The organism is Saccharibacillus sp. JS10 (assembly GCF_024436065.1).
Taxonomy (GTDB): domain Bacteria; phylum Bacillota; class Bacilli; order Paenibacillales; family Paenibacillaceae; genus Saccharibacillus.
Genome location: NZ_JANFNS010000003.1, coordinates 230,687 through 288,357 on the forward strand (window position 1 = coordinate 230,687; position 57,671 = coordinate 288,357).

A 57,671-nucleotide genomic window follows, 5' to 3' on the forward strand; every position below is an offset into this window, starting at 1 on the left:
GCACCATATTGAAGAAGCGTTGCTGCTGTCCGACACGATCTATGTGTTAAGCAATCGTCCTTCTCAGGTGCTTCGCAGAATCGAAGTTCCGTTCCCTAGGCCTCGCCGCGAAGAGATTATCGAGACGCCGGAATTTCTGGCACTTCGCCGCGAACTGACCGGATGGATGAAAGAAGAACAACGCAAAAGCGTAACGCAAGCCTGACCGAACACAAACTTCAATACCAAAGGATGAGGGTTATGACTGCACATCGATTTCCGTTAGCCGACACACATATTCATCTGGAGCAGTATACGGATGAGCAAATTTCGCAAATGCTAGCCGAGTTTCAAGAAGGCAACGGTGCCTTTGTCGTCGCGGTCTCAATGAACTTGGAATCTTCCAAGCGAACGGAAAAGTTGGCAAAACAATACCCAGATCTGATCCACCCGGCTTACGGCTTTCATCCTGAACAGCCACTTCCTTCAATAAAAGAAGAAAACGCGCTTTTTGAATGGATGCAGCAGCAAGCACAAGCCGGTCAAATGACCGCGGTCGGCGAAGTCGGGCTTCCGTATTATTCTCGGCTTGAAGCGATCGAACGCGGCGACCGATTAGATGAAGACGGCTACCTTCGTTTACTGGAACGCTTTATCGTTTTTGCAGCCAAACATGATCTTCCGATCATTTTGCACGCCGTTTATGAAGACGCTCCGATCGCTTGCGAACTACTTGAGCGGCACGGAATTCGCCGGGCGCATTTTCATTGGTTCAAAGGCGACGAACATACCGTGAACCGAATGATCACAAACGGTTATATGATCTCGTTCACGCCGGATCTTGCTTACGAAAACGAAATTCAAGAGTTAGCGCTGCGTTATCCGGCATCGCTCGTCATGAGCGAAACCGACGGCCCGTGGCAGTTCGAACATGCTTTTGCAAATCGAATGACACACCCATCAATGACCGCTGACGTATGCCGCGAATGGGCGTCGTTACGCGGAGTCAGCGAAGACGAAGCCCGTCGCCAATTGTTTGAAAATGCGGAACGGTTTTACGGAAGATGATAGCGATCTTAAGCTCGAAACGTTGTATTTAAGAGCAAAAAGAAGGGCGATCTCGTCAAACTAGGATGAAGTGTTCTTTAAACGTATCCGTGTAAGTAATGACTTTGTCACTGACCTGTTTCAAATGGGATTATTTTAGATCTCTTTTTTTCTTTATTGCATACAAAACACCCTACAAGATGTCTTTTTTTAAAGTGTCCATCTTGTAGGGTAGAGTTTACTTCTTCTGGTGCTGTTGTTTTTGATCTGAGCTCCGTGGACGTGTGAAGCGAGGAGCAGGAACGTACAGCCCTTTTGCGGCTCTGCCGCTTAGGGGTTGTGTTTATCGCCCGCAGTAGTGGCCGCTAGCGTGAGCCCTAATTGACTTAAAATTTTTAACTTTGCTGTCACTCTTATGGTTTTGTAGAAATGACAGTAAACTTATTATCAGGGGTGCTTATTACTTCATAATACCTAGTAAGCGGAAACTGTCCAGTATCTCTTATTGTGGTCTCTATTACTATTCTTGCGGAGTTATTATAATGTGAAACAACGGCTAGTTCACCGGCTCTTGTAACTCCAAAAGGCACATTATATATGGAATAGGCGTCATTATAGGTTATCACATAGCCACCAACACTCCCAGGTATTTTAGAATAACCCGTTACTTTTCCTATGTACGAATCAATACTGCCTGGATCAAGGTTGATTACTATTGGATATCCTTTAAATTGAGAGGCTGTTCTTGTAGGATTTTCTAAACCAATATTTGGATTTTTTTAAACCTAATTGCTCGATTACCTCCTCAACAGTAATAGATGGATCTTTTTCTTGTTCAGCAATCACAGTATCTGAAATCAGTTTAAATTCTTCTGGAGTAACCACTCTTCCTTCAGAACTATTTGAAAAGACTTCGTCGGAAGGTGATTCTTTGAATTCGGTTGCACCTGCAACATTAGGAAGCAGCATCACAAAGCATAAAACAAAAATCCAGAATGAAGATTTACTTTTCATCTTATCCCTCCTGGTACTTTTTTAATAACAATTAAATCATAAAATTTTTATAAGATTAATTCAATTTTTTTCTATTTTTATATTTTTAATCCTTTAAATTCTCTTCTTTGACTCCACTCCAATAACGACTACCGTACTTCCAATCTTCACCCTTATAACGTTCATATTCTTTTCGATCTACCGTAATATTCTTATGATCCCTTTTTCTAAGAAACTCTTGTACTCTTATTAATTTTATCACTAACTCATCAGAAGACTCATGCAAAGGCACTTCTCCAGAAAATTCATCACTTACAAAATTTCTGGAAATACGTATGACTTCATTTAAATCCCCATAGGAACAATATTCAAAAATATAAATACCTAAGTGCATCGCTCTCAATTCTTCTAAACTAACGGTTGGATTCCGAACACATTCAAGCATCCTCGCTTCATAAAAAATCTTCATTCTAGTTGAAAATTCGCCCCCCCTTTTTAAAATCTTGATGCCATCCTTAATAAAGCTTGCCACCTCAAGAGAAGTTGTTTTTTGTAAATGTGCTTCTACTTCGTCTTCAGAAATATCTAAAGGACCTATTCTTCTCATCATAAACGTGAAGTAACAAAGCTCCATCACAACTTCACTTAAAACCGTAATCTTCCCCATCTAATCACTCCTTTTTATTCTTTATTTTGGGATAGTAACACAAATTTATATTAAAGTAATCTTCAAATTCATTCGCAGAAATACTCAAAGATTTATTGAAAATTTTAGTAGTAGTCTTCCTTCTTGTTAAGATAAGCGTATCTCAAATCAGAAGAAGAGAACCGGCGGGCCGATTCTCTTCTTAAACTGCATCCTTTGTAAAGGGCATTTAGAAAAAAGTTAGGACACGTGAAGAATCTGTTGCCTGTATCGTTCAGGCGGCAGCTTTTTCACGTTCCATTGCCCGCGTTCCCGATTGTAATACGTCATAAAACGCTTGATTTCTTACTTGACTTGTTGGAGCGTTTGGAAGGCTTTGAATTGTCCAAACTTCATTTTTTTATTGTAGACAAATACGTCCGGCGACTCGCTCCATAACGCAGATCGGTAATATCTGTCAACAGAACTTGGTCTGCGACTCCAGTTTTGAATTTCCACTATATTTTTTGTTGGGTTGTGAACAATTGTGTAGACATTCGTTTCGACCACCGCTCATTTTTCTTTATTGTACACAAAAAGACCCTACAAGATGTCTTTTTTCAAAGTATCCATCTTGTAGGGTACAGTTTAAACAAAAGGGTTGCCTTTTTTATCCCTATAAAATTCCGGAAATTAAGCTTTTTCCAAAATCCCTTTTACCAGACCTACGAAGTTTTCACGTACGCGCGCGGCAACTTCGATAACTTCTTCATGGTTCAGCGGTTGGTCAAGAATCCCGCAAGCCATATTCGTCAGGCACGAAATACCCAGCACTTTCATTCCGCCGTGTACCGCGACTACCGCTTCAGGAACCGTAGACATGCCTACAGCGTCGCCGCCGAGAATACGAATCATACGAACTTCCGCAGGCGTCTCGTAAGCAGGGCCGCTCCACCATGTGTATACGCCTTGTTGCAGCGTAACGCCTTGCTCTTTGGCAACTTCTTCGGCAAGATTACGCAGATCGCGGTTGTAGACTTGTGACACGTCCGGGAAACGAACGCCTAGCTCGTCGTTGTTTGGTCCGATCAACGCATTGTTGGAAACCAAGTTGATATGATCCGTAATCAGCATCAGATCGCCTGGGTTAAAGCTTGTATTGACTGCTCCGCAAGCATTTGTCACGATCACCGTTTCGACGCCAAGAGCTTTCATGACGCGAACCGGGAACGTTACTTCTTTGAGTGTGTAACCTTCGTAGTAGTGGAAACGGCCTTTCATCGCGACAACGGTTTTGCCTTTCAGCTCTCCGATCACCAGCTCGTTGGCATGACCGACGGCTTCCGACTTCGCGAAGTACGGAATTTCGGCATATGGAATCACGACTGCATTTTCGATCTCATCGGCGAGCGTACCCAGACCGGAACCGAGAATAAGCCCAATAGTAGGTTGTTGCTGTGTTTTGCTAGCGATAAAATCGCGAGCTTCCAAAATTTCTTGTGTTTTTTGCATGATGAATCCTCCTTAGATAGTTACTGCACGATCAATGGTTGTCCTCAACCAGTGTACCGGGAGAATCGCCTTGTGTAAACCGATAATCAGCGATGAAAGTTACTCTTTATTCAAGCCTTTGCTTTCCAAAAAGGCACGTAGCAACAGTCTGGACGGCGTCGTCACTTTGTCTGCCATCTGCTCTGACCATGACGATGTACGTTGACCGTTGGTGCGCTCGGTAATATAACGCACCGAAGTCTCGTCATAAGCGGCTACGCCGCGTTCATTTTGCTCGGCATTGTAGCCGTTCATATGCAGTACGGCTTCTTTTGGCAAACGTGGACGCAGACCTGCTCCGTGGTTCGGATCGGGATAACCCACGCACATGCCAAATACCGGATACACGTAATCCGGCAATCCCAATAATTCGGCTACCGTTTCGATCTGGTTGCGGATTCCGCCGATATAGACAATGCCGAGATCCATCGATTCTGCGGCAATCGCTGCATTTTGCGACGCCAATGCAACATCGACCGTTGCGACAACAAAGTTTTCGACCGCGCCTTCATAAGAAGTCGCATCCGGTTGGTGCGTCTCGGCTGCTTTTTTCAAGCGGGACAGATCGGCGCACCAGACCAAAAATACCGGGCATTCCTGAATATACGCTTGATTGCCCGCACACTCGGACAGTTTATTTTTCAACTCGGAATCGGTAACGGCAATCACGGTATAAGCCTGTACGTTGCTCGAACTCGAAGCCATTTGACCTGCCTGTACAATTGTTTCGAGTTGTTCTTGCGAGACGGGTTGATTCGTATATTTGCGAACAGAGCGGTGGTTCATTAACAAAGAAATGGTATCATTCATTGTAAAATCCTTCTTTCTGCGTCAGAGTCCTTTTCGCTTCTATTATGAAACGATGATGTCGTCGATGCAAGAAAGCACAAAAAAGCTCTGATCCGTAATGACTTCTTCCGAAAAAGATAGGCGTCTTGGATCAAAGCTTTGTTCGCAAACTTATTCACTTTGTAGAAATGGTGTCGAAGCAGGATTTGAATTAGAAAAAGACTCAGTAGAAAGCGTATTCATAACTGACGATTGCGATGGATCAGAGGGTTCAGTTATGGAAGACTGCGACTCCACCGTACTTGAAGAATCGCGTAACGTCTGAATCAAAGCGAAAGCGGCGGTAAATGGCAAATGTTGCTGAACTTCGCGGCGTCCTTTGCTCATTTCTGATCCTCCTCACGTAATCTTACACGACATCGAAGTGAAGCTTTGTGTATATTTAACGTGAATTAGAGGGTTTGAAGCAACAAATTCGTCCAAATTTTTACATTATGCGTTCTTTTTGAAGTTATTGAAGCTCCCAAGGATTTCTCGCATCACGGAAGTTTTCAATTTTTGTATTCAAAGCCCAGCCGTTTTTCTGAAGAAGCGCGGTGTATTGCGCTAACATTTTCGCGAATGGCGTGTTGCCGCCTTTTTTTATCTGCTGCAAATAAGCGGCTTTCGCATAAGCATCCAGATGCCCAGTCTCGTCAAATAGAGGCACATTATCGGTTCCGTACAAGACGATATGAAGCGATTGACGGTATAGATCATCGACGACTTTCGTTTCCGGCGAATTCGGATAGAGCATCAGATAGCGACTTTGGCGCTCGGCACGATTCAACAACTCGTTCCAACTTACGATCAAGCCCGCGTCTTTCGTCAGTTCGCTTTTCGTTTCATCCGAGCGAATTTTCAAGTACGACGCATACCGACTTGTTGTGTATGGCGCGTACTTCATATAACGGAGATAATCGATTTTCGGGAAAAAGTAACCTTCGGTCGAGTCCAGCACATAGCCGTTTTTCTCGATTTCGATCAGAAGTTTATCGGCTTGCGCATTTCCGGTTCGCGTGCCGCGTTTCCAATCTCCATAGATGCCGTCTTTTTCCATCAAAGCTTGTTGAACACTTTCTTGGCTTAGCGCTTGCTCCAGACCTGCTACTCTTTTTTGTTGCAGGGCTTCTAAGCGACGTAGCCATACGGTGACCGAAGCCGGAGCCCCGGAATCCGCATGATCTTCGATATAGGTCCATAATCCATGAATATCATTTTTTTCGGATAAAGAATTAAAAGTAGAAGGCGCAGCTTCCACCGATTGTATAGGAACCACCGAACTCGTCAGTGCAGTCATCAACGCGATCGCAGCGAGTGTCGGAATTTTTTTGCGGGTTCGAGATTGGATATTCGTCATTGAAAACACTCCTTAGGTCGTTGGGATGTACTTGTGTGAATATAGATTGGAAGCGGATTCATGATCTTGTGCCTAATATACGCTGAAATTAATCAAAAGACTCAAAAATTCGAAATTTTAATTATGGCAAAAATGTGTCGTGAAGTTTCAAGTTAAAAAAAGCCGCGCCACGGCTCAAATGTCCGTAGCGCAGCTTAATGATTTTAAACATATAGGCTTCTATTGTTTATTTAACTTCACGCGTTGCAATCGCAGGGCATTCAAGACGACCGATACGGAACTGAGCGCCATTGCCGCTCCCGCGAGCCACGGAGCAAGAAATCCCAAAGCCGCAATCGGAATCCCGATCACATTGTAGCCGAGTGCCCAGAACAAGTTTTGACGGATATTGTCCATCGTGCGGCGGCTCATCCAGATCGCGTCAGCAACGCTATTCAGATCGCCGCGCATGAGCGTAATATCCGCCGCTTCGATCGCGACGTCCGTTCCGGTACCAATCGCCATTCCGGTATCCGCCGTTACGAGCGCCGGAGCATCGTTGATCCCGTCTCCGACCATCGCGACTTTACGCCCGGACTGTTGTAACTTTTTCACTTCTGCCGCTTTGTCTGCGGGCAGCACTTCGGCTCGCACATGCGACTTGTCGATGCCCGCTTGCGCCGCAATTGCGTGTGCCGTCGCCGTATTGTCGCCTGTCATCATGATGACTTCAAGACCCATTTCTTTCAATCGCGCAATCGCGCTTGGCGACGATTCTTTCAATGTATCGGCGACCGCGACCACGCCGGCTAGACGTTCGTCCACCGCGACAAGCATCGCGGTTTTGCCTTCGCTTTCCAAGCGCTCCATCTCTGGCAGAGCAGCAGAAGCGTCAATCTGACGCTCTTGCATCAGACGACGCGTGCCGATTAACACGGCACGCTCCGACACGACCGCCGCGATCCCGTAACCAGGCAACGCTTCGAATCGCTGCGCGGACGCAGTAGCAATGCCGCGCTCTCCGATGCCGCGTACCAGCGCCTGAGCGAGCGGATGCTCCGACGCATTCTCCGCCCCTCCGACCAATGCCAATAGCTCGGCTTCCGGAAGATCATAAGCTATCGCATCGGTCAGCTCTGGCTTGCCTTTCGTGACGGTTCCGGTCTTATCGAGCACGACCGTATCTACGCTGCGCGCCGTCTCCAAATGCTCGCCGCCTTTGAACAAAATCCCAAATTCGGCGGCACGGCCTGAACCCGCCATAATCGATGTCGGCGTCGCAAGTCCCAATGCGCACGGGCACGCGATCACTAATACCGCGATCGCTTTCTCGAGCGCATCCGAGAAATCGCCGCTGCCGATCACCCAATACCAGATGATAAAAGTCAACGCCGCGATGCCGACGACAATCGGAACGAAGATTCCCGAGATGACGTCTGCCATCCGCTGAATCGGAGCTTTCGAGCCTTGCGCTTCTTCGACCACGCGCACAATTTGCGCAAGCGCCGTATCGCGACCGACTTTGGCCGCCTGAACAAGCAGCGCTCCGTTTTTGTTGAGCGTCGCGCCCGCCACTTGCGAGCCGACCGTTTTGCTCACCGGAAGACTTTCTCCGGTCAGCATCGATTCATCGACCGAAGAAGTTCCTTCGGTCACGACTCCGTCGACCGGAATCTTTTCGCCCGGACGTACCCGTACTACGTCACCGACGCTTACCTCTTCGACCGGAAGTTCGCTTTCGACACCTTCTCGAATCACGATCGCCGTTTTCGCTTGAAGCCCGATCAGACTGCGTATCGCTTGCGACGAACGTCCTTTGGCTCTGGCTTCGAACCATTTGCCGAGCAATACCAAGGTAATCAGTACCGCACTCGTCTCGAAATACAGTTCCGGCAACCCGTGCCCCGGCATATCCATTGCCATGCCGCTACCGCTCATCGAACTACCGCCATTTGCCGCCCATATGATCGAGACGTACAAGCTATAGAAGTAAGCCGCCGACGTTCCCAATGCGACCAGCACATCCATATTGGCGCTGCCGTTACGCAGGGCTTTGTACGCCCCGATATAAAAGGGAAGTCCAATTACGAATTGAACCGGCGTCGCAAGCGCCAATTGGAACCACGGATTCATGAATAGTTCCGGTACGTAAATCCACGAAGTGAACGAAAAATGCCCGACCATCGCCCACAGCAGCGGCAAAGAAAGCAGTGCCGACACGATCAATTTCGTCACACGTTTGCGTTCTTCGCTGCTTTGGTCTCGCGTCTGCCCTTCTTGCTTAAGCTTCGCTTCATAGCCCAATTGCTGCACCTTGCGCATCAGATCGCCGTTATCCAGCATCCCCGGCGAATATTCGATATGCGCCGTTTCCAATGCCAAATTCACATTCGCGCTAAGAACGCCGGGCATCCGGCTTAACCCTTTTTCGATCCGGCTTGAACATGCCGCGCACGTCATCCCGGTAATATCGAAATCGGACGATTCTTTGACCGTATCGTAACCGAGCGATTGAATTTTACGTTGAATATCGGCGATTCCGATTTCTTTCGGATTGTAGGCCACCGATGCTTTTTCTAGTGCAAGATTCACATTCGCTTCGGAAACGCCCGGTGTGCGGCTTAGACCTTTTTCAATACGGTTCGAACATGCCGCGCACGTCATTCCGGTAATTTGTAGAGTGGCTTGCTGTGTACGCACAGAACTTGAAGCTTCCGTAGAAGACATATCATTCCCCTCCTTTACTTCTATTCAGGTACCCCTATAGGGTATATTTTAATTGTAAAAAAATCCGGTGAAGCTCCAAATAAGCATACACCGGAATCGATCATAACGTTCTTAGACGACGTCGTAACCTTGATCTTCGATCGCATTTTTGATCGCGTCCAACGTGACGACATCTTCATTGTATGAAATATCGACTGTTTTTGCGTTCAGGTCGACCGTTCCTTGTGCTCCGACTTCTTGCAATGCCCCTTCGACTGCTTTGACGCAATGATTGCAAGACATTCCTTCGACGTTCAGTGTTGTAGTTTGCATGATGGAGTCCTCCTATTATTGTTTTATTTCAATAGTTTATTAACCGTAATAAGTAATTCGTCGATCACTTCGGTCTCGCCGGCTTCGATCCGTTCCACGACGCAACTTTTCATATGCCCTTCCAGCAAAAGGCGCCCCACGCTGTTCAGCGCGGATTGTGCGGCAGCGATCTGATTCAGCACATCGTCGCAATACGTATCTTTTTCGATCATGCCTTTGATGCCTCGAATCTGACCTTCCACCCGGTTCAGTCGGGAAATCAGATTGTTTTTCGCGGCTTCAGAATGATGACTTTTTCGCGGAGCTTGATCGTCTTCCGTAGCCACATGACAAACTTCCGACTCTGCGATCGGCTCTGTTTTTTTCTGGATGGTCATGTCTTGACTCCCTTCTTCACCTGTTCTGTCTTCATTTTAATATACCCCTATAGGGTATGTAAAGGTAAATTTTTCTCCTTCGCTATTTTCGGCTTTGGCATTTTCCACTTTGCATATTCCTGATACAATAGCAGTTGGACTTTAAAAGCGTACGTAAGGAGCGAATACAATGGCGCAGCTGTTTTTCAAATACGGAGCAATGAATAGCGGGAAATCGATCGAGATTTTGAAAGTCGCGCATAACTACGAAGAACAAAATAAAAGCGTACTTATTTTCACGTCCGGTATCGACGATCGCGAAGAAGTCGGTCTGGTCTCTTCCCGGATCGGGATGAAACGCGAAGCGATTCCGGTCTACCCGGATACGAATCTATACGACGAAGTGAAAAATTATCAAGGACGTAAGATTAGCTGCGTCTTGTTCGATGAAGTGCAGTTCGTCACCAAAGAACAAGTGTTGCAAATGACGCAAATCGTAGACGAGCTGAATATTCCGGTCATGGGCTTCGGTCTCAAAAACGATTTCCGCAACGAACTTTTTGAAGGCAGTCAGTATATGCTGCTCTATGCGGACAAACTCGAAGAAATGAAAACGATCTGCTGGTTCTGCGAACGCAAAGCGACGATGGCACTGCGTGTCGATGAAAATCGCAAACCGCTCTACGATGGCGAACAAATCCAGATCGGCGGTAACGACCGCTACTTCCCGGTTTGCCGCAAATGCCATGCTAACCCGCCGCTATAAGACAAATAAGCCGCTTTCCTTTTGAACAAGGAGAACGGCTTTTTATTTACAAAACTTTTTCTTTGATCGATATAGGGACGGAACGTGTAAGTATACCTTTTTTGATTTCGAAAAATAAAGTTACAATCATCCATAGCAGCAGCGCGACATTGATATAGACTACTACCAAACCGCTATACACGCCTATATTCCCGGTTTGCACCATCCACAAATTAACCGTTACACTTACGCTCAGCAATACCGTAGGCAACCACCAACGCCGATCATATAACCCGACGAATATACTTAACATCAAAGCCGGCACACTATAACGTTCATGGATTTCGGTAGGTAGCATGAAAAAAGAGAAATTGACGAGTGCCGCGCTTTTAAGCAAAGTTTCGACTCCCAAGCGGCTTCTCCACAGATACACCGCTGCAAAAGCGACGACGATCCCAAGCAGCAAAAACCCGAACGAACGCAGCGTAAGAAATCCCAGCACATGGGTCGTGTCCAATGTAGACGGAGATACGCCTATAAAATAATACCAAATATTCATCGCGTTCATCGTCACTTGCGGATACATGCCGACTGCGCTGAGATATGCCCCTTTGACCATCGCGTATAGACCGCCCGCTTGCGCGAACAGGATGACCGTTATACCCAGCACTCCGAAAAATCCAGCGCCAAACCGAAGCAGAGCTTCAACGGTACGCTTCTGAATAACCAATCGCAAAAAATACATACCGAGTATCGCCAATAGGGTAATCGCTTGAAATTTACTGAGTAAAGCGACTGCAAACAATACGCCTGCAAACACAGGCATTGTCGGTAACAGCAGCAACGTCGAAGCCATCAACATACTATGCAGCATATCGACTTGTCCCCATGAGGCACTGCCGAAGATCAATGCAGGATTCAGAGCCAGCAGACCGAGTACGAATAACCGTGTACCTTTTTGCTTCGAGGCACGCGTAAGGGGGATCGCGCACAGCAATACGATCAGATCGATTGCAATCAATACGCCTTTGAACGAAAGTTCGCCCGCTACAGGCACGATGCCAAATAACCCGACAAGCACACGGTAACTATTCATGATGAGCAAAAAAACCGGCGGGTAATTGATCTCTTTTCCTTCTATATATACGGCGAGTAATCCATGCTTCCGAACCTGCTCCATCCAATCGACAAAAAGCTGCTGATCGCTCATAAAGCCGCCATGCGGCAACGCAACTGCAATACGAATCCCGACCGCGAGCAAAATAAGCCCTACAATCCACAGCCAAAATGTCCGGTTCTCGAACTTTTTCGGACGCCGTAATTCTTGATTTCGCATGGCTCAATATCCTCCCGTTGTCCGTATACATTGCCGATGTGCGATCATCATAGCACGATGGAATCCAGCGGCTCAACTTCCGCTTTTGCACGCTGCGAATTAAGCGAGCGACTATGCAAAATATTGTGTCAGCCTTCTCCTTTACGGGTAAAACAAGGCAAAATCATCTATGTGGAGGTGCAACACTCATGCAAGGTTATCCGAATTCCGGTACGCCGGATGCAAGTCGCCCTGAGAGTCGTCTGCCCGAAGACGTTCATTACTTGCGTACCAAGATCGTGAACGTCGTCATGATCGGAAACCCGGGAGGGCAATGGGTACTCGTCGATACAGGGATGCCCGGCTCGTCTTCCAAAATTGTCAAAGCCGCACGTGAACGATTTGCTCAAGAAAAGCCTCAAGCGATTTTGCTCACTCATGGGCATTTCGACCATATCGGTTCGCTGGAAGATCTACTTGAATTATTCCCGGATGTTCCGGTGTATGCCCATGAACAAGAACTGCCGTTTTTGACAGGCAAAGCCGATTATCCACCCGGCGATCCGACGGTAGGCGGAGGATTGGTTGCCGCGTCTGCGCCTTTTTTCCCGAACAAAGGGATTGATATAGGCGAACGCGTTCAAGCCTTGCCCGCAGATGGTAGCGTTCCCTTTTTGCCTGAGTGGCACTGGCTTCATACGCCCGGTCATTCGGAAGGGCATATCTCGCTATTTCGCAGTAGTGACGGAACCTTAGTCGCAGGCGATGCTTTTATTACGGTTAAGCAAGAATCGGCTCTTGCGGTCTTGACTCAACGCCGCGAAATTCACGGCCCGCCGACTTATTTCACGCCGAACTGGGAAGCGGCACGTACTTCCGTAGCAAGGCTTGCCGCGCTTCGCCCGGCTTCTGCAATTACGGGTCACGGCGAGCCGATGGCTGGCGAAGAATTAGAAGAAGGCTTGCAAAGACTCAGCAGAGATTTCGATACAATGGCGGTTCCGGATTCAGGGCGTTATGTCGATTCCGCACATATTGATCCAGAAACTTAAGCTTAATTGAAATACTTGATTCGAAAAAGACGAAGAACCCTGGTCTACAGATCAGGGTTCTTCGTCTTTTCTACATTTATTTTCAATTTTCGACAAAATAAAATCCAAAAAATTCAAAAAAGTATTAAATTTTTGAAATGATATGTCGATAAATACATTGGTAATTAAATAATTCGACAAAATCAGACTTGAGACTCTGAAACGGAGCATCCGTCTCACCGTTCAAAAGCGCAGGAGGCACACACCATGAAAAATTTAAACGTCCGCTGGAAGATTATGATTCTCACCTTTGTCTCAGCCTTACTTCTTGCCGTAGTCGGTTATAGCGGTTACGACGCAACAAAAAAAGTCTCTGACGCTGCTGAACGGATGTACAATCAGAACGTAATTTCGATTTCTTTGGTAGATGATATTCGAGCAAACAATACGATGATGCAGTCTCTTGTATTGGAACTTATTTTAGCGACAGATCCATCGAAAATTAATGAATTACAGCAAGCGTTCACCGAACGCCAACAAGATAATGACGCGAATTACGAGAAGTTGGAGAAACTTGAAATGACTCCTGAAACGAAGACACTTTACGATTCGTTCAAAGCAGTCGTTCCCAAATACCGGGCTTCGCTCAAAGATGTAACGGCACTTGCCGAACAAAACAAAAATGTCGAAGCTTATTCGATCTTCACCGAACAAACTCAACCGCTTCGCGAAGATACCAATCAGAAATTGCAAGAGATGTCGAAACTGCAATCCGATGAAGCGAAAGTGAGCAGCGATAACACGATTGCACTCAAAAATTCTTCGCTAGTGTTGATTTTGTCGATCCTTGCAGGCGGTATTATCGCATCTCTGATCGTCGGCTACCTGATCGCCCGCGCGGTATCCACTCCGCTTCGTCAGATTCAGACGTTAATGCAAAACGCAGAAAACGGCGATCTGACGGTACAAGCGAATTATCAATCCCGCGACGAATTGGGCGTACTCTCGACTTCGTTCAACGGCATGATCGCAGGGCTTCGTAGCATCATCCAAAAAGTGGACGAAAGCGCGATGACTTTATCCGCTTCTTCGGAACAATTGACAGCGAGCGCAGAACAAACCGCTGTCGCTTCCGGTCATATCGCGACTTCTTCCAGCGCTCTTGCCGACGGATTCGAGTCACAGACGCAGACGGTGTCGGGCGTTACTTATTCCGCGCAACAACTTGCCGACAGCATGAACCGGATTCGTAGCGGCAGCGAGTCGATCACCGAACTTGCCGGCCGCACGGAACACTCGGCTAACGAAGGGTTAAGCGATGTTCAAAACGTGCTTCAGCAAATTCAAGATATTGATACCAGTGTAGGAAACACCAGCATAGTCATTGGATCGCTTGAACGCCAAATCGAAGATATCGACAACTTGGTGTCTGCGATTCAACAAGTCGCGAAGCAAACGAATTTGCTAGCTCTGAATGCTTCGATCGAAGCGGCTCGTGCAGGCGAAGCCGGAAAAGGATTCGATGTCGTGGCGCAAGAAATTCGCAAACTAGCCGAGACATCAGCGCAATCCGCTTCGCAAATTACAGATACCGTTCGCGCGGTTCAAGCGGAAAGCCGCAAAGCCGTAGTCTCCATGAACGAAGCTGCCGGGCTTGTGAAGCAAGGCGTCGAAGGTGCAGGTCGCGCTTCCCAGTCGTTCACCGTAATCCAACGATCGATTGCGGATGTATCGGGGCAAATCGGTGAAATCTCCCGTTCGATCGCTTCCGCTTCCGGTCAATCGGTTGAAATCGGTCAAGCGATGCAAAATATCGGTCAAGTGACGGAGCAAGGCGCGGCTGGACTTCAAGAAGTGAGCGCAGCAAGCGAAGAACAGCTGTCCACGATGGATGAAGTGAACGGTTCGGCTCGTCACTTGTCTCAACTTGCCGAAGAATTGCAACAAGAAATGACGAAATTCAAGCTGTAAAACGTGTTTCTCGGCTTCGGGCGGAACGCCACCGCCTGCAAAAAAGCGTTCCTTCGCTTTTTTGCCGCCGTTAACTATACATGGAACCCCTCGATATTTTATCTATCGAGGGGTTTGTTTGTTTTGGATAAAAATAATTAATTAGTAAGCAAAAATAACTAACAAAATACCTAATACCTTATTAATAGTTGTATTATTTATGACGATATAAAAATGAATGCAGCAAAAATCCGACAAAATCAGACCCATACACACTTAAACGGATCATCTGTTTGACTTCAAAAAAAATTAGGAGGATGCACTGTGAAAAATTTGAAAGTTCGATGGAAGATTATGATTTTGACTTTTGCTTCTGCACTTCTGCTTGTTATTGTCGGTTACAGCGGATATGATGCGACGAATAAAGTATCGAATTCCGCTGAGCGCATGTACAACCAAAATGTGATTTCGATCTCGCTTGTCGATGATATTCGAGCTAACAACACCGCGATGCAATCCACCACATTAGAATTATTTCTCGCTACAGAAGCTTCCGCAATCAATAAGTTAAAAGAAGAATTGAACGAACGCGAAGCCAAAAACAATGAAAATGCTACACAATTAGAACAAATGGATATGTCTCCTGAAACGCAAAAGCTATACGATTCGCTTACGGAAGTCTATCCAAAGTATATGACTTCGATCAAAAAAGTAGCGGCACTTGGCGAGCAAAACAAAAATGCTGAAGCTTACTCTACTTTCGTACAAGAAACACAACCTTTGCGTCAACAAACCAACGACATCGTAAGAAATCTGGCATCTGTCCAAATCAACGAAGCCAAAACAAGCAGTGAAAATATTAAGTTACTCAAAGATTCTTCTTTAGTCCTGATTGCAATCGTCCTCTTCGTCGGGATCGCGATTTCGCTACTTGTCGGTTATTGGATTGCTCGCGCGGTAGCCAACCCGCTCAGACAAATTCAAACCTTGATGCAAAGTGCGGAAAACGGCGATTTGACTGTACAATCGAATTACCAATCACGCGATGAACTCGGTCTGCTGTCCAGTTCATTCAACGGCATGATTGCGGGATTGCGTTCTATTATTCGCAAAGTTGATGAAAGCGCTATGACGCTGTCGGCTTCGTCTCAGCAATTGACAGCAAGCGCCGAACAAACCGCTGTGGCTTCCAGTCATATTGCCACTTCTTCAAGTGTTCTTGCAGACGGTTTTGAATCGCAAACACAGACCGTATCCAATGTGACGCAATCGGCGCAACAGCTTGTTGAAAATATGGGCCAAATCCGCAGCGGTAGCGAATCGATTGCCGAACTTGCCGGACGCAGCGAACACTCTGCTAATGCAGGGCTTAGCGATGTTCAAGGCGTACTCCAGCAAATCCAAGATATTGATAACAGCGTAGAAAATACCGGTTCGATCATTCAATCGCTGGAGCAGCAGATCGAAAATATCGATAATCTGGTATCCGCGATTCAACAAGTCGCGCAGCAGACAAACTTGCTTGCTCTGAATGCTTCGATCGAAGCGGCACGTGCCGGAGAAGCGGGAAGAGGATTCGACGTCGTGGCACAAGAAATCCGCAAGCTTGCCGAGACATCCGCACAATCGGCTTCCCAAATCACAGAAACGGTTCGTGCCGTTCAAGGCGAAAGCCGCAAAGCCGTACTTTCGATGAGCGAAGCCGCCGGGCTTGTGAAGCAAGGCGTGGAAGGCGCAGGTCGCGTCTCCGATTCGTTCACCATGATTCAGCAATCGATCTCTAACGTATCGGGGCAGATCAATGAAATTTCCCGTTCGATCGCTTCGGCATCCAGCCAATCGGTAGAAATCGGTCAAGCGATGCAAAATATAGGTCAAGTGACAGAGCAAGGAGCTTCCGGTCTGCAAGAAGTCAGCGCAGCCAGCGAAGAACAACTGTCGACAATGGACGAAGTCAACGGTTCGGCTCGCCACCTTTCCCAGCTTGCCGAAGAATTGCAGCAAGAAATGACGAAATTCACTTTGTAAAAGACATTTTAAAAATTCAGGATGTATGAAGAAGCTGTTGCCTATATCGTTTAGGCGGCAGCTTTTTTCAGTTCCATGACCCACGTTCCCGTACACAGATCGCCGTCACTTTTGTTCTTCTTTTTAAATTAATTTTGCGAAAAGTGTAATACATCCATGCACACTCCCGTCTAATGCATCACAAGGAACGGAACGCTTTGGTTTTCCCGTCTCCCAAACCCCATTCAGAGGAGTGTTCAACCATGAAACGTACATTTAACCAACCATTCCGTAAAATCGCCGCGTTGACCTTTGCTTTTTCTTTGGCCGTCCCTTTTGCAGCTTCCGATAATGTCCTGCTATTCAATGAGGCGCATGCGGCAGGCACGACTTCATCCATTGCGGCTGCAAGCTCCACCTCCGCCGCAAGCAGCGTGCGCCCGGCGACCCAATCGTTTGCGCTGATGATCAAAGGCGACTATGTTAACCGCACGGCGTATCTAAAACAAGGCAACGGCTACTCGCTGTACGTAGCAAACGGCTATACGTTCAACAAAGCCCAAAACAAGATTTATCTAACCCAATACCCGTCCTACAATGCGCAAATCGAGAAACTCCCGGCTAACTTCAATCTGCAAAAGGTAAGCAAAAAGAGCCGCGCCGAGCTAAAAAAATACGGTCAAGTTCGCAGCTACAAAGGCGATCAATCATTCGAAAGCCCGATGTCTTCCGCCCGGCTGTTATTGCAGGCAAGCGATACGAAGGGCAACCTGCATAACCATGTCATCTGGACCTCGAAAAAAGGGGACTCCTACCTGTTCCGAATCAATGCGCCGACAAGCGAATTCGGCGGAACGTTTATCGAGGTGGTCTCGAATTCGTTGACCAGCATTTTGACCGACAAGTAAGCTTGAAGCCAGGTGAGAAAAAAGAAAACTGCCTAGACCGATTACCGGTTCAGGCAGTTTTTTTGCGTCTATTTCGTACGACCTGTTTTAACGGACAACCGATTCGAATTCTTGCCTTAGTATGGAATACATTTCGGAATCGTGGAAAGCTCCTTTGAAATACAAATGTTCACGCAATCTTCCTTCTCGCTTCATGCCGATTCGCTTCATCACACTGGACGAAGCTGTATTACCTGGGCGACAGGTAGCGAAAATTCGATGAATCTCCCATTGTTCAAATCCTAATTGGACTATCGCAAATGCCGCCTCGGTCGCATAACCTTTTCCCCAATATTGAGGATTGAATGTATAGCCAAGCTCAGCGTTGTAACCGGCTTGATGAATCCCGCATCCACCGATTAGTTCTCCTGTTTCTTTCAACGTCACGACCAATTCATAACTGCGTCTCGGCTTCTCATGACTTAACTCGATCAACTGTGTAACGTACTCCTGCGTCTCCGCTTCCGTATTGGGTCCCCATATCGAGTGCTGCACAACATCGGGATTAGAAGCGTAGATATGGATGCTTGACCAGTCTCCAGGCACGGCGTCGCGTAAGATTAGGCGTTCGGTTTCGATTTCGAATGGCATGGAAGTTGCTCCTTTCAGAGTGCATTTTCGAATAGAATACGTAACAGGTTTTTCTCACGAAGCGTTGTTTAATTAGAGTCATTATATCTCAAAATTAAACGGTAGACTTTCAATCTACATAGACTTGTAATCCTGTTTGTGATTGGAGCGTGAAAAATGTTTGTCAAACGATCTCTTTATCTCATGATCTATTACGTCGTGGTTACCGCTTTTACTTGCTTATCCTTTTCAGCGTTTTTTGCTTCTTACACCAGTACCAAAGTTCTGCAAGACGGATTAACTTCAGAAAGTTTAAAATTTTCGATTATCGACGAGCAAGCTTTGGAAAACAATAGTCCAGTCGAGCTGACTAATCAGACACTTATTCAACAGATCGAATCGAATAGCGACTCTTTTCTTTTATACAAAGGCAAAGAAACGTCGCGCGCAAGAAATGTATATTTGAACAACTTTCTGTTACCCTTACCTATGAAAAACGGGCAAAAGATACAAAAAATTCCTGAACATAGCATTATTTTGGATCATGATTTACTTAATAGCACATTCGACCAAAACGGCGAGCCTTATTTCTCTTATCAAGGACAAGATTATAAAGTGGTCGGTTCTTTCGATAGAGAAAACAAATATATCTATCGAAACAGTAGTCTATTCGTTGCTTTCCCTTTTGAGGAATCAGCAATCGGCGAATATACAATCGAAGGTGTACCCAGAGAAACCTTAGGCACAATTTTAAATGGAATAACTGCGGAAGATCCTTCTCTTTCTTATTCGGTACGTCCTATGATTTCAGGATTTAAAGACCGGATGATTTTAGCTCTGCGTGATCAGACCTTTGTAGCTATTGTGTTTGGCATTTCTATATTTTTAATTGTATTAAGTACATTGGGAACTACACTAGCTTGGTTACAATCCAAACGCGACGAAATTCAAGCCCGATCTTTGGTGGGAGCTAATCGGAATGATATTCGTTTATGGCTGATCAAAGAATATTTGTGGGTTCTTGCAATCAGTTTTGTCATAGGAAATATACTTGCTCAAGTGGTTGTGAAAAGCGGTAGCTTCTATGAAATCATTCCCGAGACCACGGTAACAGGAAGTTTGTTCTCTTTGCTATTTTGTTTCCTTATCGGAACCTGCACGGTCCTATTTTCTACGTGGATCAGCAGCAAAAAAGCACAGAGAAATGATAGGGGGATGTTATGATTCAACTTCGTTACGCTTTGAACGATTTGTGGCGATCTAAAGGGACTTCTTTCATCTTACTTTTGGAATCTCTCATGCTTCTGATTATTGTGAATTTAGTCATCTATAGCGCTCAAGATATGAACCAAATGAAAAGCGAAATCAATCGATTAAATCAAAGCGAAAATATTTATGGTTTTGTTGATTTTACAAGCGATGAACAATACAACAAATTACTCTCCGATGACCGTTATCGATCTAGACTCAGTCAACTGTACGACGAAATTTACGAAAATGATCAAGTAAAAGCTTTCCCGCTTTATACTTCTCAACTCAATTTTGAGAAGCATACATTCGGCGATTCCGCTTCGTATACCACTACCGAAAAAAATGTACTTGTACCTTTTTTATATACAAATGATCTATTTTTTGATTATTTCAATATAGGGCTTGCCGAAGGAAGAAGCTTTTCGAATGAAGATTACAATGAAGATTCTTCGGTCATCCCTGTATTAATCGGGAGCGACTTAGCTGCTAAATTTAAAGTCGGTGATCAGATCACTCCATCAGGTAACACTCAGTATGAAGTGATTGGGGTTTTAAAAAAAGAAAGCTCTTATATCGATATTATGGCAACTCGTGAATTTCAGAGTCTGGATCGAATGATTGTGATGCCGCTGAACAAAAACAATATAGCAAGTGCCGGCAACTATAGCGGTGTCATCCCGCGAGCTTATATCGCCACCGACAATGAAGCTCATTTATCTAAAATAGTAAAACGCGCAGACGAACTGGATACTTTTTCTTTTGCATTCAAAAGCATGTTGTATCAATCTAAGTTCGTGGCTCAGGACAAAACCAAATCTTTGCAAACGCAAATTTTATTATCCAGCTTAATTCTTGTTTTTACTTTTGTAACTGTGACGGTATCTTATTTGCAATTTATCGAAAAACATACGTATGAATTCGGCGTTCATATTTTATCTGGGGCTACAATAAAAGACCTTATGCTTAGATTAATCAGTCAATTTGCGCTTTTACAGATTATAAGCGTAATTATTGTTAGCAGTTTACCCCAACCTCTTGCAAACCCTATTGCTTCTCTGGGAGTGAGCGTACTACTGCTGTTCGTCTTTTTGATCATTCCACTACTTCGGTTAAATAAGATGCCGATGACATCTATGTTAAGGGGGAGAAGCCGGTGAGTTTACTTGAAGTCGAAAATGTAAGCAAAGTATTCAAAACCAAGTCCTATCAATTATATGCTTTGAACGATGTATCGCTAAAGATCCAAACCGGAGAATCCGTTGCGATTACAGGAACTTCAGATTCGGGAAAAACAACGCTTCTACATATCCTTGGCTGTATCGACACGCCTACAAATGGGATATATCGGATCGGGGATCAAAAAATCCATGAACAATCTCCGAAACAACTCGCTCAAATCCGCAATCAGAACTTAGGATTTGTGATGCAAGATTTTGCTTTGGTCGATCATTATAGTGTGCAAAAAAATGTCTTGCTTCCGCTAAACTATGTCAAAAATCGTAAGCTACGCAAAGAACGAGCGGCACGGCTTCCGGCTCTTTTAGACAAACTTCATATCGGGCAAAAACAACACGAAAAAGTGATGAACTTATCCGGCGGGCAAAAACAGCGTGTCGCGATCGCACGTGCGCTAATCAACGAGCCGGACATCATCTTGGCGGACGAGCCGACCGGAGCTTTGGATCAACAGACTTCCAAAGAAATTATCGAGTTACTGAAAGCCATTAACCGCGAAGGCAAAACGATCGTAATTGTGACCCATGATCCCGATGTCGCTTATCAGTGCGACCGAATCATACGGATCGAAGACGGCAAAATCGCCGAAGATCATGCCACGCTACAAGTCGAGGTCTGAAGGTCATAAGGATCAATTTCGCTAAAAAGCCGAAAAAAGCTTGAGCCAAAGGAATACCTCCTTTAGCTCAAGCTTTTTCATTTATGGATCACCCGCTGCGATCCCTATCTAGGTCAGATCGTTAAGCCAATGTCCGCTCGACAGCCGGCGCGCCGACTGCGTTCGCTTTTTTCACCATGCCGCGCGCGATATGCACGCCCGCTGCTCCGGCTTGCGCAAGACCGCGCGTAATGCCCGCGCCGTCGCCGCCGCAGTACAGACCGCGAATTTCAGTTTCCAGCGTCTCGTCCAGCTTCGGACGAGCGGAATAAAATTTCGCTTCAACGCCGTAGAACAGCGTATGTTCGGACGCGATACCCGGCGTTACTTTTTCCAACGCTTCAACCATTTCGATCAAGCTTTTCATCGTATTGTAAGGCAATACGAGTCCCAGATCGCCGGGTACCGCTTCTTTAAGCGTCGGCTCCAAGAAACCTTCGCGAATACGCTCCGGCGTCGAACGACGTCCGCGCAAGATGTCGCCGTATTTTTGTACGATGACGCCGCCGCTGGACAGATCATTCGCACGTTCGCAAATTTCGCGAGCATATTCGTTCGGCTTGTCGAACGGCTCCGTGAATTTGTGCGACACCAACAGGGCAAAGTTCGTATTTTGGGAGCCCAGTGCCGGATCTTTGTAAGAGTGGCCATTCGCCGCCATAACGCCGCTATGGTTTTCGACTACAACGTGCCCCGAAGGATTGCTACAGAAGGTGCGTACACGCGTACCGACCGATGTATTGAATACGAATTTGCCTTCGTACAGATGCTCGTTGATCTGACGCATCACGACGTCGGATGTCTCGACACGCACGCCCACATCGACCTGATTGTTCGTCAATTTCAGGCGGCGCTTTTTGAACACTTCGGACAACCAAGCCGAACCGTCGCGTCCCGGCGCGATCATGACACGCGGCGAGTGGAATTCTTCACCGTTTTTCAGACGAATCCCGCTAACGATATGCTCGCTGCCTTCTTTGGTTGTGATCAGATCTTCGACTTCGGCTTTGTATTTCATTTCGACGCGTGGCTTCAAATATTCGAAGATCGATTTCAAGATCTCCAAGTTCTGCTCGGTTCCAAGGTGGCGCACTTCAGCGCGAAGCAATTTCAGCCCCGCCGCATAAGCATTTTGCTCAATATCGCGAATCACGTCTGTCGTCGGATCGGTAATCGACTCTGTCGCACCATGCTCCAGGTTGATCGAATCCACGTATTGAATCAATTCCAGCACTTGAGACGGCTGCAAATAATCCGTCATCCAGCCGCCGAATTCAGTCGTAATATTAAATTTACCGTCGCTGTAAGCCCCTGCTCCGCCAAATCCTGCGGTGATCGAACAAGCGGGCAGACATCCTGCGAATTCTTTGCGTCCCGCTGCCGGAGGGCAGAACTGAACTTTATTTTCTAAGATCGGGCACCGACGTTTGTAGATATCGTGACCTTTATCGACCAACAAGACTTTCCAATCCGGAGCTTGGCGCGTCAATTCGTAACTTGCGAAAATCCCTGCCGGCCCTGCTCCTACAATGATGCAGTCATACGAATTGGAAGCTGCAGATTGTTGCTCGTTCGGTTCAAGTGTAATGGAATCAGTCATAATCAATAGTCTCCTCCTTGGGTAGGCACATCAAGTATTTCAAATCGATAACATGCAAAAAAGCCCGGCTGCCGGTAGGTATGCGAAAAGCATCCTATCCGTAGCCGGGACTTTACGGTTCCCTGGTAGAGACTCCTGAACCTTATCTTCAGGAATATACGAATGATTATATAGTAAATGATGAAATTGTTCGCGTTTCAACAAAACCAATCATAACGAATTAATCTTTCGCAGTCAATACTAATATTCGGATTTTGAATATATAAAAAGTAGATATATAGTATTTATGCACATTCACCGAAGCTCATAACATCTTTTTCCGAACATTATACGTAAATCTTACCCTATTTCGTTTGAAAAACAACTTCCTTTTCTCTAACGTCCTTCAGCAGCGAATCTTGTAATTGCCCAAATTGATCCGGTTGATTTTCTTTACGCAAAAACTGAACAATCAACCGCTGCCGATCTCCGTTACGATCCAGGGTGTAAAGTATTCCTTTGCTTTCTGCCATCCGCGAACCGCCCGAAGGTTCAAAATCGCGAAACCGCAATTGATCCATCACTTCGCCCCGCTCACTTTGGGTGAGGTCGGTTTGAAGGACTCCCGTCACAAATTGGATAACCGCCGTATCCGTTGCTGCATCTTGAGCAATTCCTTTTTCCACAGGTCCAAGTACGAATTCCAGCTCTCGCAGATTTCCGTCTTCAATATTGCTCCAAGCCGTATAGCGATACCCAAGTTCAGGGCTGCCAAAATGTTGCACGGTCTCGACTAGCAAAGGAATGCTATTGGCATAAGCGACCGCCTTTTTCTCATCTGGAAAAACTCGAACCGAATCGGGATTCGCTGTCGCTGCCCAAGTGAAGCCGAATTTTTCATAAGTCATTGGCGATCGTGGCTCAGCAACCTCCGCTTCTTCTGCATTTTCCAGATTGATCGTCGGCAAAATATCTTCATAACGATCCGATCCGTCGATCGGCACGGCTCCAAATTCCTGCCAAGATGGTGACTGACCGCTGACCGTTACTCCTTCTCTATTTCCTAACCCGTTGCTATCCATCCATCCCCCGTTTTGCATCACCAATACCGCAGCTACAGCTAATCCGGCGCATCCGACACCGATCCCCCCGCCTGTCCACCAGCGTCGCCGTTTTTCGATTCGTTTCACCGTCTTCTCCGGCTCTTTTTTCCAAGAACGGATTTCGGTCATAATATTATTTTGAATTTCGGCTTTGCGCTGAGCGCTTAACTCCGGAATATCGACCAGCCCTTGCACCGGTTCACGCGATTTTCCGCCTGTCGATTTTTTAGTCCCCGTCACTGACTTCTCCCCCTATCCATTGCTCGAATTCGCCGTTTTTACGTAGCACACGCAGCGCCCGGTGGCTGATCGTTCGCACCCTGCTTTCCGTACAATCCAGCAAAGCCGCCGTTTCTTTGACACTCAACTCTTTTTGATATAAGAAAAAAATCACTTCCCGATGTGCCGGCTTCAACGCATCAAGCAAGCTCCACACGGAATCTCGCCGTTCTTCGTTCAGCGCGGCATATTCCGGTTGATCTGTGGCAGGTGCGACTTCTTCTTTGTGAGGCAAAAAGTCAGCCAACTGCCATCTACGGCGACGCATCGCATCCAGCGCGGCATTACGCGCAATCGCGGTCAGCCATGTTTTGGGAGAAGATTGCTTTTGGAAAGTATGCAGGTTGCGGTACGCCTTGATATAGACTTCCTGCAAAATATCTTCCGCTTCGCTCCCCCGCTTGCCGAGCATAAAATACAAATATTGATGAATATCTGCATAATACAATTCGAACCATTCCGCGATCAGACGCTCGTCTTCGGAAGTGTACCGATCATCCAAAGCTTGCCCCTCTATATGCTCATCCAACGTGTCTCCCCCTTTCTGTTTTCTTTTAAGATTAGACGACCGCGATACGAAATTCATGTCACTTTGAAAAAATAAAAAAGCGAACCGAAGTCTTTGCGAGAAACGCCGAGCAAGGAATGCGCATACGCAAATAGCCCGAACCAAGATTCGGGCTATCGACTATGCAGGCAATCTACTGTTGCGCAACCCCTTACGCGACGCGACATTCAGATGACGTCTGCGACTTCTCGCCATACCGGCTGCGATTTCGATTGATCCGTTTTGAGCTTGATTTTCCATTTTTCATGACCTTGATCGTAATCCGCTTTCAGCACAATCGGGATAGACTCGCCGGCTTCGAATTGCTCTAATGCTTTGTTTACGGCTTGATCACGCGATAAACGGGCACCCTCAGGCTTAACTTCCGGCTCGACTTCGATTCGGTCTGCTTGAAAATTTCTCGGATAAGGATCTTCGATTCCGGTTCCCGGCTTCACGGAGACTTTGACCTGCATCCCAAGCGTAATCTGCGGCGAATCGGCAGGGACCGACACCCAGCTTGCGTCATGAACCGAATTTTGCTGTTCCGGCGATACGACGAGAATTTGGTTGCTGTCATTTACATCTACAACGTATCCGCTGGTGATTAAAACAAAGTTATCCTCGGCTTTTTGATTTCCAGCAGAAGATTTCATCGCCTCTTCTACTCCGCAACCGCCGAGCAAAATTATAAATAACGAACTCAAAACAAGCAAAGAAAAAGACTTGCTAAATAACTGCTTATATTTATTCTTTTCCTTTATATCTCTATTCCGATGTCGGGGCATATTCGTTCCTCCTTTTCCAAATAAAAGCTACTTACCTTCCAGACGAACCAAACTGTAATGAAGTTGCATTTATTTTAAAGCGTTACAAAAACTCACTTCATAAAGGGGATTTTCATCCGATATAATCTTGTAGGTCTTTTGCCGTATTCGGATTCGATGATACGGCATAAGCGCTCAGACAAAGGAGATGACATCGAAGTGGCTAAAGCGATTTTTCAAAAAGAACAAAAGGAAAAGGTGAAGCAAAAGAAATTTTTCTGGAACATCCGTAATAAGCTTATTGTTTCTTTTCTGTTGGTGCTATTGATCCCAAGCCTTTTGATCGGAACAGTGGCGATCTTGATCGCTCAAAAAACGGTCGAAAAACAATTGGTAGACAGCGCTACGCAAAGTGTCGATACGGTTAATTCGATCGTTGAGACGCAAGTAAAAGATACGCTGATCGATATCGATTATTTCGCCGCTAATGTAACAAAAAATATGACGTCCGAAGCTACCGGAGTAGACGGCGTGCAAAAAAATCTGGCTCAATATTTGCAATTGAATCCAACGATTTTGAACATTCACGTCGGAACGACGGAAGGCAAAATGATTCGCGGAAACTTGAAAGCGGCTGCCGATCCGAATTACGATCCGAGAGAACGGGATTGGTACAAAGAAGCGATGGCAACGCCGGGAAAAACGTACATCTCTCCGGTTACGACCAATAGCGACGGGGTCACCGTTATTCAAATATCCAAAGCTTTGGCTGACGGATCGGGCGCTACTGGGCTGTCTCTCAACCTGACACAACTGCGCGAACAAGCGTCGATCAAAGTCGGAAAAGAAGGTTACGTCATTATCGTCGATGCCGACAAAAACGTAATCGCTTCTCCTAAGGTAGAACCCGGTGATAAGCTGGAGGACCCTGAAGTTAATCCGATGTACGAAAATGCGTCAGGGGAATTCGATTATAAATATCAAGGCAAGATGAAAAAGATGATTTTTACAACCAATGAAGCGACGGGTTGGAAAATCGCAGGTACGATGTATAAAACGGAAATCAGCCAAGCTAGCGCGAATATCACCACTGCCGTAATAGTCGTACTGGTTATCGCGACACTTCTCGCTCTGCTCTTTATTTTCTTCTTCACCCGTTCGCTGCTTCGTCCGATCCGGCGTTTGCAAGAAACAGCAAAAGCAGTGAGTGAAGGCGATTTGACGGTAGTGATCGAAACGAAAAGCAAAGACGAAGTTGGCGCACTGTCTAGACATTTCGAAAATATGGTAGGCAATTTGCGCATGATGATTCTCGGCGTTCAAGAAACGACCGAGCAAGTCTCGGCTTCGGCTGAACAATTGTCGGCAAGCGCCGAGCAAACGACGAAAGCGATTGAACATTCGACGCTGGCTGTCCAAGAATTGGCTGAAGGCGCAGAGCAGCAAGTGACAAGCGTTGCCGAAGGTTCGCAACAAATGAGCCGTATGGCAAATGATGTTCATGTTATGTCGGATCGGATGCAGCAGATTACAACTTCGATGCGTGAAACTTCGGGTGCAGCCGCATCCGGTAACGATGCCGCCGACCATGCGATGAAACAAATGAACAGTATTCAAGAAACGGTGACGCAATTAGGTACCGTCGTCCAATCGCTCAACGCTCGTTCGGTTGATATCTCCGGTATGGTAGACGTCATCGCATCGATCTCGCAACAAACGAATCTGCTTGCTTTGAATGCTTCGATCGAAGCCGCCCGTGCCGGAGAAGCCGGACGCGGATTCGCGATCGTTGCCGGAGAAGTCCGCAAACTTGCCGAAGAATCGGGTAATTCTGCCGCTCAGATCGGCGAACTCGTTCACAATATCCGTCAAGATATGGACTCAGCTCTCGGTGCGATGCACACCGCTCAAAGCCGCGTCGGCGAAGGCTTGCAAGCCGTGAACACATCGGGACAATCCTTCGCACAGATCCGTGACGCCGTCGAAGCGACCGTGCATACACTCGACGATCTCGCTTCTACGACGAAACAAATGGAAAGCGGAGCCTCCCGCGTTGCGGATGCAATGAGCAGCATCTCCAAAGTTACGCAAGAATCGGCAGCGAACACGGAATCCGTCTCCGCGTCTTCCGAAGAACAACTTGCCGCCGTCCAAGAGATCGCTTCGTCATCCGCGCATCTGAACAGCATGGCTGAAAACCTGCAAGAACTTGTAGGTAAATTCAAAATGATCGAAGACGGGCAAGAACGCAAATCGATCCTTTAATCAAAGTTTGAATGAAATGTATGTAAAAGTCACTTCCAAGAACCTTTCTGACCGCTTTTCGGTCAGAAAGGTTCTTTGTTATTCGGAGCTACAATATATTAAAAAATCATATCCCAATACAACTATCGAAGGTCCGATACATAAAAAAGCCTTTGCCGCATGATTTCCACGCGGCAAAGGCTATTCTTGATTTATTGCGTTTCCGCACACTCTCTATCAGAAAATCCCTTTCAACCCTCGGCGTAACCCTTCCAGATCCAGCCCATCTGCGGCAAAAGCAGAACGGATCAGACCCGGCGGCGCAAATTCGTCGTATTTGCCGAGATAAGGCGCTTCGAACTCGTCGAGCAGTGCAATCGGATCTTCCATCCGTTCGCTTTCCGATAGAATCAAATGCTCCAATTCGTCCGCATCGGTGCGACCCGCTACAACCATATAATGCGGCTCCATCGGCACAATCGAGCGCAGCGACAATTGCTGAGACAGATTGTTTTTCAGCAATCGCTCCAGCGTTCGGTATTCCCGGCTACCGATCCACGGCATGACGAACATCGAATCGCCGCCTGCCGGAAGCACCAAGCGCTCGGTCAGCCCTGTCTCGCGAGAAAGTCGCCGTGCGCGCTCAAGCCGCGCCGCCGCATTTGGAGCAAGATACGGATACAACGTATTTTCCCGCAAAATATCGCGCATTTTGCGTACGATTCGCGTGTGCATATCGCCGCCTGCTCCGAGCCAAAGCGTATCGACTTTGCCTTTGGCATGCTTGACGTATACGGCTTTGTGACGGTTATCGACTTCTTCGACTTTCCACAGTCGTCCGGCAAGGGAAAAGCAATACCCCGCTGGCGGTACCGTCGTAATCGATCCGATCTCTTCCGAACCGTCATAGACCGAATGTTCTTCTTCGTCTTGGAAGACGGCATAAAACCGGTAATGACCCGATACCCGCTCGCCCATCAAACCGACGATCAACATTCCGTCTTCGGTCTGCTCGATATGATCGGTCGCAAGCAGATGTTCCAGCAATTCCCGGTACTGATCGGTCGTAAAGTTGGCAAAAGGCGGCAACGTCAGTACCGAACGCGCAAGTTCGCCCGGATCGGCTTCGCCAAAGCTTCGCAAGACGCTCATCGTCTGATGATACAGCAGACCCAATGGCAATTTGCGGACGACTTGCGGCTCGATCCATTTTTCTTTGACATATAATTCGCAGACCGCGATAGCGCGGAGCAGAGTCCACGGCATCCGCGACGGAAGCTGCGCTTCTTCGTCGTCTTCTTCGGCGCATACGAACATCATCTCCGCGACAGCGCCTTCGCGTCGACCGGAACGTCCCAGCCGCTGCACGAAACTGGCACAAGAATACGGCGCACCAAGCTGCATGACCCGCTCCAGACTTCCGAGGTCAATCCCAAGTTCCAATGTGAGTGTCGCGGCGGCAACCGCCGGCCCATGACCTTCACGTAGCGCGGCTTCGGCTTCTTCGCGCAGCATCGACGAGATACTGCCGTGATGCACGTGGAACACATCGGGTTGCTGCCGCATTTCGGCGATCCGGCGCATTTCAAGAATCGTCGTCTCCGCTGTAGTCCGACTATTGGTAAAGACCAAGGCTTTTTTCAAATGCGTATGGTCGTAAATAAAGTTGTTGTACGACTTTTTGGCGTTTTCCAAAGCTTCGCTTTGTCGTTCGTCCCGAGCATCCGGCATCGCGAAATTTTCAATCGATAATCGCAGTTTGCGCCCGCCGGGCGGCGAGACGAGTTCAACCGGCGTATACGTTCCTCCAGCTAACCAAGCTTTGACCGAATCGTAATCGCCAAGCGTCGCCGATAATCCGATCCGGCGCGGCGAACAGCCTGCCATCCGCGATAATCTCTCCAATTGACTCAGCACCTGCGAACCGCGATCCGCCCCCATAAAAGCATGGACTTCGTCGATCACAATAAAACGCAAATCGCCGAACAAAGCCGGGATCGCGTTCGGACGATTCATCAGCAGCCCTTCGAGCGACTCCGGAGTGATCTGAAGGACACCGGATGGATTGCGCATGACCTTTGTTTTTTCCGATTGCGGAACGTCGCCATGCCAATGCCAGACCGGAATATGCGCATCTCGCATCAGCCCTTCCAGCCGCTGAAACTGATCGTTAATCAGCGCTTTGAGCGGCCCGATATAGAGAATCCCGACCGAAGACGAAGGCTCTTGATCCAATAGCGTCAATGCCGGGAAAAAGGCGGCCTCCGTCTTGCCCGAAGCCGTGCCGGACGCAATCAGCATATGATGATTCGTATCCAAAATCACCCGGCTCGCTTCGACTTGCACTTCGCGCAATTCTTCCCAGCCGCTGCGATAAATATATTCTTGGATAAACGGCGCCAGTCGGTAAAACGGATGTTCCGCGCTCACAGATCAAGCTCCGCCAAAATATCGTCCGGCTGATCTTGATTTTCAGCTTTTGGAGCGGAAGATTTCGGTTCTTCGCGTAACCCTTCTACATCTTCGCCTTTTTCAAAACCGCCACCTCGCGGGCGAAACGGCGCCGGCGCCGAAGCTGCAACCGGAGCTGAAGCCGATACCGCAAACTCTTCACGACGCTCGTCTTCTTTTTGCAACGTAGGATTGGGCATTTGATTTGCTTTGGACGCCGAAGCTCCAAGCCCGCTAAATTCTCCGTGGTTTTGCGCAGATCTTCCGACTACGTCAGGCAGCAGCTCGTCAAAGCTACGTTCCGGATACTGATGCAGCGTATTGAGCAAATCCATAAAATCGCGTACCACTTCGCGCGTCGTCAGCAGCGCGTCTGCGCCCATTCGTCCGAGTTCCGATTCCATAAATCTTGTCAATTGTTGCTGATCGAGCGCTGCCTCATATCCGTAATGTAACGCGTGCAGATCACGCAGTTTTTCGAGCAATACTAAAATCTCGGCATGAGACAACATTTCTAATTTCAAAATAGGCCCTGCGTAATGCAGCATCCCTGCACCTTCGCCGAAACGCCCCGCAACCAGGCGCGAACGCAGCGCATCGTAACTAAACAGCCCCCGGCGCTGATCTTCCACGAACTGCGGCGTGCCCCCAAGGAATATGCCTAAATGCTGCGCTTTGCCTTGCATCGTATCGTTAAAGATCGTAAGCAGCTTTTCATAATTGCTTTGCCGAGACACGGTGTTCGTGATTTTGTATAGATTGACGCCTTCGTCGATAAACAGCAGCAATCCTTTGTACCCGATCTTCGACATGAACTCTGCCCAAATCTTCATATAATCGTACCAGTTATCGTCGTCGATAATGACGCCGACCCCTAACGTTTTGCGCGCTTCGGTCTTGGTCGGAAACTCACCGCGCAACCAACGCAGCGCATTTTGTTTTAGCTCGTCGTCCGACATTTTATAACCGTTCCAATACGCGGACAAGACGCGCGCAAAGTCAAAGCCGTGCACCATATGTTCCATATTGCCTGTCACTTCAAAAATCATTTTTTCCACTTGAACATGCAGATTTTCATCGTCCGGTCGCAAGCCTTGCTCGTTCATCACTTGCTGTTGCAGCGACGCGAACCATTTTTGCAAAATCGCTTCCAGCGCGCCGCCGTCCGGACGTGTGCGCGTCGAAAGATGGGTCATCAGCTCTCTGTACGTGCCCAGACCTTGACCTTTGGTTCCGACCAATCGGCGCTCCGGCGACAAGTCCGCATCGGCTACGACAAAATCGCGATCCATCGCATAATTGCGCAAAATCTGGATCAGAAAACTTTTGCCGCTCCCGTACCTGCCTGTAATGAGCTTGAACGCTGCGCCACCTTCGGCAACATTGCCAAGCTCTCGCAGAACCGATTCAATCTCCAGTTTTCGTCCGACCGCTATATATTCAAGCCCGATCCGCGGCACTACGCCTGCACTCAATGAATTAACGAGCGCTGACGAGATTCGCTTCGGGATCTTCAGTTGATTCATATTCAGACACCTCCACATGTTGCCTTGCTCGAAACTCCGCATCAGCGGAACGTTCCGCCAACACTATACCATACTCTTTGCTTACGGTTCATGCCGGATATAACTGTTCTAAAATCGGCAGATACTCTTCCAGCACTTCACCTGCATCAATCAACAAGTCACCGATCGTTTCCATCGCGGCTTCGTTAATTCGGTCAATGACCGTCTCCGGCAATTCGCCTGCGGCACCGGCAATCTTCATACGCTCCGCTTCATCTTGCTTGCGAAGTACCGCTTGAATCATCTGCCGATCTATCGGATTCAACAGCGTTGCAAAAGCTTGCCAATCGTCATCCAACTGCGCAAGTTCCCAGTCATTTTCGGATAGCGACCCTTCCGGTTCATCTTCGGATTTGGATTCAACATAGGGCTTATCCGCAGACACATCCAGCTCAACATCGAAAAAGATCGCGCCCGGTACAGCTTCATTTGGCTCGTCTTCAATCGGCTCAGCTTCTGGAAGTTCAAGTTCGACCCTAGAGAAACTTTCTTCGTCTTGAGCTTCGATGTCCGGCTTCTGTTCTTCAGGCGTCTCCGCTGGATAAAGCTTCGCTTCTTCTGCGTTGTTCATCAACTCTCCCGTTAACATCCGCAATACTTCGTCGGAATCCCGGCGCAGTTTATTCAATTCTTCAAGATCGAATTTCACTTCGGGCAGCTTCGGCGGTTGCGGCAAGACTCGATCTTCCGGCGGTACAAGCTCACGCTCTACGGCTGCGGCAACAGCTTCGGCAATTCCAGCGTCCAGCTTGATTCCGCGTAATCGACCGCCGAATTTCAGATGCGCGCGAAGTTCATTTTCCGTAAGCCGCACCACTTGCGTCATCAAATCCCGAAGCTCGGTATGCAGACTCCATTTCGGCGCGCGGATCAGCAGCGTTCGTCCGTAAGCTTCAGGATCGTACACTGCACTTCGGAACAGATAGCGCTCGGTTAAACGGATATCTGCTTCTTTGTTGAATAATCCGGTCAAACGTACACCTTTTGTTTCTGTCGCGTATTCATCAATAGCAGCAATTACATGCGGCAGTACGCGTTGGAACACTTTTTTTCCGGTATCTTTATAAAAACGGCTCGTCGTCAGATCGTAATCAGACAATCTAGCAATCAGTTCCCATGTCAGATCTACAGGGCTATTCTCCAAACGCTTTGCTAACTCCATATCCAACAGTTCGCCTTTTAGCTCTCCCGCAGTTTGTTCAAGTACATTAGATTCGGGCAAATCCAACGTATGAACCATAGCAAATTCGCGCACCCAATCCCCCATATACCCATCCAAACGTCGGAATCTGGCACGGTAGGCCTCCCATACGCGGATCATCGACGTCAAGCCTTCTTGCGGATCGCTCCAACCAACGCCGTTAATCAATTCATAGATGTAGATAAATAGATAAGATAGATCGGTCTCGACTTTTTCGCCTTGCCTAAATTCCGTTCGCCAATAAAAATACCAGTCTTCTTGCTCAGGCTTCATTGCCGCGTACGTTGGCCAATAGCTAGAAAACGGCGCGAAAGGCACTTCTTGTGACGTTCGATCTTCATTTTCTTTGGCATAACGAATAAATTCGCGTTCCGCAGATTGCTGCGACGTCGGTCGGATCGGACGAGCCTCGCCGCCGTAGATCGGCGAACGGCTTTGCGAGGGCATCTTCGATGCCGAACGCGGTGACTCCGGCTTAGAAGTTTGTGTATCTTTTGTATTCGGCTCCGCGCCGATTCTTGGCGGAATCGCCATTCCGCGGCGCGGAGAAGCTTCGTGCCGGGAAGGGCTATCCGTTTCGACGAACATCTCCGCCATCCCGTTTTCTTTTCGCCATGAAGGCAGTTCGAAATTCGGAACATCGCGTAGCGGAGGACGTGCGCTGACCGCGGATCGTTCGGTTTCTGGATTCAGCAGCAGATAACTTCTCGTCACTGAATCGTATAACTTGAGCAAGCGAATCTGCACCGCTCGAACGCGTGCGTCATTCATTGCGCCTTCGTCCGAATAGACGGCGATCCGCACACTTATTTCTGCGGAGTCGAGCCGACTGAACAACCGCGTCTCGTCGGAACGCACAGAAAGATCCGGCTCAAGCATCAGCAAAATATCGCCTTGGAGCCGAAGAGTCTCGTCGGTTCGTTGAAGCGAAGACACCGGAACCAAGATCAATCCTGCCTCTTCGTTCAGCTTAGACTCCGCTTTGTCACTGAGCCAATAGGGCGCTACGTCAAGCTGCGTTGCTTGAACAAGCTCCGTCAATTCTTCCCGGCGACCGACCACAAGCAGTCGGCAATCTGGAGCTTCGGCAAGTTTCTCCGCGACCCAGATCGCAAGTTCGGGCAGCCAATGTTTGACGCCGCCATAGATGCCGCCGTTCATCCCCCATCCTGCCAAATAGCGCAGATGGGTAAGCGCGGGCTGCGCGCCTTCAAGCTTTGCAGCTTGCGGCCCTTCCAGAGCAAGCGGCAATTCACCTGCCGCTGCATCACTCGGCAACCCGATTCGTTGCCGATACGAGAATCCGGCAGTGATCATGCCGGATGCCCCGCCGCCCGCGCCATGCTCACGCAGGCTTCGGGCAAATTCCGGCGCCTCCAAGTCGATCCATCCGTCTTGGAGACGCAAATACCGACGCCCGTCGCTCCAGGCGTCGGTCAATTCAGCGGCGGTGAACGATTGCCCGCCCGCGCTCAATACCGGTTCGGCGCGTACCTCGCCAACCCCTCTTTCTAAGACCGGGCCTCCGCGCAGCGACCAGCGCCAGTCGGACGCATCGTAGATCCGATGCAAATCGCGGAACTTCGGCAACGCTTCGCCACTTGCCATCGCTCCCCAATCTTTTTCGAGTAAGCGGGCGAACTCCGCTAGCTGCTTGCCTTCGGCTTTGCCGCCTTGTTCGCTACCGAACAGGCGGACAATTTCGGTCGTATCCAAAGCCGGACGCAGCCAAAACTGAACGGTCTGCTGTGATTGCAGACTTACCGATTCTACCGTTGCCTTTGCTTCCGGCAGCGCAGTCAGCGGAAGATCATTTTGAACCTCATCGCTCCAAGCCGGTTCTACCTGGTAACCCGGCAAATCTTGCAACCGTATCAGATGTGCCGGATTCGAAATACGTACCTGCACAGAATCGACATCACAATTCACTACTTCAATTTGTCCAACCGGCTTCTCGTTATATTCGATCTCGCTAGACACCTTCAGCAGACGCTGCCGCATCGAAGGAATGGCTTTTACCAATAATTCTTGCCACTCGTCTATCCCGATTCGGCGTCCGATCCAGTCCAGGTCGTCGTCTTCAAATCCCGGCAAATCAATCAGTTCATAGCCGTGATCGCTGAACCGTCCAAACCAACCGGATTCCAGATAGGTGGCCCCTTCCGGCAAACGCCCGATCAATGAAGAACGTTCAAAGTCGAGAAAAAAGGTTAAGCCGTAATCGGCTTCCGAATCGGCAAGTAGCGCCAATTGCACTTCGTCGCCCATATGAAGATGCAGCCCCGGCGCATCTCCTCGCTCTATAGCCCGAAGCAGCGTATCGCGGACGACCAATAACCGCGAGACACGAATCGGCGTTTCTTCTTGGTTCAATCGGTATTCCTTCAACATATAATGCGGAAGCAATGTCAGCGCATCTCGAAGCAGAACGGGGCCTTCCCCGTCCGTTGCGCTTAGCCAAAATGTGCCTCTACTGTCCAAGCTCAGATATAGGTGATAAGCATCCGTCGCGGATTTTGCAAAAAAGTCGCTCATGGTACTCCCCTAACTCATCTTCCTGATTTTTTCGATTTTTTCATTATATCATCGTTTACGGGCAGATAAATCATTTTCGATCATAAAAGGCGAACCTGTTTTCGCTTTTGTACTCAAAAACGCCCTTCGGCAAACATGAAGGGCGTCATTAATAAAGCTCAAATTTGTAACTTAGAATTTAAACTGGTTCATCATATTATTCAGACGCTCGGCACTCTCATTCGTTTTTTTCGCTTCTTCCGCAATCCCGTTCGCTTTGCTGACGACGTTAGCCGTTTTGCTGGCAATCTCTTCGGTGCCTTCTGCGGAATCGTTGTTCGAACTCGAAATTTCATTGATCGCTTGCGCCAAATGCTGAACCGAATCCCGCAGCTGCTCGCTTGTCGAACTGAATTCCGATACCATCCGATCCATGTAAGTCGCGTCTTGCAGATACGATTCGCTGGTACGGTGCATCATCGAGTAATCTTCGAGCACGTTACTGCCAAGCAGTTCCATCAAGCGCTGCGTGAAATGCTGAAGATTTTCGACCGAATCCGTCACGTTACCCGTAATCGTCTGAATTTGTCCGACGGTATTTTTGGAAGCGTCGGCAAGTTTGCGAATTTCATCGGCAACGACCGCGAATCCTTTGCCGGCTTCGCCCGCACGAGCCGCTTCGATCGAAGCATTCAGCGCAAGCAAATTCGTTTGTTGCGTAATTTGCAAAATCGCTTCGCTGAGTGCTTTAATTTCGTCAACCGATTTGGATTTTTCCAACGCTTCGCTTAAGCCGGATTTCACTTCATCGTAAGCATTCGTTGTCGCCGACATCGAAGATTCCAGTACCTTTTTCAAGTCGCCCGCACGTTTGCTAATCGCAGCTGCTTCTTGAGCGCCTTCTTGCGCACCTTTGGAGATCGATTCAATCGCTTTGCCGAACTCGTCGGTAGACGCATTGATTTCTTGCGCGGAAGCCGCAGTCTGCTCCATGCCTGCCGACATATTTTGCGTCGTTGCCGATACGTCTTGGAGTTCGCGATCCATTTCATTGAACATCGAAGTGACGGTACCCGATACTTCTTTGAGCGATGCCGATTCTTCGTTTACCGAGCGAATGATTTGAGTGGTACTCTCTTTCATCAGATTCATCGAACGAATCAACAGACCGGTTTCATCCGATTTTTTTTCATACCGTTCCGGAACCGTCTTCGAAAAGTCGCCTTGCGCCATAAATTCAAGCTGTTCGGAAGCTGCACGAATCGGACGCACGATGCCGCGAATCACGAAGAACAATACGGTCAAAGCAATCACCAATGCGATTAAAGCGATAATGATCATCGTCGTTAACATACTATTTAACTCATTCAAATAACTGCTGGTCGGTAAATAGGTAACGACGTTCATATTCAATACATCGTTTTTGATAAAAGAAGCCAGGTAACGTTGACCGTCAATCGTCACATAGCCTGTCCCTTTTTCAGCCGTAGCCAGTTGGGTCAATCCCTCTTCGTTACCGAGTTTCGTAAAGTCTGTTTTGAGCACTTGGTCGGCATTTTGCGAAGCAATTACAACTCCATTATGATCCGTCACGACTGTAGAGATGATATGCTCGCCATCTTGACTGGTCACGCCGCTAAGCAGCGTATTCAAATCAAGCGGTAATGCAAACACGCTCAAGACTTTGCCACTAGCGTTTTTGACCGGAGAAGCTAACGCGATAGCAGGACGCCCGGATACGGGAGATGTCTGCAAATCACCGATAACCGGATTGCCGCTATCTATGACAGGCTTATACCACGGCGATGTGGAGATCATATCTGTACCGACCGATGCTCCGCCGATTCCATCCAGATACACTTTGTCTTGATACGTGAAAAAGATATTTTCGTACAATCCTTCGGAACTTTGCAATTTGTCGCTGAGGCTTTTCTCGATCCGTGCAAAGTCTGTAGCGTTCGTGCGACCTGTCGCATCTAACTGTTGAAAAAAGTCGACAACGAAAAGTTCTTGAGCAATCAGGTTTGCTGCATTTTGCTGGGTAGCCACTACATCTTGAAGCTGAGCGACTTTATCGTTCGCAACCCGGTTTAACGAATTGCTATTCAATTCTGTATAAGACTGCGTCGTGGTGTAGCCGATCGCTGCGATTGAAGCCACCATCGCAAGTACGATCGACAAAGCGGTAACCGACATAATACGCACAAATAAACTTCGATTCATTCCTTGAAATCTTTTCATAAAATTCTCCTCTCCCCGTATACGTTCTTTCTAAAAAAACCTACCTATTTCTTCGTCATTCCTATTCACAATATGTAGGGGTCTCTATACCTATTATTTGAATTTTGTTTGACGTCTTGAAGCGAAACGATTTTATTGGATAAACTTATATTTTTGTTATGGAAAAGGGCATTTATTTTGTACAAAAAAAGGCTGTGCTCTATCGTCAAATAGAGAACAGCTAGAGAACAGCTTTTTTCTTGATCGCTTTTATTGTACGGAAGAGACAAGGACTTGCACCGTCTCTGCTCGCGTCGCGTGCGCATTCGGCGCAAACTTGCCATCGCTTCCGCCTTGGATGATGCCAGAAGCGCTAAGCGACGCGACCGCTTCTTGTGCCCACGCCGGAATCTGTTCGGCGTCGGTGAAGCGACCGGGTGCGGCTTCGTTCGCGCCGCCTTTTGGCGCAAGCGCTCGATACAGCATCGTCGCCATCTCGGCGCGGCTGATCGGGGCGTTCGGGCGAATCTTGCCCGAAGCGTCGCCTTGCACCCAGCCGAGCGAGGACGCTTCCGCGATCGGCTGCTCGGCCCAATTCGCGATCGACGACTGATCGGCGAAGTCGGTCTTCGCTTCGGCACTGCCCGAAGCGGCGGTCGCTCCCGCCGCAGGCGGCAATACGCGGGTCATCATCGCGATGAATTCCGCTCGCGTAACCGATTGCGACGGACGGAACGTGCCGTCAGCATATCCCGTTACCCAGCCAAGCGACGCGGCTTGGGTGATGACTCCGGCTGCCCAGTTGCCGGAGAGGTCAGTGAACGCGATAGACGGAATCGCGCTACCTGAGTCAGCGTCGCCGTCTGCATCCGGCGGCGTCGCGGTATTGCTCACCGCGAGCACGGCGAAGCGGGTGAAGTGATCGGTCGGCACAGTGATACACGCTGTGTTTACTTTTGCCGTACCGATTGCGTCGCGACCGAGTTCAATGATGCCACCTTCTACTTGAACCCACGGTTCGCCGGGGTTCGTCTGGTAAAAGACCGCTGCTTTTTCGTTTCTAGCGAGCTTCGTTGGATCGAATGTCAGTGTGAGATTAACAGGACGCAAGAAGTTCGCTTGTACGGTTTTCTTCATTTCGTAAACGTTGCTGAGCGTTTTAACTGAGTTAGCGAGTCCGTTGTTCGCGCTTGGCAAAATGTTCATCGTAATGACCGTCGACGCGCTCGTCGCTCCGCTCGGAATCTGTAATTTAGCATCCGAACCGAGACTCACTTCGCCGGCTTGACCTGCGGCAAGCGTTAAGCTGCCCGTCGTTGAACGAGCCACTCCAGTCGATTCAACTGGCGGCGCAGTGAAGATTGGACTGCTCGGCGGTGTCACGACCGGACTCGGTAGCGTAGGTGTTGGCGTCGATGTCTCTTTTTTGGTAACCGTTACCGTTCGTGTTGCCTTTCCCGTCTGTCCAATCGGATTTTGCATCGAATATTCAAGCGTATACACGCCCGGTTTGCTCGTATCCACGGTTCCAGTGACTGTGATATCTTCGCTTAAGTCGCCGTGGAACGTGTCGGATGCGGTTGCTCCGGGATCAGCGAAAGGTTTTCCTTCTTCGAGAGTCATCGAAGCGGCTCCGCTTAGCTTCACGACTGGTGGTTCAATCACATACACCGTCCGCGTCACACTCGATGTATTACCAGCTGTATCTTTCACGTCATATTGGATTACATACGTCCCGGCTTGATTGGCGTCTACGGTATCTCCAGTAATCGCAATATTTGCGGTCAAGTCATTCTCCAGTGCATCTTTCGCTGTAGCTCCTGGATCGATAAAGTTCGTTCCGATCCCCACTGCCATGTTGGTTTGGCCATTCAATAGTAGAATTGGTGCGGTTGAAAGATACGTACGTTCCAACATATTCGATTCTTCGCTTAAGTTGCCTACGGCATCTTTGGAAGCTCCGCTCAAAATCTTCACAGTGACCAATCCTTGGTTGATTGGCACAATATCGAATGTATACGTACTTGGATTAACAGAAACGATATTCTCGACTTTCCCGTTTGTAGTTTGAATCTGATCTTGATCCCAATCCGTAACTGGTTCATTGAATGTCGCCGTAACGTTAAACGACTTGTTCGTCGGATTGCCTGCCGTCGTAGTTAAATTCACTTTCGGTGCACGATTGTCGACCCATTTGGCATACGCAGTAAGATCGGCTGTAAGCGAAGTGTTTAGATCAAAAATCTCGGTCAATGTAGCATCCGTATACCAGCTTTCAAAAGCATATCCGTCACGCGTTGGATCAGCAGGCAACACCTGATTAGCTTTAGCCAAAGTCGTAGCATATACCGTAATCGGCGAAGGTAGCGTTCCTGCTGCTCCGTTCAGATCGAACGATACCTTGTATTTGTTGCCTGTTACATTTAACTGTTCATCAAGTGATACGGTTATCGTCCCTTGATTCGTAAGCGTACCGCTACCTTCTATCTTTCCTGCGCCTTGAATATTTCCTTGGTTGGAAAGTGTTCCGTTGTCGATAATCGTTCCGTTATTGATTACGCTAACTCCAGAAGGAATCAGCAGCGATTGGTTGGTTGGAATTGTAAGTGTTCCTCCGTCTGCTATGGCTAAAACGAAAGAAGGAGTAGCAGCATTTGATCCTGCTCCGATCACATGAGCAGTTATACCGTCCTTTTCGCCTCCATATGCCGTAACTTGCCCCCCAAGGATATACAGGGTTCCGCCATCTTCACCATACAAAGCTGCTCCGATACCTACCCCTTGATCGCCACCTTTGGCGATTACAGTTCCGCCTTCAATCGTAACAGCGGCTCCCGAAGCTGTATCACCACCTCCGCCGATTCCAGCACCTTCAACTGCCCCCTGCGCCTTTACGATGCCACCTGTAATTTTGACAATGCCTCCATCGCCTTGAAACCCCCCGCCGATTCCGGCACTCAAGTAGATTGTATTCGCAGTGACGTCTCCTCCGTTGATGGTGATTGTGCCACCGCTGGCAAAGCTCCCTCCTCCGATTCCGGCACCTTGAGAACCACCTTCGGACGTTACAATTCCTCCATTGATGGTGATTATTCCACCTTCACCTTTATATCCTCCCCCGATTCCAGCTCCACTGTGTCCTCCCGTAGCTGTAACCGTTCCACTTTCAATCGTAATTGTTCCTCCGTTTCCTCCATGTCCTCCCCCAATTCCGGCTGAAGAGTCTTCTCCCGTAGCCGTAACCGTTCCACTTTCAATCGTAATTGTTCCTCCATCGCCTTGAAACCCCCCGCCAATTCCGGCTGCAAGGCCTCCTCCCGTAGCCGTGACCGTCCCGCTTTCAATCTTGATCGTTCCTCCATCCCCTCTATATCCTCCCCCGATTCCAGATCCATATTCTCCTCCCGTAACATTCAAACTTCCTGTCGGTTCTCCTCGAATTGTTAGTTCTGATCCTACTGGAACTCCTATGCCGGCTTCGTAATCTCGTCCAGTAAGCGATAATTTTTTGTCTTTCAAATCCAATGTAATTTTCTTGCCACTCGGTACTTGCAGACCGCTCGAACCGTCTAGCAAATCACTACCTAATTCAATCACGTCTCCGTCCACACTATTCATAAGCGCAGTATTCAACTGTGCCCAAGTATTCACTGTGCGCGTCTGTGCATACGCCTTCCCGCTCATCTGTCCAAACACGCCCGCTCCTACAAGCAATACGCATAGCAACACCTGCATTCCTAATCGCCACACCACACTTTTCCCTGCTCTTTTCACTTTCCGATCTTTCATCTTCATTCCTCCTGTTTTATCGTTGTTTTATGGTCAAATCCGCGATGTTTGCGATGCTTGTACGTTGTCTTCCGCAAGCATACAACGGTTACTTCCTTTTGAATAGGGTTCTCTTGACACGTAAAGTTTTCTTTAAGCACGCCAAAAATCCGATCACCGCTTCATATCGCGGCAATCGGATTTCCTTGTTCGTTCCTTCTTACTTCTTATCGATCGAAATCTTCAACACATCTCCTGCCGCTCCGCCGAATACAATCTTACCGCCTTTCGGCAAAGTGACGGTATCCGTACCCATCGCGCGGGACAATCCCACCGGCGTTCCGGCTGCGTCATAGACGGCAAAACCGGCTTCTTTCGAAAGGTCTGCTTTTAACGTGTAGCCTTCCAACGATTCTGGAATCGTGAACCAACGCGCACTTCCCGAAGCCGGAATGGTCACGAACGACGCCGCGCCCGTATAGATCGGATTGATCGCATCTTCATGAATATACGTGCGTCCATCGGCTTGCAGATATTCGACTCCGTTCTCACGGGAGAAGTTCAAATCGAACGTATCTCGTCCGTTCATTACCGGAATCTCGGCAATATTCACCGCATAATCGGCATCGACGATCTTCGTGCCGTTGGCATAACCGCCGGATTGATCCAATTGGATTTTTTTCATCAGCACGGAAGGCGCGATATAGAAGAACGAACTCATTTTTTCGTCCAACGCGTAATACGTTTTTCCTTCGCGTTGTTTCCAAGTTGCGGCTACCGAAGGATTCACCTTATTTTGATCCAACTTTTGCGATTCATAAAAAGCCATTCTGGAGTTACCAATAGCCGGAAGCTGTATATCGCTGCGGATTCGCATATACGTGTGACCGTTGGTTTGCTTATCGAAAGCAAGCGCGGTACGTCCGTCTTCGCTCGTGAACTCGCCGTCTCCCGTATATAGATAAGATTGAGCCGGAATCATATCGCTCATTAACGCAGGCATTTTGATCTCGTCATTTTGAATATCGATCTGACTCGTACTACCGACCGTGCCGTATAGCCCTTCATATTGCTTCATTTCTTCCGGCATCTTTTGCTTCACGGGCTTATTGAATTTCGGTTCCGGCAATACAGCCGAGATCGTGCCGTTTTGCTGCATATACTGGAGTAAAATGTTCGTCGCCGCGGTCGTATTAAATACGGACGAACCTCCCGATGTTACGAAAGCAATCGATAGATCGTGATCCGGCAATGTGATTAACGCGGAATGATACATGATCGTATCGCCGCCTTTGGTTGCTGCGCGGATGTTATAATCGCCGAACGGCTCAAGATCGACCGAATCCCAGCCTAATCCGTAACCAAACGCGTTTTTCGTTTCGGGAACCCAGACGCCGTTGCGATATTCCGGTTGCAACATCGCGTCTGTCGATTTTTTCGATAACACTTCGGGATGCTTGCCGCTCAACACTTCCGAGAACAACGTCAGTTCTTCGGCTGTCGAGTATACGCCGCCCGTGCCGAGAATATTCGCGTTTTCCGCAGGCAGAGCAGTCGGAACTCCCGGCAAACGAACCGGTTCGAGCTGTTTGCGATCAAAATCGGTAAGCGGCGTCTGCGTCGAAGTCATACCTAGCGGTTGACTCACATTTTTTTGCAAAAACTCGCTGTAACTCATTCCGCTCACACGCTCGACAAGCAGTTCAAGGAGTTGGAAGCCGTCATTGGCATAGACCGAATACTCGCCCGGATCGGATTTCAGACGTTGCTTGCTGAGTTCATTGAGCAGTCGATCATGATTTTGCGTATCGTTATCGTTCATTAGAATCGAATTTTTGTAATGCGAACCGTACAAGCCGGATGAGTGATTCATCAACATACGGACAGTGATTTGTTTGTAGCGCTCGTCCGCCATTTTGAACTCAGGGATATAGCGTGTAAGCGGCTGATCGATATCGACTTTGCCATCGTCTACGAGCATCATCGCCGCAGCCGTGACATACATTTTGCTGACGGAACCGACGCCGAACATGCTTTTAGCGTCGATCTGTTGGGGTTTACCGTTATCGTCTAATGTCGTGCCACCGGACAATACGACTTTGCCATGATCGCGAATCGCGTATTGCGCGCCGGTCACGCCGTAATTTTCGATCAATGCGGCGACCATTTCTTTGGCTTTGGCTTGCGCTGCGCTGTTTTGCATGGTCGGCGCTTTCTGCGTTTCTGTAGCGGAAGGGTTTGCCGACGCGGCGAAACTTTGTCCTTCGGCTACAGGGATTGCGAGCAATAAAGCGATAAGTGTCGCTGTACTTGTTTTTTTCCAACCGTGCATAGATGGGTTCATATCATTGTCCTCCTGAAATGTTGTTCGTTTTGTATGACCTCAGCTTATCGCAAGGCAAAGGACCATGACCCAAAAAGGGCTGAAACGCAAAAAAACACCCCCGAACGACATGTTCGAAGATGTTTTTCGTCATTTAAAAGGCAACATTACCATATTATCGAAAACGCGAGACTCCGCTTTGATCATCATATGGCCGCCGTATTTATCGCAGATCCGCTGAATATTCGTCAGTCCAAATCCATGGTCTTCGGCTCTGCGCTTGCGGGTATTCAGATCGGTCACTTCGCGTTCCGTACGATTTTGCACATGGATAAATAACGCCGTTTCGCTGGAGCGGATCCGAATCGAAATCCACCGGTCTTCGGCTTGCCGCACGTCTTTCGAAGCTTCGATCGCGTTATCGAGCATATTGCCTAATACGACAGACAGATCATACCGCTCGATCGCAAGTTCCGGTTCTCGCAGCGTAAGCTCGGTATTGATCTGAATCCCGTTCGCCCTTCCGACATTCAGCGCATTGGTCACCAGAGCATCGATCACCAGATTCCCGGTATTGACGCGCAAATACGCATGATCGATTCCGTTTAGCGTTTCGCGGATATGCTGCAGCGCTTCTTCGCTACGTTCGCGCTCGATATATTCGGCAACAACCAGTAGATGCTTATTCGTATCGTGAATGATGCGCTTGATCTCTTTGAAACTATGCACCGTTTTCTCGTAATTCGCGTCTTGATAGTCCATCTGGCTTTGCAGCCGATCATTTTGCAGCGTGAGCTGGAACCGGGCAATGACCGTATCGAGCATATACACGACCAGAATATTCAATACGATAAATCCGAATACGGACAAAAAATAATGCACGTTTTTTTCGCTATAAGCCGTGAATGTGTTCACCAGATAAATACTAATGACCGGGACGCTGAGAAAAGGAAGCGAAAACCGGGCTTCAAGCGGAAAACGGCGACGTTTGACGACCAATCGAATGACTTGAATAATCGCAAACATCACCATACAGCCAATCAGTAGAATCGTAGACAGCAATATTCGCTCTGTCATGCCTTCTGCGTGGGATGGATTCGAAGACATCGACGGCAACAGCATATAGACCAGAATAAAATTCACTAACGTCAACAGCACCGCATACAAAATCGCAAACATGATCTTGAGCTTTTGCGGAACATCGTAGCCTTGCGCAACTAGAAATACGATGCCGAGTGCCATCAACGAAGAAAACAAATCCGGCAAATCCAGCATGAGGTACAAAAACGTAATCGGCAAAAAAGCAGCAATCCAGTATTTTTTGGTTGGTTTACTTGTTTCTTTGCCAAATACGGAATTGTAAAAAAAGTGAATCTGCATGGCCATCACAAGCGTTGTAATTCCATTAAACAGCGATAATAGCCACATCTATTGGTATTCGCCCCTTAGCACCATAAAGCGGATGCACGCATCTTTCACTTCTTTGACTTTGGATCGTCCAATCGGCAGTTCAATCCCGCTGGACATCACGACGCGGTTGCCCGCAAATTTATGCACATGAGACAGATTCACTAATACCGAACGATGAATTTGCAAAAAACGACCGGCTTTGAGCGCTTCGGCGTAACTTGAGATCAGCCCGCGTCCATCGTATACCCCATGCGTCGTCGTTATTTTGAGTTTGTTTTTGACCGTAAGACTTTTTGCCGCTTCAATCGCGATAATATCGTCATGGCGTAGCACCAGATCGCCTTCGGCAGATTTTACGATCAGGATTTCCTGTTCTTTTTCTTCAAAGTATCGGCATAGTTTCAGCATTTTTTCTTCGAACACGTCAGGATCGACCGGCTTAAGCAGATATTGAAAAGTCATCACGTCGAAACTTTCCAACATATACTCCGCGTAACTGGTCAAAAAAACGATCTGCTCGCTTAAGCGCTTGGCGTCTCTTAATTTGCGCGCCGTCTCGATCCCGGTTAGCCCGTTCATTTCGATATCGAGTACCCAAATATGAAAAGGTTCTCCGCCGTTCTCGTAAAAAGACAATAATTCTTCTCCCGATGTAAAAGATTCCGAAGTAAACTCGATCCCCGATTTCACCGACAACGTCAGCAACATCTGGCGTACTTCGTCTCGACGAACTTGTTCGTCGTCACAAATTGCGATCCGGTACATGATTCCTCCTTAATTAAGGTTGCAATACCGCGTGTACGATCAAGCGATGGGTCGGATTGATCAAAGGATCGCAAGTAATCAGCGTAAGCGACGACTGTCCGACGATCGGATTCAGTACCCATACGTCTTGCGGCTCCACAATCTGAATATTGTCGATCTCGTACGTATAGGTCTGAGAACCTTGAACGACTTCTACCGTATCGCCCACTTTGGCTTCGTTCAACCGATTGAACAGCCGCCCTTCTTTGTGCGCGCGGTGCGCGGCAATTGCCATATTGCTATCCGGTGCGCCCGCAAACCCGGTTCCGGTCACGTGAACGGCTGCGCTTTTCATATTTTCTTGCGTAGCGCCTTCGACAATCGGCAGCTTAATATTTAATTTATCATAGCGAATCAAGCCCAGCACTTCGCCGTCTTGCGGCGCGCTAGGTTCGGTCTGGGTATCTGCATCATTTTCTATATCGCCTTCATCCAGTAAAGCCGAAATTTTCTCGTAATCCGGTACCGCCGCTTGACTGGAAATCCGGGCGACATCCAACGGATCTACGCTTTCGGCTTCGGCTTCTGCTTGTTCGAGCAGCATATTTTGCGTCCGATCTTCGAGCCAGTTATTAACGCTAGGATAAAACAGGATACAAAGCCCGACCAAGATAATGGCATACGACCACTTTTTCAAGTTCGCTCCCCCTTTTGTTTATAAAAAGTAAGGCGAAACCGCCTACGTGTTCGATAATCTCGTTAGTCTCTTATAACCGCAAAAGCACGATCTCACGCGCTTTTACGGCTCTATTCCGAGATATTTGCCACGACATTCATTAATCGGCGTCGGTCACTTGAGCAAAAGCTTCTTCGGCGCTCATCGATTGTTTGTCATCTTCTGCGCGGCGCTTGAATTCCACGCGTCCTTCGGCAGCTTCTCTACCGACAACGATACGATGCGGAATCCCGATTAGATCCGCGTCTTTGAATTTCACGCCTGCGCGTTCGTCGCGGTCATCAAGCAATACTTCGATACCTGCGGCGCGGAACTTTTCGTACAACTCCATCGCTAGTTTACGTTGAGCTTCGTCTTTGATCGAAGCCGGAATGATATGCACGGCCGCAGGCGCAAGTTCCGCTGGCCAGATCATGCCGTTCTCGTCACAATGCTGCTCGGCGACAGCCGACAAAATACGCGAGATACCGATTCCGTAACAGCCCATGATCGCCGCTTGACGACGTCCGCCTTCATCCAAATACTCGGCGCCCAGCTTTTCGCTGTATTTCGTTCCAAGCTTGAACACATGCCCGACTTCGATTCCGCGATAAAACTTCAATTTGCCGCTGCCGTCCGGGCTTAGATCGCCTTCGGCCGCATTGCGGAAATCGCCAACCAGATCGGCGGTGAAATCGCGCCCCGGCTGAATATGTTCCACGTGATAATCGGTCTGATTAGCTCCGGCGATTCCGCTCTCCATCGCTTGTACTTCGCGATCCACTAACAACCGTACGCCCGATAAGTTTGCCGGGCCTGCGAATCCAACTTCCGCTCCTGTACATTTTTGGACAAAGCCTGCTTCCGCAAGTTCGATACGCTCGCCGCCAAGCGCATTCAGCACTTTCGTTTCGTTGACTTCGCGGTCTCCGCGCACGACGACCGCTACCGGTTGATCGTCGACAAGGTACAATAGCGTTTTGAAAAAGACAGACGCTTCTTGATCGAAAAAGGCACACAATTGATCGATGCTGTGGATATTCGGCGTATGGATCTGACTCATTGGCGGAATCTGCGCGCCGGAAGGTGTCGGTTCTTCCCAGAACATTTCGGCTTTCTCCAAGTTTGCGGCATAATCGCCGTTCTCGCTCACGACGATCGTATCTTCGCCAATATCGGCTAATGCCATAAACTCATGCGTTTCGCCTTCGCCGCCAATTGCGCCTGCATCCGCTTGAACCGCGCGGAAATTCAGCCCTACACGCGTGAAGATACGCGAATACGCTTCATACATCGCGCGATATGTCACGTCTAATTCTTCCCAACTTCGGTCGAACGAATACGCGTCTTTCATCAGAAACTCGCGTCCGCGCAGCAGACCGAACCGCGGACGGCGTTCATCGCGGTATTTCGTCTGAATCTGATATAACGTCATAGGCAGTTGGCGGTACGAACTCACTTCTCCAGCTACCAGTGTCGTAATCACTTCTTCATGCGTGGGTCCGAGTGCAAATTCACGGTCATGACGGTCTTTCAGTCGAATCAATTCAGGCCCGTACACGTCGTAGCGTCCTGACTTTTGCCATAATTCCGCAGGCTGCATCGCCGGAAGCAATAACTCTTGGGCGCCGATTCTGTCCATTTCTTCGCGGACGATTTCTTGTACTTTTTTGAGAATACGAAATCCTAAAGGCAGATAGGTATAGACGCCTGAAGCTAATTGACGGATCAAGCCCGCGCGCAGCATCCATTTGTGGCTTACCGCTTCGGCATCTGCCGGGGCTTCGCGTAAAGTTGGGATCAATAATTGACTTTGTTTCATGTGTATTCTCTCCTTCGAAGGTATAAGTTGATGTAGCGATTTCGCTGCGATCTACGCAAAAAAGACATATTCGTCAGGGACGAATATGTCTTCGCGGTACCACCCTAGTTCCTTTTTTGCGCGCTAGACATGGCATATCCACGGCGGCACAAAAAAGCTTCAAGTCTGTTAACGGTAGACAGCCGATGACGTGGAAACGCCATAGCTCGCGAGGTAGGAGCTTTGCGGTTCTGCCGAGAATTCTTTCAGCGCAAATGGAATTCTTCTCTGACGGCAGCGGCGATCTTCTGGACGTGAATCCGGCGAAGAACTTTGCAAAGTATGGTCTCGGTCGTTGCTATTGATCTGTTCAGTTGGTTGATCTATGTCTTTGTTTGTATCATCGAAAACGTGATTTCGTCAAGTGTAAGGTCCGGTCTATGCCGATTACGGAGTCGGTTGAACTTCGCCAGAGACTTGCGGCTGCACCGGCTGAGTCGGTACCGGCTCGCTCGGAACGATCGGTTTCGGCGTTACGGGAACCGGGCTTTTGATCGATACGGCTCCGGTATCCGGGTAGATCGTTAACGCTGCTCCTGTCGCTTGATTGATCAGACGGACAGGTACGTAGATCACGTCTTCATACAACCTTGGCGCAGCGGTCAACGTTACTTTTTTGCCATTGATCTCAGCGTCCGTTTTCCCCAGTGTAAAACGCAGAGTACCGGAAGTTCCGGTTGCCGTTACGGTCTTGGAACTGCCTTGCCAAGTCGGCTTATATCCGAACGCAGTCAGCAGCGGTTTGTACGAGACGTACGTTACGCCATCTTCGTTGAAAGCGGCAAGTTTTCCTTCGATCTTTTTCCCGTCCAAAAAGACAGAGACTGGCTTAACGGTACTTTTGTTTTTCGCTGCCCATAATGCGTAACCTTCTTGCGCGATCCACAAGCCGATTTTTTTGTTACGACGCCATTCTTCGTTAAAAGCAGACACCGGAAGATTCGTCTCGCCATTCTTGATGCCGATTTCTGGCGTGAATGCCGGACGACCTAACTTTTGGATAAACCAATCCGTATAACCGCCTCCGCCATTGGAGTTGTAGCTTGGGCTAACTTGGCTATATCCGGTGAACGCGGTAAACAGATCGGCAAGTCTTTTGTCCCGTGCATAATTCACCGCAGGTGTACGGAAGTTCCAATAGAGGATACGTCCCGCCGAATGATAAGAGACGGCAATCTCTGGATCGATCTCGTACGTGAACGCGACCATCGCTTTGTTTTCTTTTGCGGTCATCGGAGCTTTGCCTTTATGCCCCATCCAGTGCGGATAATAGTAGTTGTTGATCAGCTCTTTCCAATTGGCATCGTACTGTCGGTTCGGATCGACGCCTTGCGCGTTCGCTTTCCAACGCTTGAAGTTCCGGCTGCCATCGTTCATTGTGATCAGTGCTTGATGCACATGGGTTGGGAACGATTGAAGACCCGTTTGCTGAAGGGTTACGCCATCCGGGTTCACCATCGGCACGAACCAAATCTTCGTTTTGCTCAAAATATCCCGGACGTCATACCCTTCGAATTTGCGATTCTCCGTATATGCCGCCGCGTATTGTTCGATCATCTGCATATTAATCGTCGTCGTTAGCCACTCGCGAGCGTGATGGGAACCGTTGAAAAAGACCGTCGCGCTGCCGCTCCCCAGCCCAACCGCCCAAATTTCGCGTCCGTATAACGTTTTGCCTATCGATTTATATTCGATGATATCCGGGTATTTCGCCGCCAAAGCGCGAATATCTTGCGTCAATACGCCATATGTATACGTTACGGATGGGTTCACGATTTGTGACCCCGCTGCTTGCAAACGCCCTGCCGGCGCCAAACTTAATACGATCAGAATCAACGCCATTAGCGTCATGCTTAACTTTTTCATAACAACCCCCTGTGTATGTATGTGTGTTGATTACATTCGTGCATGAGTTTGGCGATTCCTGCTATTTTTTTGTTTTTTGTTAGGATTCTTGACTTCTTTGTATACCTCGTATTACGATACATAGTAATTCTATGTATGATAATAAGGAGGGGGACATTGTATGAAAATGAGTAAAGAACTGCTGAAAGGCTCGACCGGAACACTCGTATTGACCGTCCTTTCTGGCAAAAGTATGTATGGGTACGAATTGATTGGTGAACTAGATCGACGTTCGGATGGCGTATTTTCATTAAAAGAAGGCACCTTATACCCGATCCTGCACGCGATGGAGGCGGAGACCTGGGTAAAGTCGCATTGGGAAGAAGCAAGCGGACGCAAACGCAAATATTATACGGTGACCGATGCGGGGCTTAAGCAGCTTCAACTAAAAAAAGAAGAATGGCGAACATTCAGTAAAGCGGTCAATACGGTGCTTGGGGAGGGATCGGCATGAATCACAATGAACAAAACCAACTTGAACGTAAACAAGCGGAAGCTTTAATCGAAGATTATCTCGACCGGATGTGCAAGCAGATTCGAGCGCGAGCGTTGCACCCCGAACTTCGAGACGAAATACGCATACATATCGAAGAACTAGCAAGCGTGCAAGAAGAAGCCGGAAATTCACCGATCGAAGCTGCAACATGGGCATTGGATCAGATGGGCGACGCCAAAGAAGTCGGCAGTTCGTTAGGACAGATCCATCGACCGAAGTTTAACTGGCTTTTGCTGATTCCGGTCGGATTGATGATGGGGCTTGGATTATTGGCGTTATTCTCTTTAGGAGCAGCCGGGCAAGGCGTTTATGAACGGTTCAACCCGGGCTTGAATCAACTATTTTACTTCGGGCTCAGTATCATTGCGTTCGTCGTGGGTGTATTTTTCAATTACAGATGGTTACAGAAATTCGCGGTTCCTTTGTATCTGGCAACGTTCGCGTTTTCGGCAGTCGCTTTCTTTTTATCAGATTTGACAATGAACGGATTAAAAGGCTGGATTGCTTTGGGTTCTTTTATTTTCGATTGGAAAACTTGCATGCTCCTTCTGTTTTTGCTAACACTGCCGGGTATTTTTCAAAGATTACAGCTACAAAATAAAGCGAGCCTAGGTTTTCGGCAAGTGCTTGCGCTCGTTGCATTTATCTCTCCGATCAGTCTATGTGTGTATTTCCAACTTACGCTTAGCATACCGTTCGCTATATATATCGTGGCTGCTGCGACTTTGTATGTTCGATCCGGCGCCGCGCGGTTGTATGTCTACGGTCTGCCTGTTGTCAGTCTAGCGGGAATGATGGTTCTTTATTTCCGCAACGAGCATTGGCAGGCCCGCCTTCACTCTGTTTTAAACCCTCAGTCTTCGCAGTCTTATAGTACGAACCGATATTATGTTAATGACTGGATCGCTAGCGCGATTCGCGAAGGCGGCTGGTTTGGGCAAGGATTCGGTACAGAAGTGACTAAAAGAATCGCTACCCACGCTGACTTTATCCTGCCTTATTTCACTTACATTTTCGGTTGGATTGCTGCAAGCATTCTAATTTTGTGCATGGCATGGTTAATTGTGTTACTCACACGCACTGTGCAAAAAATTACCGATTCCCACGGGAAATTAGTGGCTCTAGGGCTAGTCGTTTTTCTTGCAGGTCAATGGATATATGCAATCGGAGCTTCATTTAATGTACTTCCTACAACGGTAATATCCGTTCCTTTTATCGGGTACGAAGGCAGCATGAATCTGATTTACTTCGGGATATTCGGCTTGATTCTTGGGATTTACCGGCGTAAAGATATGATACCTACCCAAGCGATTTCGCAGACTTCTTCACCTATGACGGAAAAATAGAATTTTAAGTTCGAACATTTTAAAGTTGGCAATTTTCCATAAACATATTAAAGTGACGATATTCAAACAAGAAGGGAGTGAGAACGCTTTATGAAAACGAAACTTCATTGCTTCTCGCTCCCTTACGGAATGATTGGATTCGGCGACTTTGCTTGACGTTGCCTTGTTATTCGCGGAAAATCTAGGTAGATATGACGAGGTATGCGGAGAATTTTAATTTAGTACCGGAAAATTGAAAAAAAGCTGTCGAGAATATTTCGACAGCTTGAAGACTTCGGAGAGTTGATTTCCGAAGTCTTTTTTTAATTCAATCGATTATTTTTTGATACCTAACAGACCTTTGGTTACGCCGCTTTGCAACACTCCCGCTGTCGTTGTGGTTGTGGTTGGTGCAGTGGTTGTAGAAGACGATGGCGCCGGTGTTGTCGTTGACACGGTCGTTGCTGGAGCCGTAGTTGTTGTCGTTGTTGCGGTCGGTGTTGTCGTTGTTGTTACGGTTGGAGCCGTGACTGGTGTACTTGTCGTTGAAGAAGTAACGCCCAATGCGCCAGTTACATGATTAAGTGTCTGATTGACTGCACTTGTCGTATTGTTGACTGTCGTAGTTGTATTGGCAACTGTCGTATTCACAGTGCTTACGACTGCTTCGATGACGGTCGGTGTTGGCGCAGGCGTCGGCTGCGTCGCGACCGGTGTGGATGTCGTTGGTGCTGGTTGTGTAGCCACCGGTGTTGGTGCGGCTGGCGCTGGTTCTGCCGCTACCGATGTTGGTGCTACTGGAGTCGGCGTTGATTCAGCTGCGATCGGCGTTGGCGTAGCTGTTGGCTGCGTTGCTGCCGGAGTGGTCGCTACCGGTGTCGACGTTGGTTCTGCTGCGACTGGCGTTGATGCAGCAGGCGTAGATGTTGCTTGAGTTGGCGCCGAAGTCGTTGCGACTGGTGCCGTTGCAGTCGGTGTTGAGTTAGCTTGCGCTGAAGTCGGTTGCGCCGTTACCGAAGTCGTTGCGGCTGGCGTTGCAGCAACTTGCGAAGCTGTTGGTTTCGTCGCAACAGGTGCTGTTGCGGCTACGTTGGACTGCGTCGCTGCCGGGGTTACGAAAGCTGGCGTCGGCACGCCGACCGATCCAGCTACCGATTCAGCAGAGCTAGGCGCACTTGCTGCTTTGCTGCTTCGCTGCATCTGATAGGAGTTGGAACTGATGTCCATACGCAGCTGATGCAATTGCGATTTCCAGCTTACGCCGGCTTTGGACACCTTTTGTTCAATGGCTTTGTCCGCCAGATTTTTCATCGTGCTTTTGAAGTTATCTGCATTCAATGTAAATCCAGCTGGCGCATAGATCGCTTGCAACAAATCGTATTGCTGTTTGCGATTAGTCTCGATCCGATCAAAAAACTGAGTTTTTTCTTTTTTCAATTCCGCTTCGGTACGCACGTTGCGGTCTTTATCTCGGTTCGAAAATTTATCATCCGTTTTTTTGTTGTCGTTATCGAATGTTCCGACTTTGGATACATCTTTTCCCGGATACGCGGTTTTAGCGTTGTAATCGTTCTTGTTGGAAGAATCGAATTTGGATGCGGAAGAGTATGACGACAATGTGCTCATTTTGAACAACCCCCTTTTGTATGTGTACGAAGCAGCTTGGTTAATGAAAGCTTACTTTTTTTGGTAAATAAAAGGAATAGGATTCCATTCCCTATCTATAAAATCCATTTATCTCCAAAAATCAGTCTATACGGTGGGGATTTTTAACCTTCAAGACTGGTTTTTTTGCACTACTTTCGAGTTTCTTCGAAGATTCCGCTTTTAAACGACTTTCTTCTACATCGTTCTCTGCACATTGCAATCAATCTATTCACACACAATACAATAAAAAAAGAAGCCGGCAACCCGGCTTCCTATTTGTTCGCTTGCTTTGCCATTCAGCCCAACGAAAAAAGCCGTCTCCTATTTAGGAGACGACTGCGATTCCACCAAATCTTTTTTTGCACTCAACAAATCGTTTCTTTTATCGTAAGCCGTCTCGCTGATCTCCACCGACACCTGGTGAAGCTCCGACTTCCATTCCACCTTCATCGAACTGCCGTCGCGAACGATCTGCTGCTCGATCGAACGTTCCGCTAACGCCCGCATCGCGTCTTTGATCTGGCTTGGCGCCATATCCACGCGTGCTTTTTCCGCATAAAACGTCTGGAGCAACTTTTGCTGGGCAAGTCGTTCTTCCGTCATCTTTTGAATCCATTCTTCTTCGCGCTTTTTGCGATCGGCATCGCTCATCAATTCTTTTTCTTTCGTTGGGTCTTGATCCAACTGCGTTTCGCTTTTCGAAGTCACGACTTTCGAATGATCGTTTTGCGGCATAGGACGAACAAGATCGGGATTCACAATCATAGATGGCTTATAGTCTATCGCCCAATTTCCGGAGTCTGCTTTATTTAATGCTACCTTTTCCATTTTAACCTCCCTGTGACATTTTTATTCTTAATGTAACGCCTAAGCCAGCCAATTAGCAACAATTATTTATCCGCCTTTTGACCTATGAGCTTATGTCTCATTATCCTTATCATTACAAAACTGTTACTTATCAATCTCCTTCTACACCTTGTTCGCTTATAAAAAACCCGATATAGTCAAAATATGCGTCAAAACGATGCAAATCCGGCGGTCTGACTTATGAATGTGAAGCTCGACGTTGTAATTCATCGCCGAATGGGAAAGGAAATGTACATACCTTATGCTTCTTCGACACCGAAAAAAAATCATTTTACTGTCTCTTGCGATCGTTTTCGCTCTAATTATCGCTGCCTTTTTTACCATCCGATATCTTGAACATTCCAGACTGGTCAACCACGGGGTTACGGAGGATGTGCTACCTGTCGTCTCCGTCACGGACGTTGCGGATCGCTATGATGTGATTGTCACCGGAACCGATCCCGAAGGAATCGCTGCTGCGGTATCTGCCGCTCGTAACGGTCTGAAAGTCTTGCTGGTCGACGGGCATGATCGCACCATGCTGGGCGGTCTGATGACGGTCGGCGGATTGAATATGATTGACCTCAACTACTCGCCGAAGCAACCTTTTATTTTGCCACAACTCCGAGAATCGCGTTATTTGAATAGAGGCATTTTCCAAGAGTGGTACGATCAATTCGACGGCTCGGCATTTGATGTGAAAGTCGCAGCGAATGTCTTTTATAAAATGGTCAAAAACGAAAAAAATATCGATCTGCTCATGGAAACGAAGCAAATGTCTCCGATTACGGCAACGATCAATGAACGTACAGCTGTTACCGGGCTACAACTCACGCTCAAAGACGGAACTGAGCGAAAAGTCAGCGCAGATGCGATTATCGACGCGACGCAAAATGCAGACGTAGCCGCTGAAGCTGGAGCTGAATTCACATTGGGACGCGCGGATATCGGCGATCATAACAGCGTGATGGCTTCGACGCTTGTTTTTCGAATGAGCGGAATGACGCAAGAAATTTGGGAAAAACTCGGTAAGCACGACGATACGGGAATTGACCGTATGAGCGTATGGGGATATAAAGAAGCGAAAGAATACGAGTCTAGCGATCCTTCAAAAGTCAAAATGCGCGGCTTGAATATCGGGCGGCAAAACGATGGAACGATCTTGATCAACTCGATGTTGTTGTTCGGTATTGATCCTCTCGATCCGAAATCGATTCAAGAAGGAATCAAGACGGGTACGGCGGAAGCCCCTCGAATCGTTGATTTTCTTAAAAAACGGTTCCCGGAAATGGCGACTTTACAATATGACGGCGTAGCGAGCGAATTATATTTGCGCGAATCCCGCCATTTGAAAGCGGAGTACCGCTTGATTTTAGCCGATGTGATGGAAAACCGCAAGCACTGGGACGATATTGCTTACGGTTCGTATCCGGTCGATATTCAAAGTACGAGCGACGGACGAATCGGAACCGTGCTGATGAAGCCAAGCCAATACGGGGTACCGTTCCGTACACTTGTCCCTCGTACCGTAGACGGATTGCTCGTAGTTGGTCGTTCAGCAGGTTTTGACACCGTTCCGCACGGCAGTGCCCGCACGATTCCTGTCGGTATGGCAACCGGTCAAGCGGCAGGTGCAGCAGTGAAGTTTGCCAAAGATACCAAGATGACGCTGCGTGAGTTATCCGGTTCGGAAACGGAAATCGCGGCTTTGAAAAAGCAACTGACGAAGCAAGGCATGGATCTATCCCGTCCGAATTTGTCGGAACCCGAGTATATGAAGAGCAAAGATTATCCGGGGATGCTCGTGTCCGCTAATATGTATCTGACATCCGGCGGGTACGACAATGACGGCTGGGGTCTTGACGGCGAAGCGAACGTACAGCGTTTCTTCAATGCAGTGCGCGTGATGCGCTCGCTCCATCCCGACTTTTTCCCTGGCGATATGGAAGATGTCTTGGTGACGATGACGGATAAAGGCACTAATCCTCTATCTCTGGAAGAAGCTTCTGTGTTAATTGCAAGCGCAATGGATCTGCCTGTTACGGAAGGTGCGGCGACGGAAGCCCTTCTTGCCGGCGGATTTTTGGAACAAGGTACGCTAGACAAAATTTCGGACAAAGAAAAGTTAACGAACGGCGATTATTATTCGTTGATCGGCGATTTATCGAAACACTTTTTGACTCCAGAACATGTCCAGTAAAACATATGTGTAACATAGTACCTCCAAGCTTTTTCAACGCAAAAAACCTTCAGACCCTATCAGGGGCTTGAAGGTTTTTTGTTTTTCTATTTAGAGTTCCTTTGAAAGGTTGCGCTCGATTCCTAATGACGTAGCCCGGACTTCAAATCTTCCATCAATTTCGAAGCTTCGACAATCGCGGAATCGCTGTTGTTGTAGAAAATCGCCGTTTTTACGCCGTCTTCTTGCAGCTTGGGCAAAATCTTGTCCATAAACGCATGGAGATCCAGCGGACGACTGGTGTAACCCGACCATTCATCAATCGCGCAATGCTCCGCAAACTCGCTTTTGGGCCATAGTGGCAACAATGAAGCGCCGTCTGGCCCATGAGTCATTGCCCAACCGTCCGCATATAATCCCCACAGAATTTCGACGTCTGCTGTTTTTTTGACAAAATATTCGTAGCGTAAAGTCGCGGGGCTGCTGACAATAGCATTAAATTCTTTTAAGTTCAT

At 48.0% G+C, this 57,671-nt stretch carries 43 protein-coding genes and 1 riboswitch (1 of these 44 cut by a window edge); of the genes, 14 read left to right on the top strand and 29 right to left on the bottom strand.

Features of this window, described 5'->3' with window-relative positions; all coding sequences use genetic code 11:
* A protein-coding gene (locus NOM90_RS11515) for an ABC transporter ATP-binding protein (RefSeq protein WP_255942114.1) crosses the window boundary here: on the top strand, window positions 1-205 show its end. It extends 584 nt beyond the left edge of the window; the window shows 205 of its 789 coding nt (coding positions 585-789); the start codon falls outside the window, past its left edge; its stop codon occupies window positions 203-205.
* Window positions 206-240: 35 nt separating this feature from the next.
* Window positions 241-1,047, top strand: coding sequence for a TatD family hydrolase (locus NOM90_RS11520; RefSeq protein ID WP_255942115.1), 807 nt, complete (start codon window positions 241-243; stop codon window positions 1,045-1,047).
* Window positions 1,048-1,752: 705 nt separating this feature from the next.
* Here NOM90_RS11520 and NOM90_RS11525 read toward each other — a convergent pair.
* The 9 genes from NOM90_RS11525 to NOM90_RS11565 form a co-directional block, all read right to left on the bottom strand.
* A complete protein-coding gene (locus tag NOM90_RS11525) occupies window positions 1,753-2,040 on the bottom strand; it encodes a hypothetical protein (RefSeq protein ID WP_255942116.1) in 288 nt (95 codons plus the stop codon).
* A gap of 85 nt (window positions 2,041-2,125) precedes the next feature.
* The gene (locus NOM90_RS11530) at window positions 2,126-2,686 is read right to left on the bottom strand and encodes a protein kinase family protein (protein ID WP_255942117.1); all 561 of its coding nucleotides are present in this window, start codon (window positions 2,684-2,686) and stop codon (window positions 2,126-2,128) included.
* A gap of 651 nt (window positions 2,687-3,337) precedes the next feature.
* Complete coding sequence (locus tag NOM90_RS11535; RefSeq protein ID WP_255942118.1) at window positions 3,338-4,156, bottom strand: purine-nucleoside phosphorylase; 819 nt, start codon at window positions 4,154-4,156, stop codon at window positions 3,338-3,340.
* 99 nt (window positions 4,157-4,255) lie between these two features.
* Window positions 4,256-5,005, bottom strand: a complete 750-nt coding sequence (gene nfsA / locus NOM90_RS11540) for an oxygen-insensitive NADPH nitroreductase (RefSeq protein WP_255942119.1) — start codon at window positions 5,003-5,005, stop codon at window positions 4,256-4,258.
* Window positions 5,006-5,155: 150 nt separating this feature from the next.
* Window positions 5,156-5,371, bottom strand: a complete 216-nt coding sequence (locus NOM90_RS11545) for a hypothetical protein (RefSeq protein ID WP_255942120.1) — start codon at window positions 5,369-5,371, stop codon at window positions 5,156-5,158.
* A 124-nt stretch (window positions 5,372-5,495) separates the two neighbouring features.
* Window positions 5,496-6,383, bottom strand: a complete 888-nt coding sequence (locus NOM90_RS11550; protein ID WP_255942121.1) for a hypothetical protein — start codon at window positions 6,381-6,383, stop codon at window positions 5,496-5,498.
* Between the two features lie 219 nt (window positions 6,384-6,602).
* A complete protein-coding gene (locus tag NOM90_RS11555) occupies window positions 6,603-9,089 on the bottom strand; it encodes a heavy metal translocating P-type ATPase (RefSeq protein WP_255942122.1) in 2,487 nt (828 codons plus the stop codon).
* A gap of 111 nt (window positions 9,090-9,200) precedes the next feature.
* Complete coding sequence (locus tag NOM90_RS11560; RefSeq protein ID WP_255942124.1) at window positions 9,201-9,401, bottom strand: copper ion binding protein; 201 nt, start codon at window positions 9,399-9,401, stop codon at window positions 9,201-9,203.
* 23 nt (window positions 9,402-9,424) lie between these two features.
* Complete coding sequence (locus NOM90_RS11565; RefSeq protein WP_255942126.1) at window positions 9,425-9,778, bottom strand: metal-sensitive transcriptional regulator; 354 nt, start codon at window positions 9,776-9,778, stop codon at window positions 9,425-9,427.
* A 169-nt stretch (window positions 9,779-9,947) separates the two neighbouring features.
* Here NOM90_RS11565 and NOM90_RS11570 point away from each other — a divergent pair, with 169 nt between their 5' ends.
* The gene (locus NOM90_RS11570; protein ID WP_255942128.1) at window positions 9,948-10,523 is read left to right on the top strand and encodes a thymidine kinase; all 576 of its coding nucleotides are present in this window, start codon (window positions 9,948-9,950) and stop codon (window positions 10,521-10,523) included.
* A 46-nt stretch (window positions 10,524-10,569) separates the two neighbouring features.
* Here NOM90_RS11570 and NOM90_RS11575 read toward each other — a convergent pair whose 3' ends face one another.
* Window positions 10,570-11,838: a hypothetical protein gene (locus tag NOM90_RS11575; RefSeq protein ID WP_255942130.1), complete on the bottom strand. Its 1,269-nt coding sequence runs from the start codon at window positions 11,836-11,838 to the stop codon at window positions 10,570-10,572.
* Window positions 11,839-12,026: 188 nt separating this feature from the next.
* Here NOM90_RS11575 and NOM90_RS11580 point away from each other — a divergent pair, with 188 nt between their 5' ends.
* The 4 genes from NOM90_RS11580 (at window position 12,027) to NOM90_RS11595 (ending at window position 17,713) form a co-directional block, all read left to right on the top strand.
* Window positions 12,027-12,869, top strand: coding sequence for an MBL fold metallo-hydrolase (locus tag NOM90_RS11580; RefSeq protein ID WP_255942131.1), 843 nt, complete (start codon window positions 12,027-12,029; stop codon window positions 12,867-12,869).
* 246 nt (window positions 12,870-13,115) lie between these two features.
* Window positions 13,116-14,819: a methyl-accepting chemotaxis protein gene (locus NOM90_RS11585; protein ID WP_255942132.1), complete on the top strand. Its 1,704-nt coding sequence runs from the start codon at window positions 13,116-13,118 to the stop codon at window positions 14,817-14,819.
* 303 nt (window positions 14,820-15,122) lie between these two features.
* Window positions 15,123-16,826, top strand: a complete 1,704-nt coding sequence (locus NOM90_RS11590; protein WP_255942133.1) for a methyl-accepting chemotaxis protein — start codon at window positions 15,123-15,125, stop codon at window positions 16,824-16,826.
* A gap of 242 nt (window positions 16,827-17,068) precedes the next feature.
* Window positions 17,069-17,713: a hypothetical protein gene (locus NOM90_RS11595; protein ID WP_255942134.1), complete on the top strand. Its 645-nt coding sequence runs from the start codon at window positions 17,069-17,071 to the stop codon at window positions 17,711-17,713.
* 87 nt (window positions 17,714-17,800) lie between these two features.
* Here NOM90_RS11595 and NOM90_RS11600 read toward each other — a convergent pair whose 3' ends face one another.
* A complete protein-coding gene (locus NOM90_RS11600) occupies window positions 17,801-18,343 on the bottom strand; it encodes a GNAT family N-acetyltransferase (RefSeq protein ID WP_255942135.1) in 543 nt (180 codons plus the stop codon).
* Window positions 18,344-18,526: 183 nt separating this feature from the next.
* On the opposite strand from NOM90_RS11600, the gene NOM90_RS11605 reads away from it, so the two are divergent.
* The 3 genes from NOM90_RS11605 to NOM90_RS11615 are packed head-to-tail and all read left to right on the top strand — an operon-like array spanning window position 18,527 to window position 21,428.
* On the top strand, window positions 18,527-19,546 hold the full coding sequence (locus tag NOM90_RS11605; RefSeq protein WP_255942136.1) for an ABC transporter permease: 1,020 nt from the start codon (window positions 18,527-18,529) through the stop codon (window positions 19,544-19,546).
* Window positions 19,543-20,730, top strand: a complete 1,188-nt coding sequence (locus NOM90_RS11610) for an ABC transporter permease (protein ID WP_255942137.1) — start codon at window positions 19,543-19,545, stop codon at window positions 20,728-20,730. Before NOM90_RS11605 ends, NOM90_RS11610 begins: the two co-directional genes overlap by 4 nt.
* Entirely contained in the window at window positions 20,727-21,428 is a 702-nt protein-coding gene (locus NOM90_RS11615; RefSeq protein ID WP_255942138.1) for an ABC transporter ATP-binding protein, read from the top strand. The genes NOM90_RS11610 and NOM90_RS11615 overlap by 4 nt, the downstream gene beginning before the upstream one ends.
* A 121-nt stretch (window positions 21,429-21,549) precedes the next feature.
* Here NOM90_RS11615 and NOM90_RS11620 read toward each other — a convergent pair whose 3' ends face one another.
* From NOM90_RS11620 to NOM90_RS11635, 4 genes are all read right to left on the bottom strand, one after another.
* Window positions 21,550-23,067: an NAD(P)/FAD-dependent oxidoreductase gene (locus NOM90_RS11620; protein WP_255942139.1), complete on the bottom strand. Its 1,518-nt coding sequence runs from the start codon at window positions 23,065-23,067 to the stop codon at window positions 21,550-21,552.
* 81 nt (window positions 23,068-23,148) lie between these two features.
* Window positions 23,149-23,249: riboswitch (purine riboswitch) on the bottom strand.
* A 162-nt stretch (window positions 23,250-23,411) separates the two neighbouring features.
* A complete protein-coding gene (locus NOM90_RS11625; protein WP_255942140.1) occupies window positions 23,412-24,389 on the bottom strand; it encodes a hypothetical protein in 978 nt (325 codons plus the stop codon).
* Complete coding sequence (locus NOM90_RS11630) at window positions 24,376-24,957, bottom strand: RNA polymerase sigma factor (protein ID WP_255942141.1); 582 nt, start codon at window positions 24,955-24,957, stop codon at window positions 24,376-24,378. The genes NOM90_RS11625 and NOM90_RS11630 overlap by 14 nt, the downstream gene beginning before the upstream one ends.
* A gap of 206 nt (window positions 24,958-25,163) precedes the next feature.
* Window positions 25,164-25,631: a YobA family protein gene (locus NOM90_RS11635; protein WP_255942142.1), complete on the bottom strand. Its 468-nt coding sequence runs from the start codon at window positions 25,629-25,631 to the stop codon at window positions 25,164-25,166.
* Between the two features lie 330 nt (window positions 25,632-25,961).
* Here NOM90_RS11635 and NOM90_RS11640 point away from each other — a divergent pair, with 330 nt between their 5' ends.
* Entirely contained in the window at window positions 25,962-28,007 is a 2,046-nt protein-coding gene (locus NOM90_RS11640; RefSeq protein ID WP_255942144.1) for a methyl-accepting chemotaxis protein, read from the top strand.
* 216 nt (window positions 28,008-28,223) lie between these two features.
* Here NOM90_RS11640 and NOM90_RS11645 read toward each other — a convergent pair whose 3' ends face one another.
* The 11 genes from NOM90_RS11645 to NOM90_RS11695 form a co-directional block, all read right to left on the bottom strand.
* Window positions 28,224-30,416: a DEAD/DEAH box helicase gene (locus tag NOM90_RS11645; RefSeq protein WP_255942146.1), complete on the bottom strand. Its 2,193-nt coding sequence runs from the start codon at window positions 30,414-30,416 to the stop codon at window positions 28,224-28,226.
* The gene (locus NOM90_RS11650) at window positions 30,413-31,963 is read right to left on the bottom strand and encodes an ATP-binding protein (RefSeq protein ID WP_255942148.1); all 1,551 of its coding nucleotides are present in this window, start codon (window positions 31,961-31,963) and stop codon (window positions 30,413-30,415) included. The genes NOM90_RS11645 and NOM90_RS11650 overlap by 4 nt, the downstream gene beginning before the upstream one ends.
* Before the next feature lie 88 nt (window positions 31,964-32,051).
* Window positions 32,052-35,738 carry a TerB N-terminal domain-containing protein gene (locus tag NOM90_RS11655; protein WP_255942149.1) on the bottom strand — a complete coding sequence of 1,229 codons (3,687 nt, stop codon included), beginning with the start codon at window positions 35,736-35,738 and terminating at the stop codon, window positions 32,052-32,054.
* Between the two features lie 171 nt (window positions 35,739-35,909).
* Complete coding sequence (locus NOM90_RS11660; RefSeq protein ID WP_255942150.1) at window positions 35,910-37,958, bottom strand: methyl-accepting chemotaxis protein; 2,049 nt, start codon at window positions 37,956-37,958, stop codon at window positions 35,910-35,912.
* A 249-nt stretch (window positions 37,959-38,207) separates the two neighbouring features.
* Window positions 38,208-41,726, bottom strand: a complete 3,519-nt coding sequence (locus NOM90_RS11665) for an immunoglobulin-like domain-containing protein (RefSeq protein ID WP_255942151.1) — start codon at window positions 41,724-41,726, stop codon at window positions 38,208-38,210.
* 199 nt (window positions 41,727-41,925) lie between these two features.
* Window positions 41,926-44,049, bottom strand: coding sequence for a serine hydrolase domain-containing protein (locus NOM90_RS11670; protein ID WP_255942152.1), 2,124 nt, complete (start codon window positions 44,047-44,049; stop codon window positions 41,926-41,928).
* 129 nt (window positions 44,050-44,178) lie between these two features.
* On the bottom strand, window positions 44,179-45,456 hold the full coding sequence (locus NOM90_RS11675) for a sensor histidine kinase (RefSeq protein WP_255942153.1): 1,278 nt from the start codon (window positions 45,454-45,456) through the stop codon (window positions 44,179-44,181).
* Window positions 45,457-46,203, bottom strand: a complete 747-nt coding sequence (locus NOM90_RS11680) for a LytR/AlgR family response regulator transcription factor (protein ID WP_255942154.1) — start codon at window positions 46,201-46,203, stop codon at window positions 45,457-45,459. It abuts the gene before it with no gap.
* Window positions 46,204-46,216: 13 nt separating this feature from the next.
* The gene (locus tag NOM90_RS11685; RefSeq protein ID WP_255942155.1) at window positions 46,217-46,879 is read right to left on the bottom strand and encodes a class D sortase; all 663 of its coding nucleotides are present in this window, start codon (window positions 46,877-46,879) and stop codon (window positions 46,217-46,219) included.
* A gap of 139 nt (window positions 46,880-47,018) precedes the next feature.
* Window positions 47,019-48,719: a proline--tRNA ligase gene (locus NOM90_RS11690; protein WP_255942156.1), complete on the bottom strand. Its 1,701-nt coding sequence runs from the start codon at window positions 48,717-48,719 to the stop codon at window positions 47,019-47,021.
* Window positions 48,720-49,145: 426 nt separating this feature from the next.
* Entirely contained in the window at window positions 49,146-50,624 is a 1,479-nt protein-coding gene (locus tag NOM90_RS11695) for a M14 family zinc carboxypeptidase (protein WP_255942158.1), read from the bottom strand.
* A 160-nt stretch (window positions 50,625-50,784) separates the two neighbouring features.
* On the opposite strand from NOM90_RS11695, the gene NOM90_RS11700 reads away from it, so the two are divergent.
* Complete coding sequence (locus tag NOM90_RS11700; RefSeq protein WP_255942160.1) at window positions 50,785-51,117, top strand: PadR family transcriptional regulator; 333 nt, start codon at window positions 50,785-50,787, stop codon at window positions 51,115-51,117.
* Complete coding sequence (locus NOM90_RS11705; protein WP_255942162.1) at window positions 51,114-52,505, top strand: FtsW/RodA/SpoVE family cell cycle protein; 1,392 nt, start codon at window positions 51,114-51,116, stop codon at window positions 52,503-52,505. Before NOM90_RS11700 ends, NOM90_RS11705 begins: the two co-directional genes overlap by 4 nt.
* 315 nt (window positions 52,506-52,820) lie before the next feature.
* Here the strand turns inward: NOM90_RS11705 and NOM90_RS11710 are convergent, their stop codons facing one another.
* Together NOM90_RS11710 and NOM90_RS11715 are read right to left on the bottom strand one after the other, a co-directional pair.
* The gene (locus tag NOM90_RS11710; protein WP_255942164.1) at window positions 52,821-54,110 is read right to left on the bottom strand and encodes a hypothetical protein; all 1,290 of its coding nucleotides are present in this window, start codon (window positions 54,108-54,110) and stop codon (window positions 52,821-52,823) included.
* A gap of 342 nt (window positions 54,111-54,452) precedes the next feature.
* Window positions 54,453-54,959 carry a hypothetical protein gene (locus NOM90_RS11715; protein WP_255942166.1) on the bottom strand — a complete coding sequence of 169 codons (507 nt, stop codon included), beginning with the start codon at window positions 54,957-54,959 and terminating at the stop codon, window positions 54,453-54,455.
* Window positions 54,960-55,371: 412 nt separating this feature from the next.
* On the opposite strand from NOM90_RS11715, the gene NOM90_RS11720 reads away from it, so the two are divergent.
* A complete protein-coding gene (locus tag NOM90_RS11720; RefSeq protein WP_255942167.1) occupies window positions 55,372-57,177 on the top strand; it encodes an FAD-dependent oxidoreductase in 1,806 nt (601 codons plus the stop codon).
* A 122-nt stretch (window positions 57,178-57,299) separates the two neighbouring features.
* Here the strand turns inward: NOM90_RS11720 and NOM90_RS11725 are convergent, their stop codons facing one another.
* The gene (locus tag NOM90_RS11725; protein ID WP_255942168.1) at window positions 57,300-57,671 is read right to left on the bottom strand and encodes a DUF2750 domain-containing protein; all 372 of its coding nucleotides are present in this window, start codon (window positions 57,669-57,671) and stop codon (window positions 57,300-57,302) included.

Bases quoted from the DNA above. Each gene is read 5' to 3' on its own strand.
- NOM90_RS11520 (WP_255942115.1), top strand. From the start codon at position 241: ATGACTGCACATCGATTTCCGTTAGCCGACACACATATTCATCTGGAG.
- NOM90_RS11525 (WP_255942116.1), bottom strand. From the start codon at position 2,040: ATGAAAAGTAAATCTTCATTCTGGATTTTTGTTTTATGCTTTGTGATG.
- NOM90_RS11530 (WP_255942117.1), bottom strand. From the start codon at position 2,686: ATGGGGAAGATTACGGTTTTAAGTGAAGTTGTGATGGAGCTTTGTTAC.
- NOM90_RS11535 (WP_255942118.1), bottom strand. From the start codon at position 4,156: ATGCAAAAAACACAAGAAATTTTGGAAGCTCGCGATTTTATCGCTAGC.
- nfsA (WP_255942119.1), bottom strand. From the start codon at position 5,005: ATGAATGATACCATTTCTTTGTTAATGAACCACCGCTCTGTTCGCAAA.
- NOM90_RS11545 (WP_255942120.1), bottom strand. From the start codon at position 5,371: ATGAGCAAAGGACGCCGCGAAGTTCAGCAACATTTGCCATTTACCGCC.
- NOM90_RS11550 (WP_255942121.1), bottom strand. From the start codon at position 6,383: ATGACGAATATCCAATCTCGAACCCGCAAAAAAATTCCGACACTCGCT.
- NOM90_RS11555 (WP_255942122.1), bottom strand. From the start codon at position 9,089: ATGTCTTCTACGGAAGCTTCAAGTTCTGTGCGTACACAGCAAGCCACT.
- NOM90_RS11560 (WP_255942124.1), bottom strand. From the start codon at position 9,401: ATGCAAACTACAACACTGAACGTCGAAGGAATGTCTTGCAATCATTGC.
- NOM90_RS11565 (WP_255942126.1), bottom strand. From the start codon at position 9,778: ATGACCATCCAGAAAAAAACAGAGCCGATCGCAGAGTCGGAAGTTTGT.
- NOM90_RS11570 (WP_255942128.1), top strand. From the start codon at position 9,948: ATGGCGCAGCTGTTTTTCAAATACGGAGCAATGAATAGCGGGAAATCG.
- NOM90_RS11575 (WP_255942130.1), bottom strand. From the start codon at position 11,838: ATGCGAAATCAAGAATTACGGCGTCCGAAAAAGTTCGAGAACCGGACA.
- NOM90_RS11580 (WP_255942131.1), top strand. From the start codon at position 12,027: ATGCAAGGTTATCCGAATTCCGGTACGCCGGATGCAAGTCGCCCTGAG.
- NOM90_RS11585 (WP_255942132.1), top strand. From the start codon at position 13,116: ATGAAAAATTTAAACGTCCGCTGGAAGATTATGATTCTCACCTTTGTC.
- NOM90_RS11595 (WP_255942134.1), top strand. From the start codon at position 17,069: ATGAAACGTACATTTAACCAACCATTCCGTAAAATCGCCGCGTTGACC.
- NOM90_RS11600 (WP_255942135.1), bottom strand. From the start codon at position 18,343: ATGCCATTCGAAATCGAAACCGAACGCCTAATCTTACGCGACGCCGTG.
- NOM90_RS11605 (WP_255942136.1), top strand. From the start codon at position 18,527: ATGATCTATTACGTCGTGGTTACCGCTTTTACTTGCTTATCCTTTTCA.
- NOM90_RS11610 (WP_255942137.1), top strand. From the start codon at position 19,543: ATGATTCAACTTCGTTACGCTTTGAACGATTTGTGGCGATCTAAAGGG.
- NOM90_RS11620 (WP_255942139.1), bottom strand. From the start codon at position 23,067: ATGACTGATTCCATTACACTTGAACCGAACGAGCAACAATCTGCAGCT.
- NOM90_RS11635 (WP_255942142.1), bottom strand. From the start codon at position 25,631: ATGAAATCTTCTGCTGGAAATCAAAAAGCCGAGGATAACTTTGTTTTA.
- NOM90_RS11650 (WP_255942148.1), bottom strand. From the start codon at position 31,963: ATGAATCAACTGAAGATCCCGAAGCGAATCTCGTCAGCGCTCGTTAAT.
- NOM90_RS11655 (WP_255942149.1), bottom strand. From the start codon at position 35,738: ATGAGCGACTTTTTTGCAAAATCCGCGACGGATGCTTATCACCTATAT.
- NOM90_RS11660 (WP_255942150.1), bottom strand. From the start codon at position 37,958: ATGAAAAGATTTCAAGGAATGAATCGAAGTTTATTTGTGCGTATTATG.
- NOM90_RS11665 (WP_255942151.1), bottom strand. From the start codon at position 41,726: ATGAAAGATCGGAAAGTGAAAAGAGCAGGGAAAAGTGTGGTGTGGCGA.
- NOM90_RS11670 (WP_255942152.1), bottom strand. From the start codon at position 44,049: ATGAACCCATCTATGCACGGTTGGAAAAAAACAAGTACAGCGACACTT.
- NOM90_RS11675 (WP_255942153.1), bottom strand. From the start codon at position 45,456: ATGTGGCTATTATCGCTGTTTAATGGAATTACAACGCTTGTGATGGCC.
- NOM90_RS11680 (WP_255942154.1), bottom strand. From the start codon at position 46,203: ATGTACCGGATCGCAATTTGTGACGACGAACAAGTTCGTCGAGACGAA.
- NOM90_RS11690 (WP_255942156.1), bottom strand. From the start codon at position 48,719: ATGAAACAAAGTCAATTATTGATCCCAACTTTACGCGAAGCCCCGGCA.
- NOM90_RS11695 (WP_255942158.1), bottom strand. From the start codon at position 50,624: ATGAAAAAGTTAAGCATGACGCTAATGGCGTTGATTCTGATCGTATTA.
- NOM90_RS11700 (WP_255942160.1), top strand. From the start codon at position 50,785: ATGAAAATGAGTAAAGAACTGCTGAAAGGCTCGACCGGAACACTCGTA.
- NOM90_RS11705 (WP_255942162.1), top strand. From the start codon at position 51,114: ATGAATCACAATGAACAAAACCAACTTGAACGTAAACAAGCGGAAGCT.
- NOM90_RS11710 (WP_255942164.1), bottom strand. From the start codon at position 54,110: ATGAGCACATTGTCGTCATACTCTTCCGCATCCAAATTCGATTCTTCC.
- NOM90_RS11715 (WP_255942166.1), bottom strand. From the start codon at position 54,959: ATGGAAAAGGTAGCATTAAATAAAGCAGACTCCGGAAATTGGGCGATA.
- NOM90_RS11725 (WP_255942168.1), bottom strand. From the start codon at position 57,671: ATGAACTTAAAAGAATTTAATGCTATTGTCAGCAGCCCCGCGACTTTA.